This is a genomic window from Flexistipes sp., assembly GCF_036172515.1.
Lineage (GTDB): Bacteria > Chrysiogenota > Deferribacteres > Deferribacterales > Flexistipitaceae > Flexistipes.
The window spans coordinates 230,687-288,001 of record NZ_JAXKVW010000001.1; the positions used below are offsets into that span (position 1 = coordinate 230,687).

The following is a 57,315-nucleotide window of genomic DNA, read 5'->3' on the forward strand; positions in this document are numbered from 1 at the left end:
TGCTGGCTCTTTTACAAAGGCGAAAATGTCTTTGAAGAAATCAAGGATGCTGATAAGCTGATTAAGAAAAAAAACATGAGGTTCGAAAATGTCAGAGTGGAAAATCCGTTTAAGAGGACTTATACCATTATTAATTATATTTAGCTTTCTTTTTAGCTGTGCTAAAAAAAATGATGTGATTGCACCCCCGGGGGCAGCATCTTTTTCTGTTGACTACTTTATTACTAAAGCACCAGAGCCGAATGACGAAACAAAGCTGATTGATATAATAAGGGGTAACTATAAAACTGAAATAAAAAATAAGGCCAAGATACTACTCGGAGGCTATTATTATAAGCAGGGACAGGATGAAAACAGCCTGTTAATTTTAGAAAATACTGCACCTACAGATAATCAGGGGCTGAACAATGCGGCATATCTCTGGCTGGCGTCCCAGTACAAATTTTTTGGAAATGAGAAAAAAATGGAAAGCATCCTTGCCAAAATTAAAAAACCCGGGGAGATAACCAGTTATATAATCGGACAAACATGCGAGAAAGGAAAAGCATACTGTATTAAGCGTACAGACATCCCCGTTTTCATGGAGAAAGAGAAAACAGAACAAAAAACTGAAAGCAAAGAAACAGTGAAGCAGGCGGAAGAAAAAAAGGCAAATATTGTTAAAGAAAAACAGCCGAAAAGAGAAAAATTGAAAATTATTGCGCTAAACGGCAATTTTGATAACCCGGCCTTTAAAGGGATGCTTTTGGCAGCAAGCCGGAACAACAGGACAGAGATAATAAGCATGGATAATCAGACGAAAAACATTGCAGCTGTTGATGTGGAAAATCTCAGTGTTGTGGCAGATGAAGAGATAAGTTTTAAAATAGACTATCAAAGTGCAATCGATGAGCTCCTCCATGATACGGATTTCAGCAGATGCACAGAGTTTGTGATTGGTGTAAACGACAGATTTGTTAGGGCAGGTGAATATACCAAACAGCGGCTGATGAAATTCTATGACAATGTTAGTATCAGCAACTATGAGACGGAAGGTTTTAAGCATTTATATGAGAAGCCGGATAATGAAACTGTGACAACGAGATGTTTCATTGGAATAGGAAGAGAAGAGTCTATGACTTCGTTTGTTCCGCTGGTTCGGTTTGTTTCCCCTGACAACAATGAAACTGAAATATTCCTTGTTACGGATATGTACACAGGAATGTATAAAAATGAGAATTTTATCGGTTATTTTGGGGATGTGAACATCTACACATATATTGATACTGTATATAATGCAGAAAGCAGAACATTTAAAAGAAAATATGAAGAAGTATACGGCAAACAACCCTCCTTTAAGGCGTATATCGGTTATGACATGATTCAGTATCTTGAAACTAAATTTTTTAAAAATAAAGACAACTTATATGTGAGCTCCATCAAAAGTATTCAGTTGCCTGTTGTTGAAAGATATGTACATAAAATAAGAATCGATAATAACTATAACACGAGGTTTTTGTTTATGCCGGACGGCAAGCAGATTCCGCTGCTGTCAATTCCGGCTGAATAACAATGAAAGCCGAAAAAGTGGTCAAGTGTATAATAATTAAATCAAATTTTGCACTTCGCTTTGTCTAGCATTCGCTTCTAGCGAATATATAGAATGTTAAACATATTTACCAGTCTAAAGGACTGGTGCTAGCCATAGGCATCCTTGCGAAACCCTGTGGAAACAGGGTTGTGGCAATCTCAAAACAAGAAAAATAGAGAGATTGCTTCGTCGTTTTCACTCCCTGCCCTGTTAAATGCCACAGGCAATCAGCGAAGCTGATATTTAACAGGGTGAACAAAGACGCAAAAACAGTGTAAGTGCGAAACTTGAATAATTAAATGATTCAAAGTTTACAATTTAAAGGTAGTAACGTGTTTTCTTGATAAATTTTACCGGCTAATCAACGATCAGCCGGTAATGATTGAACTTCTGAAATGATCATTGAAGAAACTATCTGTTTTTACTAACAGCATCGATAAATTATTTAACCATTTTGATTTCATAAGATGTCGAACCCAGACCGATTTTCTCAGCATGTTTTAATTGTATTATTGGGTCAATTTCCTCGTAAATTTTTCCGAAAGGATCAATACCGCCCGGAGAGTGTTTAGCAACCAAATCAAAGGAAGCTTTATCTATTGCCACAGGGTCAGTGGAAGCGAGGAAGCCCAAATCAGGACAGACCGGAGTGTCATTAGCCGGAAAACAGTCACAAGTCGGTGCGACATCAGTAATAAAATTTAGGTATATCATTTTATTTTCAAAATGATCATGAATTGCTTTTGCATATTCAGCCATTTTCCGTTGAGTATTGTCTGAGCTTTCGTTCCAGTCTATTCCAATAGCACCTTCAGGGCAAACGGCTACGCATCGGGTACAACCGGTGCATGCTTGAGTTATTTCCGCCTTGGGTCCGAATACAATAGCATCAGCAGCACAGTTAGCTGCACAAAGCCCGCAGGAGGTACATTTTTCTTTATGTACAACAGGCTTGGAGGTGGAGTGCATAATCAATTTACCCTGTCGGCTGGCACACCCCATGGAAATATTTTTTACAGCACCGCCTATCCCTGTCAACTCATGCCCTTTAAAATGCGAAACTACAACCATGGCATCAGCATTATAAATATCCGATGCAATTTTAACATGGTCAAGCAGTTCCCCATCTACAGGAATATCAAGAGAATTTTCCCCCCTTAGTCCGTCAGCTATAACAACCGGAATTTGAAAGGTTGAATAGTTAAAACCGTTAAGAAAAGCATTGTGCAGGTGGTCGACAGTGTTTGTCCTCATCCCTACATAAAGTGTGTTTGTATCTGTCAAAAACGGATTGCATTTCAACTGTTTAAGTTTTTCGATAACAGGCCTGAGATAGACCGGCTTTAAAAATGCTGTGTTACCGTATTCTCCAAAATGAGTTTTTACCGCAACAAGTTGTTTGCTGCCGTATTTTGATTTGGGGTCACATTTATTGAGAAGTCTTGTTATTTTACTCAACGGAGACTGCAGGCCTTTATTTTGCATGGTAGAATAAAAAACTTTTGATGACATTATCTGCCTCCTTATGTTAACGTATTATCAGTATAGAATATTTTGGAGGTGAAATCAATGGGACTTAAAAATCTGTTTGAAAAAAGATACAGTGTAAGATCATTTCAACCAAAACAGGTTGAAAAGGATACGGTTATAAGAATACTGGAAACAGCAAGGCTTGCTCCCAGTGCAGTCAACTTCCAACCGTGGAAAGTTTATTTAGTATCCCAAGGAGAAACCAGATCAGAAATTAATAGTGCGTATCCGAAAAAATGGTTTGAAAATGCACCACATGTGGCGGTGTTTACAGGTTTAGAGGGGCAAAACTGGAAGCGTCAGGATGGAAAAGATTATCTGATGTGTGATGTTACTATTGTCACAGATTATTTTGTTCTTGCTGCAACCGAAGAGGGTCTTGGTACCTGCTATGTAGGGGCTTTTGATGCAGGAATTGTTGCAGATGCACTTAAGCTGAAAGATGAAGATCCTATACTGATGGTACCTTTCGGCTACATTTCAGAAAATGTCAAATTTAAAGATAAAAAAAGAAAAAGTGTAGATGAAATTGCAGTGTGGCTGTAAATTAAGACTTGTGGAATAAAAAATTTTTTGATATTACAACGAGTTCTATAATTCATTTGTTGACAAAAAAAGAGATGAGAGTTAAAATAAAACTATATTTTATTGAAAGGTGACTATGATGAAAAGAGAAAAATCCGAATATGCTGTTCAGGCGGTAAATAATGCCATTGATATTCTTGACCTTTTAGGGGACACTGAAGGTGAACTGAGTATGAGTGAGGTCGGCGCCAAACTCAGTCTTACAAGGAGTAATGTTAATAAACTTTTGGCCACACTTGAAGGGTTCGGTTATGTAGAATATAACAGATATACTGGTAACTTCAGGCTCGGCGTGAAGACATTCCAGATTTCCCAGGCTTATATAAACAAGCTGAATCTGATTGAGATTTCAGTCCAGATATTGACGTTGGTCAAAGAGAAACTTAATGAATCTGTTTATATCAGTGTGTTAAGAGACGGAAATGTGGTTTATCTGAATATGGTGGAGACAGACCATGCTGTCAGAGTGCTGCCGCGGATCGGAAATGTGGGACCGGCATATGCAACAGCTACGGGCAAAGCTCAGCTTGCATATAAATCCAATGAAGAGATTGAGCGTCTGTACAAGGAAGGGCTTACCAAGGTAACGGACAATACTATCGCTGACGTTGATGAACTCGAAGAGGAACTTGAAAAAGTCAAAGAACAGGGATACGCCGTAGATGATGAAGAGTATGAGATGGGTGTAAGATGTGTAGGAGCTCCGATATTTGATTTTATGAACAATGTCATCGCCGGAATCAGTGTCAGCGCTCCATTGGAAAGACTCAGCGAAGAGAGAATTGAAAAGGAAGTTATACCCGTGATTGTTGATGCTGCCGAAAAACTTTCAGGGAAATTTGGAAGCAAATAAATGTTATGGAAAATTTCCGGTTAGTAAGACCTGAGCACCTGAATCACCACGGGTACCTTTTTGGCGGGGTCCTGCTCAAATGGCTTGACGAGTTCGGATGGATGGCCGCCACACTTGATTTTCCCGGCTCAACCTTTGTTACTGTCGCGATGGATGAAATAAACTTCAAGAAAAGGATAGAAAACGGTTCAATTTTACGCTTTATTATCAAGCCTCAAAGTACAGGAAAAACTTCTGTAACTTATATTGCAAAAGTTTATACCAATCAAGCGGGAGCACAACAGGACGAAGTGTTTACTACGAAACTTACTTTTGTGAATGTTGGTGAAAACGGTAAACCCACACCTCTTCCAACCAAATGCCAGTATAATTCCCAGAAAAAAGAGAATGAGCTACTATTTTGAAATAATACGTGTAATATCATTATAAAAGGCAAAGACCATAAGCGCCAGCAACAGAGCTAACCCCACCATCTGTGTTACCTCCCGGGTTCTAAGACTGACAGGTTTTCCTTTAACAGCTTCAATTCCATAAAACAACAGATGACCGCCGTCTAAAACCGGAATAGGCAGCAGATTTAAAATTGCCAAATTGATACTTATTACAGCCATGAAAAGCAAGAGGCTGTTAATGCCGGCGGCAGCTGTTTCCTTGGCCATCTGGAAAATAAGGATAGGGCCGCCTATATTATCAGCAGGAACGACCTGTTGAAAGATTTTGACAATACCCACAATTGTCAGTTTTGTAATTTCATAGGTTTTAAAAGCTCCAAGATACACCGCCTTAATGGGATTATGCCTAACTGTAATGATACTTTTCGTGGATGGTGCAATACCTATCAAGCTGACTTTGATTTTTTCCCCGAATATATTTTTAACCTCGGCAACTGTTGGTATAATCGTTTTTTCTATTGTTTCATCACCCCTTTTTATAAGAAGGGAGACAGATTTATTTGGATTGCTTTTTATGCTGTCACTTATCTGTTGCCAGTAGGTGATCGCTTTCCCGTTCACTTTCAGTATTTCATCTCCTTCTTGAAGTCCAGCAGCTGCAGCAGGCATATCTTTTTGCACTTTGCCGATAACGGGTTTTAGTTTGGGTGTCCCAATCGCATTTACCAGACTGAAAAGCAAAAAGGCCAGAAGAAAATTAAAGACCGGACCTGCTAAAACAATAAGAGATCTTTTACCGACTGACTTGTGGGAAAAAGACCGGTGGGTCATAGATTCTTCCACCTCATCATTAAGATTCTCTCCGTACATTTTTACATACCCGCCCAGCGGAATAGCGGAAATACTGTATTCAGTTTCCTTTGCCTTTTTTGTGAACAGTGCCGGTCCGAATCCTATTGAAAACTTTTCAACATACACGCCGAAAAGTTTTGCGAACAAAAAATGACCCAGCTCGTGGAAAAAAATCAGTAATCCAAAAACAATTATTGCAGCAAGTATAGACATATATTACCTTCCAAAATCTTTTGATATTTTCATTGCATTTTCTCTGACTACATTATCCAATGAAACAATTTCGTCAATGTTTGAGATATCCCGCGGCTCAAAAAGTTCTAATGTATTTCTTATCACCCGATGTATGTCAGTAAACTTAATTGAACCGCTTAAAAAAGTATCAACAGCTATTTCGTTAGCAGCATTCATTGCAATCATGAGGCTGTTTTTCCCTTCCTTTAAAACGTCCAAAGCAACTTCAAAACAAGGGTATTTCTTCTTATCCGGCTTGAAAAATGTTAATCCGTTCAAAATTTGCGGAGTTAACGGTTCAGCCCCCCAGTCCAATCTGTCTGGAAATCCAAGTGCATAGGAAATAGGTGTTTTCATATCAGGCAGTCCTATCTGTGCCAGGTTGCTGCCGTCTATAAAAGATACAATTGAGTGAAATATGCTCTGTGGGTGGACGAAAACATCAAGTTTTTCCGGTGCTATATTAAAAAGATAATGTGCCTCAATGAGTTCAAGGCCTTTATTCATCATGGTAGCAGAGTCAACCGTGATCTTATTGCCCATACTCCAGTTGGGATGCTTTAATGTTTCGTTAATATTTACAAAATCCATTGAGTCAGAAGGTCGATATCTAAAGGGACCACCGCTTGCAGTAAGTATAACTTTATCAACAAAATTTTTATCGTGTCCTTTTAAACACTGATAAATTGCTGAATGCTCACTATCAACAGGTATTATTGAGGCATTGGCTTTTTCTGCGGTCTGAATCATTGTCCTGCCAGCTGTCACTATAGACTCTTTGTTGGCGAGTGCAACATCCACACCATTTTTTAGCGCAGTGTACGTTGGCATAATGCCGGCAAAACCGACAGCAGCGGATAATACAATATCCAGTTCTCCGGACAACTCGGAAATTAATGTTGTCAGGGAGTGTGTGCCATACAGAATTTTTGTCTCGGTTAAGCCCTCAGGAATAGTTTTATCTCCTGTAATAACTGCATATTCAGGTCTAAGAAGGGAAATCAGGTCCAATAACTCGTTTACATTGTTGTGGCAGGATAAAAACTTGACATTAAAAAATTCACTGTGCTTATAAATAATTTCTGCGGCCTGGATGCCGATTGAACCGGTTGCCCCTATTATTCCGATATTCTTCATAATTTGGTTACCAGTGTTAAATAGAAATAAAGCACCGGAGCAGCGAATATCAGAGAATCCAGCCTGTCCAGCATCCCTCCGTGGCCGGGAAAAAGATTCCCGCTGTCCTTAACGCCGGCGCGCCGCTTAAACATGGATTCGATTAGGTCACCAATTGAGCCGGATGCTACAATTAGCAGTGCAGTAACTATTGTATGCATTATGTTGAAGAGACCAAAAATATTTGAATAAATTAGCCCACCGATAATGCCGCCCGCAAAAGCAGCTATCAGGCCTTCGACACTTTTTTTGGGGCTGATTATTTTATAAAGTTTGGTTCTGCCGAATTTTGTCCCGAAAAAATAAGCAAAAGTGTCGCTAATCCAGATTATGATCAGGAGGTAGAATATATGATGATAACTGAAATGTCTCAAAAGTTGAATAAAAGAGAGAAAAAAGGGTATATAGAAAACATTCAGCATAGTGACAGATACGGTTTTGAAATTGTCATCCAGAGGCTTTGAACCAAAAAGCTTTATAACAAGCGATAGAAAGGAAACAAGAAAAACAGTGAAAAGAAAAATGTTAAGATCCTTCATCAGAAATGCAAAAGGGATAAGGAATGCTCCAATAAAGGTCGGGAACCGAAGAAACGATAACCCCGATTTAGTCAATAAAGAAGAAAACTCTATTGTTGCAATCAGTATAATGACTTCAAGCCCGATAAAAAAAGCGACATCATTAAAGTAAATAATGGCAATAATAATAGGAGGAATGATTAATACGGCAGTCAATACTCTCTTTAAAAGATTACTCAAAAACGCTCCTCATTTTATTTGTGTATTTGTTCATCTGTCTTGCCGAAACGCCTAATTCTTGCAGCATACTCTTCCAAAGCGAGATCGAACTCATCTTCAAAAAAGCCGGGCCACAATGTCTGGGTGAAGTAAAGTTCAGCATATGCAAGCCGCCAAAGCATAAAATTGCTTATGCGCTTTTCCCCGCTTGTCCTTATCAACAAATCAACATCCGGTATGTCCGGGTTATATAAATAATTCTCAAAAATTTTATCGGCATCTTCGAGCTGTAACTTATTGTTTGAATAATCCCGGGCAAATTTAACAGCAGCATCAATTATTTCATGTCTTCCGCCATAGCTGAGGCATAAATTCAAATTAAGGCCGGTGTTTGAATCTGACAGGTGAAGTGCGTTATCAAGCTTGGCAATGACATTTGCAGGGAGCATATCGGTACGTCCGGAAACGGTCAACTTAATGTTTTCATTAATGATATTATTGAGCTCTTTATCAATAAACTCGCTCAATATTTTCATCAGGGCGTTTATTTCTTCAGCAGGTCTCAACCAGTTTTCAGTGGAAAAAGCGAAAAGAGAAAGATGTTTAATCCCGCATTTTGCAGCATGACTTACAATACGCTTTACAGCCTTTACGCCTTCCCTGTGACCAAAAATCCTCGGCAGACCCCTGCGTTTAGCCCATCGGCCGTTGCCATCCATGATGATAGCAACGTGTCGCGGCAAGGACTCCATTATATTTGCATTACCTCGTCTTCTTTTTTGCTTGTAAGCTCATCAATTTTGTCGATATATTCATCCGTTAGATTCTGAATTTGTTCCAAAGCTTTCTTGGCTTCATCTTCAGAGATTTCTTTTTCCTTTTCTAATCTTTTTATATCCTCGTTACCGCTTCGACGCTCGTTCCTTATAGCGATTTTGGCTTCTTCCGACATTTTTTTAACCATTTTCATTATCTCTTTACGCCTCTCTTCAGTAAGCTGAGGGATGGGAACGCGTATGATATTCCCGTCATTGGATGGGTTGAATCCCATGTTGCTCGATTGAATAGCTTTCTCAATTTCAGCAATCATATTGGGATCCCACGGCTGAATTGTTACAAGTCTCGCATCCGGCGCCTGCAATGTGGCAACCTGTGAAACCGGAGTCGGAGACCCGTAATAATTCACCTTTACATTGTCAAACATAGTAACGGAAGCCCTGCCTGTCCTGACACTTCTCAGCTCATCCCTGTAATGTTCAAGTGTTTTCTTCATTTGTTTTTTTAAATCTTTGATTACATCATTATACATATGGCTATCCCTCCACCAATGTTCCTATTTTTTCTCCGGTAACAACTCTTTTTAAATTACCTTTACCGAAAAGATCGAATACTATTATCGGTATGCTGTTGTCCATACACATACTAATAGCAGTTGAATCCATAACCTTCAATCCCTTGTTTAACACATCCAGATATTTTATTGTGGAATACTTTGTGGCATCCGGATCTTTTACAGGATCGGAGGAATAAACGCCGTCAACCTTTGTTGCCTTCATGACAACTTCGGCATTAATTTCCGATGCCCTCAGCGTTGCGGCTGTATCTGTTGTAAAATAAGGGTTGCCCGTTCCTCCACCGAAAATAACCACTCTGTCCTTTTCAAGGTGCCTCATGGCTCTCCGCCTGATAAAGGGTTCAGCAATCTCTCTCATTTCAATAGCCGTTTGAACACGTGTTTGTACGTTTAATGTTTCCAGGGCGTTCTGCAGCGCAAGGGAATTCATTATCGTGGCCAGCATCCCCATATAATCAGCCGATACTCTGTCCATATCTTTGGCTGATTCAGATACACCTCGGAAAATGTTGCCTCCGCCTATTACAACACCTATTTTTACGCCGAGATTATGAATGCTTTGTATCTCTTCGGCAATGTACTTTACCGTGTCGCCGTCAATACCATAATTCAGCCTGCCCATAAGGGCTTCGCCGCTGAGTTTTAAAAGAATTCTGTCAAATTTCAGAGACATTTCCACCCTCTATCGGTTCTATTTGCTCAATTTTATGTTTAAATATAATGTTTTTTTTCAATAAAGGTATGCTCACATTATCAGAATACTGAACGGTGTAAGAGGTTGCTTTTCCTAAATCCTCTATTTTTATAGCATTTTTCCCGAGTGTTATATTCAGATCATGAGCCTGCTCTTTGATACTGTCGGTCAGTGCTTTTCGTGAAATCTTTTCGTCATTACTTATAATTTCAAGTGTAGCGGATTTGAATATGTAATATTTTATCCAAGGTAGCGTCAGGATAAAAGCAAGGTAGATGAAAATGACAATGACTGCTATTTTTATAATCCTAAATATCATTGGCTTTTCCTGTGAAAATGTTTTTTAAATCGGGATTAAATGTAACTTTGTCCAATCCTGATATATGATTCCGCCTAAACATATATCATAAGTATTACAGACTCAGTACCACTGTCTGCCTTATATTTTTAATTATAGCATTAAAATAAAAAATTTTTCAATTAATAAGATTTAGAATTCTGTTAAATCGGATATCAATACCGTCTCTTGTATCCCATGACCAGTATATGATAAAAGCTTCACCCTTTATCATATCTCTGGAAACAAATCCCCAGTACCTTCCGTCAAAGCTGGAGTCTCTGTTATCACCCATGACAAAATATTTCCCTTCAGGGACAGTAAAATTTTCTGTGTGAAATCTGTTCCCCAAAAAAGTGCTTAGCTGACTTGAGTCTGTATATCGTGCGTACTTTTCTTTCAAAAGGTGCCCGTTCCGATACACGTTCTTACCGTCCAGTCTGATTTCATCACCTGGTGTGCCGATAACCCTTTTGATAAAATCTTTGGACGGGTCAAGGGGGTATTCAAAAACAATTATATCTTTGTAATCAGGCTTACTGAAAGAATACGCCAACTTATTGACCAAAATATGATCACCTATTAAAAGTGTGTTGAGCATAGAGCCGGAGGGTATTTTGTACGCCTGTACAAAAAAAGCTCTTATGATCATTGCAATTACAAAAGCTACAATAATTGAATCAAAGGTATCTCTGAATTTACTTTTATGTTCTTTTTCTGCCATATTTTTCCTCACTAACTGTCATCGCCGATCTTTAAAATTGCAAGGAAAGCATCCTGAGGGACATCAACTTTACCTACTCGTTTCATGCGCCTTTTGCCTTCCTTCTGCTTTTCAAGCAGTTTTTTCTTACGGGTGATGTCACCTCCGTAACATTTGGCCGTAACGTTTTTACGGTAAGCCTTTACAGTTGAACGGGCTATAATTTTATTACCCAGAGCCGCCTGTATTGCAACATCGAACATCTGTCTCGGTATTACTTCTTTTAATTTTTCCACGAGTTCCTTACCTTTGTAATAAGCCTGATCTCTGTGTACAATTATGCTTAATGCGTCCACAGGCTCTTTATTGATAAGAATATCCAGTTTTACCATATCCGATTCTTTGTAACCCGCCGGCTCATAATCAAATGAAGCGTATCCTTTCGATGATGATTTCAGTTTATCGTAAAAATCCATGACAACTTCTGCCAGAGGAATGTCGTATTCAAGAATGACTCTTGTCTCAGAGAGAAAATTCATGTTTTTCTGGATGCCTCTTCTGTGCTGTAAAAGCTGAATCACCGGCCCCACAAAGTCGCTGGGTAGTATTATTGTTGCTCTTATAAACGGCTCTTCTATCTTTTCAATTTCCGTAACCTCCGGCAGATCAACCGGACTGTCCACTTCAACCATTTCTCCGTCTTTTTTGAAAACATGGTAAACAACGGTGGGGGCAGTTGTTATAAGATTGAGATCGTATTCCCTTTCAAGCCTTTCCTGTATAATTTCCATGTGCAGCAAACCTAAAAATCCGCATCTGAAACCAAAGCCCAGAGCGACTGAATTTTCAGGTTCGAATGTTATTGAGCTGTCGTTTAAAATCAGCTTTTCCAGAGCATCTCTCAAGTCGTCATAATCTTTTGTATCAACTGGATAAATCCCGCAAAAAACAACAGGTTTCACATCTTTAAACCCCGGCAGTAAGTCGGTTGCAGGATTACTTACCAGTGTTATAGTATCCCCTATTTTTACATCTTTCAGCCTTTTCACTCCGGCCATAATAAAACCAACTTCCCCGGAATAAAGTTCTTCCTCGAAAATAGGCAGAGGATTAAACACCCCTATTTTGTCCACTTCATACTCTCTACCCGTCGCTAAAAATTTAATGCTGTCGCCTACCCTGATATTGCCGTCATACAGCCTCACAAGTATTATTACACCCTGATAGGGGTCGTACCAGGAATCAAAGACAAGGGCTTTGGTGGGTTTTGTTCCGTCACCTGAAGGTGGAGGTATCTTTTTAACAATTGCCTCCATTATCTCTTTTGTCCCTATATTGTCTTTTGCGCTGGCAGGGATTGCTTCGGAGGCATCTAAACCTATAAAGTCCTCTATCTCTTTTTTTACCTTTTCCGGCTCAGCGCTGGGCAGGTCGATTTTGTTTATTACGGGTATAAGCTCAAGCCCCTGGTCCACTGCCATATAGACATTGGCAATTGTTTGTGCTTCCACTCCCTGGGAAGCGTCCACCACAATTAAAGCACCTTCACATGCTGCAAGACTTCTCGATACTTCATAAGTAAAATCCACGTGCCCCGGCGTGTCTATGAGGTTCAGCTGATAAATGCTGCCATCATCAGCTTTGTAATGCAGCCTGACTGTCTGTGCCTTGATTGTTATTCCTCTTTCCCTTTCTATATCCATGCGATCAAGATACTGTTCTTTCATCAAACGCTTTTCCAATGCACCAGTATGCTCTATCAGACGGTCAGCCAGGGTAGACTTACCGTGGTCTATATGTGCAATAATTGAAAAATTTCGTATAAACTTTTTATCCATAAAACTTAAATTAACCCCGCCCTACACTCGTGTATTTAAATCCGAGTTTATGCATTTTTTCCGGCTCATAAATATTCCTTAAATCAGCCAGGTAGTGCTTTTTCATCAAATTTTTTATTCTTTGCATGTCAAGCTTTCTGAACTGGTTCCACTCAGTCAGTATTACAAGACAATCCGCACCCTCAACAGCGGAATACTCATCTTCACAGTAGTTTATTGAATTGCCGAAAATCTTCTTGGCATTATCGGTAGCAATGGGATCAAATGCTTTAATTTTGCCCTTTTTGCTGACTATTTCGTTAATTATTGTAATAGACGGGGATTCCCGCATATCATCGGTATTAGGCTTGAAAGATAAGCCCAAAACCCCGATGGTAAGATTTTCAAAAGCATTTTCCTTTGTATGATCAACTTCAAGCAGTTGGGCAATTTTTTCAACCATTTTGAATTTCTGCTGCTCATTAACCTTAATGGTGGTGTTAATAAGATTGAAATCATATCCGTACTCTTTTGCAATATAAGCCAAGGCCTGGGTGTCTTTAGGGAAACAGGAGCCCCCATAGCCGGGACCGGGGTGCAGAAATTTAGGGCTAATCCTGCCGTCCATTCCCATTGCTTTAGCGACTTTATGCACATCAGCTCCGGCAAGATCGCAGAGATTCGCGATTTCATTAATATAAGTGATTTTTAAAGCCAGAAAAGCATTTGATGCATATTTTATCATCTCCGCTGTCTCGATGTTTGTAATAACAAAAGGTGCTTCATTCAGATAGTGGGCACTGTAAACATCTTTCATAATGGCAACAGCTTCTTCACTCTCTGCACCTATGACTATCCTGTCAGGTTTCATAAAGTCGTGAACAGCAGCGCCCTCTCTTAAAAATTCCGGGTTACTGACCACATCAAATCTTTTGCTCTCCCCGGCGACATCTCTGATTATTTTTTTAACATGCTGGCCTGTTCCAACAGGTACGGTACTTTTGTCCACAACCACTTTATATCCGTTTAGGTTTTCTGCAATTTTGCGTGCAACATTCTCTACAAATGTTAAGTCGGCTGACCCGTTTTCTTTTGGTGGTGTTCCAACTGCTATAAAAACCACCAGATTGTTTTTTATTGTTTCATCGATGTCTGTGGTGAATTTGAGCCTCTCTTCCTTTACATTTTTTTCTATTATCGGCTCTAATCCCGGCTCATAAATGGGTATTTCCCCGTTATTTAACTTATCTATTTTTTCCTTGTCTATGTCCACACAAGTGACATACATACCGTATTCTGCCAGGCATGAGCCCGTCACCAGCCCGACATAACCTGTTCCAATTACAGCAACTCTCATCTTTTACTCCTGAATACCAATGTTTAAAAGCTGCTTTGTTTTATATTAAAGCTGATTCTTTTTCAAGAATTAGTTTATCTGCCAACCGTGCATACAACTTTATAAATTTCCTTAACCTCAACCACCTCAAAATACCTTTAACCACCGCTCTTTCAACCATCAATAATTTATATTATTACTTGCAGCTAAATTTTAATTTAGTATATTTATACTTTAGTTTTAAACGACGCAGACTCAGCTTTAACTTGAATTTTTTGTCAAATATATTTATAGTGCCGGAGTTTCAGCCGCAGGAATCGGAGGTAATATGAAAAAGGTTAACATAAATACTGAAAAATGCAAAGGGTGCGGACTATGTATAGATGTCTGCCCAAAAAATATTTTACAATTTTCAAACAGATTTAATGAGGCAGGCTATAATTATGTCGAATGCATAGACGATGAAAGCTGCATAGTTTGTAAAAGCTGCGCTGTCGTGTGTCCTGATCTGGTTTTTACACTTAACAAGCCTGCAAAGCAAGGAGCTGGAAATGGCTGAAAAAATACTCATGAAAGGTAATGAAGCAATAGCTGAAGCTGCCGTAAGAGCTGGGTTAAAAGGATACTTTGGTTATCCCATAACCCCTCAGAATGAAATAACGGCATATATGTCTGCAAGGATGCCCGATCTTGAAAGAGCTTTTGTGCAGGCAGAAAGTGAAGTAGCAGCTATAAATATGGTTTACGGAGCAGCATCAACCGGTGAGCGTTGTATGACTACGTCATCAAGCCCCGGTATAGCTCTTATGCAGGAAGGTATTTCCTACATGTGTGGAGCAGAAGTTCCTGCTGTTATTGTGAATATTACCAGAGGCGGCCCAGGACTGGGAAATATCGGCCCTAGTCAGTGCGATTACAATCAGGCCACACGGGGCGGCGGTAACGGTGATTATGACCTGATTGTTTACGCTCCTCATACAGTACAGGAGGCTGTGGATTTGACATACAGATCCTTTGAGATATCCGAAAAATACAGAAACCCTGTAATAATTCTGGGTGACGGTGCATTGGGACAGATGGCGGAAACGGTTATTTTACCGCCATTTAAGGAAAAAGGAAAAACTGATGAAGGCTGGGAGTTAACCGGCGCAAAATCAAGGGACCCACGCTCTGTTAAATCGTTAAGACTGGCCGAGGGTACACTGCTGGAGCACAACCTTCATTTGGAAAATAAGTTTAAACTTATAAGCAGAAATGAAACAGAGTACAGTTACGAGGAAGGCGCATATGATGTCCTTGTGGTGGCTTTTGGAACAGCTGCAAGGGTTGCCAAAACAGCTCTGAAAAATTTTAAAGAAAAGGGGCATAATGTTGGACTGTTCAGACCTGTGACTGTTCATCCATTCCCATATGAAGAGCTCAAAAAAGCTGCATCCCAATCGAAAAAAATACTGGTTGTTGAAATGAACAGAGGGCAGATGCTTTTTGACGTAAGATTATCTGTTCAGAATGATGAGAAGATAGATTTTGCAGGCAAGCCGGGCGGGGAAACATTCAGCCCTGAGGAAATTGAAAATAAAATACTTTCCTGCCTGAAATAAGGAGGCGTTATGACAGTTGCTTTTAAGAAGCCTGAAAGTCTTCTTGATGCGAAGACAATATACTGCCCGGGATGCGGGCATGGTGTAATACATAGACTGGTTGGCGAAACTCTGGACGAGCTTGATCTCAGGGAAAAAACAGTCGGAGTTGCACCGGTTGGCTGTGCGGTTCTGCTTTACGACTATTTCAATACGGATATCATTGAAGCTCCCCACGGAAGGGCTCCGGCCCTTGCCACAGGAATTAAAAGGGTGAAAAGTGATTTGACTGTTTTCAGCTATCAGGGAGACGGAGACCTTGCATCCATAGGCATGGGTGAAATAATGCATGCGGCCGGAAGAGGTGAAAATATAACGATTATTTTTGTAAATAACGCCAATTACGGCATGACGGGCGGGCAGATGGCACCAACGACATTGCCCGAACAGGTTACAACAACAACACCGAAAGGAAGAAAGACAGCTACTGACGGGTTCCCCTTTAAAATGGCTGAGCTTATAGCTGGTCTTGATGCCCCTGTTTTTTCAGCAAGGGTGAAGATAACTGACCCGAAAAATATTAACAAAGCTAAAAAAGCTATTAAATATGCCTTTGGTCTTCAAAAGGAAAACAAAGGGTTTTCTTTTGTTGAAATACTTTCTGCATGTCCCACTAACTGGGGTAAAACACCTGCTGAAGCCGTTAGGTGGGTGGGCGATGCTATGGAAAGTTATTACCCGCTCGGAGTATTTAAAGATATCGGGGGAGAAGAATAATGTATTTTGACTGTATAATGGCCGGTCACGGCGGACAGGGGATATTGAGTGCGGGTATGATTCTGGCACATATGGCAGTTCACAGCGACCTGCATGTGACATGGTTTCCGTCTTACGGAGCCGAACAGAGGGGCGGAACGGCAAACTGTGCTGTTGTGATTTCCAGTGAGGAAATAGGCTCTCCGATAATATCCAATCCTCTTTACGGACTTATTATGAACTACCCTTCTCTTGTTAAGTTTCAACCTAAATTCAAAAAAAACGCCAAAGCGGTGGTTGACTTATCTCTGGTTTCGGAAGAATATTTAACCAGAGAGGATGTTACCTTTTATGGAATAAATGCTACTAAAACTGCTAATGAGCTGGGCAGTCCGAAAATTTCAAATATGGTGATGATAGGAGGTCTTTTGAAGGTCTCAAAGCTTTTTGATATTGATGTTGCCAAAGATATGCTGAAAAGTGCATTGAGCAAAAGACATCATGATCTTCTTCCGCTAAACAGGGAAGCCCTCCAGAAAGGTTTTGACGGTATAAAAGAGGTGTAGTTCATGCCGAGATATGAGATTATTGTTAAGGGCAGAGTACAGGGAGTTGGTTTTAGAGCTTTTACTGAAAGTATAGCTGATAAACTGGGAATTAAAGGCTATGTAAAAAACCTGCCTGACGGAACGGTTGAAGTAGTTGCTGAAGGGGATGACCGAGCATTGAACGAATTATGCAGCAGTCTGAAAGCCGGCCCGAGTATGGCGTATGTAGATGATCTTGACATTATTGAAAAGGAATACACAGGTGAATTCAGGGGTTTTTCTGTTAAATTCTGATTTTACCTTTAAAAAATATATTTATATATTATAATAAATTAAATATGGGAAACCGTGGGGGTGCTCATTCTGGGCTGAGAAAATACCCCTCGAACCTGATCGGGTAATTCCGGCGCAGGGAACGGGTGAGTTTATAATAAAACCATCTGGCGCGTCGGTGTCAGGTGGTTTTTTTGTTTTAGTATGCAAAATGTAAGCTTTGAACAATGTGCTTTTTCATATTTTTGGAAGTGGGACTTTAGTCCCGCAAACTTCTAAATGCTGAGTTTTAAAAAACTTTGCCGACTGAAGCCGCGCTTCCTGAATTATTCAAAGCTTTAAAAATTGAGGAGATTGCTTATGACACAACTTGAAGCTGCAAAAAAGGGCAGGATTACACCTGAAATGGGAATTGCCGCTAAACATGAAGACCTGGCTGCTGAGGAAATTAGAAAGAAAATAGCCGAAGGCGTGGCCGTAATCCCCAAAAATATAAACCATGATTTTAAGAACATTATGGCCATAGGTCAGGGCTTAAAAACAAAGATAAATGCCAATATCGGTACCAGCGGTGACTGCCCTTCCATAGAGAGAGAGGTGCGGAAACTTGAGGTTGCTCTGAAATACGGCACTGACAGTGTGATGGATCTTTCCACGGGCGATGACCTCAATGAAGCGAGGATGAGTATACTTAAAAATTCCACTGTGATGGTGGGTGCAGTGCCTCTGTATGCAGTGGCTGCAAAAATGGCGGATGAAGATATTCCAACCCACAGGATGGACGGTGAAGAACTTCTCAAATCGATAGATGAGCAATGCCGGCAGGGGATAGATTACATAACGGTTCACTGTGGAGTAACAAAAGAATCTGTAAAAAGGATGGATGCAAGTGACAGGGTTTGCGGCATTGTCAGCCGGGGTGGTTCAATTCTCGCCGACTGGATAAGGAAAAACGGTAAAGAAAATCCGTTATATGAATATTTTGACGAGTTGCTTGAAATTGCTTACAAATATGATGTTACATTGAGCCTCGGTGACGGCTTCAGGCCGGGCTCAATAGCGGATGCTACAGACAGACCCCAGATTGATGAATTAATTATTTTAGGTGAGCTTTCCAAAAGGGCTTATGAAAAAAATGTACAGGTAATAATCGAAGGTCCGGGTCATGTACCGCTTGACCAGATTGAGACGAACATGAAGCTGCAAAAAAGCTTGTGTAACAATGCTCCGTTTTATATACTTGGGCCTCTTCCCACGGATATCGCGCCGGGGTATGATCATATAACGAGTGCCATCGGAGGGGCAATTGCCGCATCGGCCGGAGCTGATTTTCTGTGTTACGTTACGCCCGCCGAGCACCTCTGTCTGCCGGATGAAGATGATGTCAGGGAAGGTGTGATTGCCTCTAAAATAGCTGCCCATATCGCTGATATCTCAAAAGGTGTGAAAGGGGCTTTGCAGAGGGATATTAAAATGAGCGAATACAGAAAGAATTTGGACTGGGAAGGTATGTTTAAAACTTCGGTGGATCCTGAAAAAGCCAGATCCAGGTTCAGACAGAATATGGATATCAATTCGTGTACAATGTGTGGTAAATTATGTGCAGTAAAAATAGATCAGAAGTAGCAGATTTCCTGAAACTTTATCTTGTTTTTGAGAGCTCCATGCTCAAGCTTCCACTTGATGAATTTATGGAGCAGGTGATTGAAGGGGGGATAACAGCTTTTCAGCTTCGGGATAAAAATGTGCCTGCAAGAAAAAGAGCGGAGAACGGCAAAAGGGCTGCCGAATTTTGCAGAAACAGCAACATCCCCTTTATTGTGAATGACAGACTTGATATAGCCAGGATATTGGCAGCAGACGGGGTGCATCTGGGAGATAAGGACATACCGCTTGATATTGCCGGGAATGAGTTCGGTGAATTTTTTTACGGATATTCATGTAACAATTCCGATGATGTTAAGTATGCTGCTTCCTGCAGTGCCGCATATATCGGTATAGGGCCTATCTTCGATACTTCAACCAAAAGGGATTTAAGGGAGATTCTGGATAAGGGGAAAATAAGGGAATTAGCTTTTGCGGCAGATATTCCGTCGGTGGGTATAGGCGGTATTAACAGAACAAATGTGGATTCGCTGAAAAATACCGGTTTAAACGGTATTGCCGTTGTTTCTGCCATATGTGCGTCTGAAAATCCTTATCGGGAAACGCGAATACTCAGAGAGCTTGTTGAGGAGTTATGAAAGAGTTTGAATTTATTAAATTATTGAAGGAAAAATGTAAGGGATGTGATTCAACGCCGGGGATCGGGGATGATGCTGCGCTCTTCGATAACTTTCTTGCGGCAAAGGATATTGTATGTGAAGGAATTCACTTCTTAAAAACTACTCCTGCAGAACATGTTGTTTTGAAGGTCTTTTCAGCAAATATCAGCGACATTGCCGCTATGGGGGGTAATCCAAAATATGTTCTGCTGGGAATTGCTGTCCCCAAAGCAAGGGAAGGTGAGAAAAAGAATATAATCGAAGCAATAAAAAAATCAGCCGGTCTGTATGATGTTGAGGTTATAGGAGGAGACACCACCTCTGCCTCAAATGATCTTTTTGTTTCATTGACCGTTATAGGTAAAAAGGGGCGTTTTTTACTTTCCAGAAGCGGAGCGGGGGAAGGTGAAAGAGTATATCTTTCCAGACCGCTGGGGCTGGCACGTATTTCCCTTGAAAAAGAACTCGGTTCTGACTTTGATATCGATGCTTATCAGCATTATAAAATGATGGCTGAGAAGGAACTTGGAGAAGTTCTGGGTAATGTAGGTACTGTTACAAGCTGTATAGATATAAGCGACGGGCTTGGCAGGGATGCTTCTCATTTGAGCGAAGAAAGCGGTGTGAAAATAGTTATAGAAGAAAAGCGGCTTCCGTTTTCACATCTTAAGCAGTTTGATGTGGATAAAGTTGATTATTTCATTAATTCCGGAGAAGAATTTGCCCTTCTTTTTACAGCAAAAAAGGAACACGCCGTTGATAACTCTCTTAAAGAAAAAGGAATCGAAGTGTACGATATTGGTTACACGCAAAAAGGCTCCGGCGTATTCCTGGACAACGGAAAGAAACGGGTAAGCATATCATCAAAAGGTTACGAGCACAAATAATTAAATTTTATCAAGAATTTTTACCGGTATTTTCCCTTCCAGTTTATCCTTGAACAGTGCAGCGTCACTTTCTGAGCCGACAATAGCACCGTAGTGCATGGGGATAGCCAGTTTTGGGTTGATTGCAAGGGCTGCTTCCACGGCTTCTTCAGCCGTCATTACATATGTGCCGCTTACAGGGATAAAAGCTATATCTATATCTTCTAAATTTTTCATTTCAGGGATAAAGTCCGTATCCCCGGCCAGATAATATCTGGTGCCGTCCAAATCAAAGATAAAGCCCAGCCAGTTATTCTCTCTGGGGTGAAAGTCTTTCCCGATATTGTAAGCGTGCACTGCTTCAATGTTTACTCCTTTTATTTCAACACTGTCACCGGGTTTCATTGCCGTAACGCTGCCGTTAATTTTACTTTTGCAATCTTGTGAAGCGGCAATTTCCGTATCATTTTTTAACAGTTTGGCAATGTCATCAGGGCTGCAGTGATCATGATGTGAATGAGTAACCAAAATAATATCAGCCTTGCTTTCAGTAGTCAGTTGAAAAGGATCCGTAAAAATATTTACATTCTTTCCTCTGATTTCAAAAGTATCGTGCCCATGAGAATTAATGTTTTCAACTGTCATATGAACCTCCTGCAAATTTATGGAGCATATGCTGTAAACCTTTAAGACTAATTAAACAATTACAATTAATAATAAAATTTAATGTAAAAATTTCAAGGATTTACTCGTTGTTGAGCTGGTGCCAATTTTGTGAGAATTGCATATTATTGCGAAATGATATATTAATCAGTAAATGAATGAGAGATGATGGGGTTTACTAATAGATGTATACGGTGATAAAAGAAGGCTATGGGGAATACGAGGTGAAAAAGTCAAAGTTTATATCATACGTTGTTCCTTATAAAAATTTTGAAGGTAAACTCGAACAACTGAAAACGCAGCATCCCAAGGCAAGGCATATTGTCTGGGCATACAGGCATCTGCAGGAAGATCAGCAGATAGATGAAAACTGTACGGATGACGGTGAGCCGAAAAATACTTCCGGCAAACCCACCCTGAATATTTTATACCATAATGATATAATAAATACGGCTGTTTTTACCGTCCGATATTTCGGTGGGATACTTCTGGGAACCGGAGGACTTGTAAAAGCGTATACCGAGAGTGCAAACCGGGCACTTAACGATGCAACGGTAATTGATACTGCAAAACTCTATAAAAAACCTGTAAAAATAGGGTACGATAAAATCAACCATCTGGAATATCTTGCCGGCATATATTATCTGAAGATTGTGAACAGGGAATTTTTAGGCACCTATGTTATTTTTACGCTGCAGGGACAAAAAGAGGTGATAGACCGTCTTGAAGCGGAAGTGGGGAAGTAATAATTTGTTGAATCGTGTACGGGTTGAGTGGAGAATTAGTGATAAGTTTACCCGAATAGCCAAAAGCAACTATAAATAAATGTTTACTTCCACTTTCACGAACATTGAACGTTTAACTATCAACGGTTGCCTCCGCCACCGCCGTTACCACCCGAACCGGAACCTTCACCGTGACCTCCCATACCTCCGGCGTCACTCATTCCGCCGGCACCTTGCTGTCCGGAGCCTGACATACCGCCTCTACTGCCGTTCATTCCATCGGCATGCCCCACTGCAGAAGCGCCTCTGTAACCGGCACCTATACTTTTGGACACATTTTCTGTAAATCTGCCGGTATGGGTGCTTGAAAAATTTTCTCTGAAGCTTTGTCTCATCTGGCTCATTTCCTGATGAGTAAAATTATGCTGCATTGCCTGATTCAAAACTCCATTGATTTGTGATGACTGCACTCCCAGTCTACTCATGGTTTTAGCTGTTTCCGTAACCTCTTTTGCCATTTGAGACATATTGCGGTTTTGCTGCATATTTTGATTAAGCATACTGCCGACTGCCTGGATATCTTCTTTTTTCATACCGGCTGCCATAGCTTCTTTCACATTTTCTTCAATCTGCTGCCTGACAGATTTCTTTGATGCAAACTGAGCTGCAAATTTTGATGCGAACTCCTGCCTCTGAGCCATTTGGTTCAAAGCACGGCTAATCATCTGCCCTCTTACATTTTTTGCTATACCCTCGTTTACTTTATCTGTTAAATCACTGACAGGATATCCCCGCTGCTGGTAATCTTCCACCTTGTTAAGGAAATTGCTGACGGTACTTTTGCTGTATCCGTGCTGGTACATATTCTGTAATGTTTCAGCAACTTCCCTTGACTCAGTTGCGGCTTGACGCACCTGATTCTGCAATTCGGCGGGAGTATTGCTTATCAGCTCATCCATTTTCACTTCCGCGGCAGAGACAAATGTATTCAATACTATGCTCAATAGAAAAGCAGCTGTTATTGTTATTTTGTTCATTTTGCTTCCTCCAATAACCTTTTAAATATAAAACGGATTAACTGTGCTTTGGTTACATTAAAATTCCAGAATACATAATTTTCCGCCAAATTCGTCTTTAATTTTCATCATGCATTCAGGAAGATATACCTTCTCGTCCACTTTATAAAAAAACTTTATTTCTTCTACATTTGCCGGTTTGTCTAAGGTATATATCCAGTATCCCTCATTTCTTTTGAAATGACTGCCGGCATAATTGTTTATGTCTGAATAGAAGATGACTTTCTCTGCTCCATTTCCATTGTAATAAAACGAAAGAGAGTCTTCCGACTGCTTGACGTAATGCCTTGAGCATGCTGTTACTGCTAAAAAAAGTATAATAATTGTACCAACTTTTAATTTTATCATGCATTAACCTTCAATATACTGTTTTTGTTGCCGAATCCGTCTTCTACTTTATATATTGAAGTGGGATCAGCAACAACTTTTTTATCGTTGATCAGGTAAAAATATTTGTATTCACCGGGCTTGAGTTTTACTTCAGCTTCCCAGTAACCGCTCTGACTTACTTCATTTAATTTTAACGGCTTCCAGTTAGTAAACTCCCCGGATATCTCCACTTTTTCAGCTTCCGGCTTGTATATTACAAACCTGTAATTTACAAATTTCTCTGCCTTTTGAGTAGCCGGTTGATTACTGAAAATACTCAAGGCAAAAATAATGATTATAGAAGCAGCAAGCAGTTGTGTGAAGCGTGTGAGATTTTTATAAGACGGTGCTTTTTTTCCTTTCGGAATATCCAGACGGGGTGTCTGTACTTCTGAAATCTTGTTTTTCATTACCATCTCAAAATCAAGTGAGGATATTGTTTCTTCGTAAAACTCTTCCTCCTTGTGCACATTCTCCACAAACAGTTTTTTCTCTTTTAAGTTAAGTTCATCATCTATAAATTGAGAAACTAAAAACTCCTTCATAGCTAAACCTCCTTGAAGTGTTTTTTCAGAGTTTTCCTGGCTCTGTGTATTATAACCTTTATATTAGCTTCGGAATGCCCTGTTATTTCGGCGATTTCCCTGTATTTCATATCATTAATGATTTTAAGTGTGAAGATATGTTTTGTTTCATCGTCCAGTTTTGCAAGCATCTTTTCAAGAAAATCATCTTCCTTTTCCGCTGATACGTTATTGTGCTCATCTTTAAAAGAGGACAAAAAATCCTGTTCTACATATACTTCCCTTTTTTTGCGTTTTGTATCCAGAAAAGCGTTTTTGCCTATTTTGTATAACAGTCCTTTGTTTGGATTATCCTGGTATTTTTGATACATTTTGAAGTAACTTTCCTGGAATATGTCACTGGCTGTTTCATAGTCGCTGCAGAGATAATACAGATATTTGAAAAAACCGTCTTTGGTTTCCGAGTAAAATTTATCAAAAGTCATATATTCTCGCTCATTGTTTTAATATAGCCGTATATTTTAATTTACCAACACAATTTTGTATATTTGTATTCAGGTATAAGACGTGTGAGCAACAAAAAAGTTACATTCTGATAAAAAATTTGTAACGTTTCTGTTTTTCTTTCGTTCAGTACACAAGAAAAAACAAGGAGGTAGTAATGAAATATTTTAAACAACTTATTTTAGGGATTGCAACAGTTCTGTTACTGTTCACGCTTTCTGCATGCGGCAGCAGTTCTTCAGACAGCACAGGATCAACCACGGATTCAACTCTATCCGGTGTGGTAGTGGACGGATATCTGGATGGCGCTAAAGTTTTCCTCGACTGTAATAACAATCTGGAACAAGATTACAATGAAGTCACAGTGGATTGGACAGACGAAAACGGCAATTATTCTTTAAGTTTACCTGACAATGCATCCCAATGTGCAGTTGTGGCACTGGGGATTGCTAATCAAACTTATGAGCATTTTGACAACGGTACTTCAGAGATGCTGAGAAATAATCTGACAATGGTATCTATGGACAACGATTCATACAGGGTAATCTCACCTTTTACATCGCTTCACTGGTACTATATGAATAATGACAATGACAACATGACCTTTGAAGAGGCGAGAAACCAGGTAATGCAGGAGCTTGGCCTTCCTTCCGGCAATGCAGTATTTGAGGACTTTGTGGCCAGAGCAAGGGATAATTCATCATACAGGAATATGGTGCAGACGTCTCTTAGAATGGGTGAATATATGGGATATTATTGCAGTCAGGACAATTCCACTGACAATATGACTGTAAAAATGAGAAATGCTTTCAGATATATGCATCAGAATGTAGGAATGGATAATTTTACTGACAGCAGTATCCAGCCCGGCAAAATGGATGAGCGTTTTCCCGTGGAAATGGAAAATATGCAGCAATAACTTAAAGCGGAGGAAAACCTCCGCTTTTTTATTGGAGAATATCCGGTTTGGATTTTCTGCGTTTTAGTTCGGTATAAGAGTGAACAAAGAGAGTAAGAAGTATTATTGCACCACCGATGAAAGTGGCTTCCGGCGGTTTCTCACCAATTGCAAGCCAAACCCAGACAGGCCCAAGCACAGATTCTATCAGCTGAAACATGCTGGCTTCCGGCGAAGTAATATATCTTGTGGCGCTTGCCATAAAAATCATTGCCATGGGCATTTGAAAAAGCCCCATGATTCCAAGCACAATATAAGAATTAACACCCATATCAAGAGGTGCAGCCAGCGGCAGAAAAGCAAATCCCAGCATGAAGCCGCTGATACAGACAATCGGAGTTCTTTTCAATTCCGGATTTTTCCTCAGAAATGTGAGATTAAGACCCATGGAAGCGGCTGTTATGACAGCTATGATATCCCCCTTTAAATTTAAACTTCCCAGAGAATCCTGAAAAATTATTATAACGCCTATAAGTGAGATTATCATGGCAATCCACGTTTTACTTTTAACCGGTTCTCCCAGAAAAATTCTTGTGAAAAGTGCGGCGAAAAGCGGAGCCATACTGAGAATAACAACTGTATTGGCGACAGTTGTATTTTCAACAGACAGAACAAATCCGGCACCGCTTACAACAAAAATTGCTGAAGACAGAAGAGTTTTGAACCAGTTGCTTCTGAAATCCAGAAGTCTGTTAAAACCGTCTCTGAAAATGAGAAAAGCAGTGAGTGAAATCCCCATAAAGATTCCCCGCCAGAATATAATATTCCAAATATTTGTGTAGGCAATTCTGACAAGAAGGGCATCAAAGCTTATTATAAAAACACCGGTGGCCGCCAGTACTATTCCTTTGGCCTTGAGATTGTCCATTTAACTTTTTATCCTCAAAAATATAAATACAAATCCGCTTTTATCCCGAAATTTCCGGAAATACAACAGAAAAGAAAATTGAACAGATTATTAATAATTCATTTCATTTTGAAAATGGTTTTGTGAATGGTATAATTTAATATGGATAATGATAATCTTAAAGAAGTTTTAGATGTGGAGCATGAGGTAACGGAAAAAATCAATGAAGAGCAGAAGAAATTTGATTCTGAATTGAAACAGTTCAAAAATGAGCTTGAAGAGAAGATAGCTTCTTTGCAGGAAAATCTAAAGCAGGATTTAGAAATTTTCAGAGAAGAGTGCAAAAAAGATTTTGAGTACAAATTTAAAGAAGATTTGCAAAACCTCAAAGAGCGTAACGAAAGAATTAAAAATCTGGAATTTTCTTTTTTACAAACGATTATAGAACCCTACATAAAAGAAATACTGGATTGATTTTATGATAGTGAAAATGTCAAAGGTCCGCATCGTAGGACCCAAAGAATGCTCTGATAATGTGCTCAATGTTATTCAGCAGCTTGAATGCATGCAGATTGAGCGTTTCGAGGAAGAGATTGAGAGCCCGGAAAAAAGGTATCATGTTACCGAAAAAGAAATAACCGAGAAAGTATATCTTGAAGAATTCAAACAAAAAATTAACGAACTGTTCTCCTATCTGCCTGAAGTTGAAGTACGCAAGAGCTACATAAATCCTGTAAATGTTTTGGATTTTTTAAAAAATCTTGTGGATAAGCATAAAGAGTATTCCAGAACTATCAATGAGGAAATCAACAACTTAAAACAGAATCTCAGTTCTCTGGAGAAGCACAGAAGTTTTCTAACGGCTTTTGAAGACATTGCCACCAAAGATTACCGCCTTCTCAGTTCTGATGCAGTGGGACTGATTTTAAAAGATAAAAAATATCTGGAAAATCTTAATTTGATAGTGGAGGAAATCACAGATAATGCCTATGAGGTTTTCTCAAGGATACTGGATGATAAATCCATTGCAGTTATTTATGTTTTTGATGAGAGGTTTGCTGAGCCTGTAAGGAAAAAGCTCAGTATGGAAAATGTGAAGGAGTATCAGTTCCCCGAAGAGCTTGAGTCCAAATCCTTTTTCCAAAAACTTTCATACATTTCTGACAAAATTAAAAATATGGAAAACGAAATTTTGAGAAAGGAAGATGAACTGCATAATTTTGCCGTCAGATGGCTTCCCGTTTACCAGAGTGTTCTGAATTGGATTAATGCACGTTTAAACCTTATAAGTGCGAAAAATATTATATATGAGACCAAATACTGCTTTGTTATTTTTGGTTGGCTGCCTTCAAAGGATCTGGAAAAACTGAAAAATGCTATAGCAGATTACTGCCTTGAGGAGATTGATATTAAAGAGCTGGAAATCACTCAGGCTGACCTGAACAGAATTCCTGTGATGCTGCATAACTCAACTTACTTTAAGCCTTTCTCCCTTTTTACACGTTTTCTGCCTCTTCCTTCTTATACCTCATTCGACCCTACTATTTTTATCGGTATATTTCTTCCCGTTTTTTTTGGAATGATTTTGGGTGACATGGGATATGGTATTATTATCCTTATTATATCACTTGCAATGATTTTTTTGAGCAAACCTGACACAACTGTTTCCGATGCAGGTAAAGTTTTTTCCGTATGTGCCGTCTATACAATAATTTTCGGGTTTTTGTACGGGGAATTCTTCGGTTCCTTCGGCAGACATATTTTCGGATTGGAGCCGATTCTTGTGGATAGAGAAGAGGAAATCCTGACAACCGCTTATCTGGCAGTATCCATCGGTGTTTTCCACGTACTTTTAGGCCTTGTTTTAAACGGCATATCTTCGATAAGGTCAAAAAATCTGAAAAGTTTTATCACAAGCCTTGCCATGACAATACTTATTGCTGCCAGCGTTGTACTGTTAGTCGTTCTTTTTAAATGGGAGAAGGGGCTGCTCAGTATGAGTTTGATATGGATAATTGTGGGACTGACGTTTGTTCTGGTAATACTGGGCGGACTTATTGCTCCTCTGGAAATTTTGAAGAGTATGGGGAACATCATTTCTTATGTCCGTATAATGGCAATCGGACTGGCTTCGGTAATGCTCGCACATGTGGCAAATATGCTTTCGGGAAAAGCCGGGAATATTTTTCTGGGGATTTTTATAGCTGTACTGCTGCACCTTTTAAATCTTCTTCTTGGGGTGTTTTCCCCAACTATACATTCATTGAGGCTCAATTATGTGGAGTTTTTCAGTAAATTTCTGGAGTCGGAAGGAAAAGGTTTCAAACCATTAAAAAAATAATAAAGGGAGGCTTGTTATGGAAATTGTATGGAAGGCTTTCGCTGCGGCACTGGCAATAGGAATACCCGCTCTGGCAACAGCGTGGGCTCAGTCAAAGATAGGAGCTGCCGGCGCAGGTGCATTGGCTGAAAAACCGGAACTTCGGGGTACAATAATTATTCTTGTGGCTATTCCCGAAACTATGGTTATTCTCGGTTTTGTTGTCGCTTCAATGCTGCTTTTCGGGTGATTTCCTATGTCTCAGAGAAAGTTGATGGAAAGAATAAGAGAAAAAGCAGATGAAGAGATTGAGCAGCTGAAGAAAGAACATGAACTTCAGATTGAGCAGCTGAAAAACGAATACGAGAATAAACGAAAAGATATCGAAAATACGTTCAGCAGTGAAAAAGAAAAGATCAGAAATGAGATAAAAAGGAAAGAGGAAAAAGCTTTCCAGAAGGAAAAGTTAAAGTATGACCTTGAGATTGAGTATTTCATTTCACAAAAGTGCAGAGAACACGCTGAAAAACTGGTGGAAAAAATCTGGAAAGAATCGGCTGAAGATTTTTTTGAAAGACACAAAGAAGAGCTCAATACGGGGAATTGGGAAATGCTGTATGTCAGTGACTCAGATATAAAACTGGCGGAGAAATATTTCCCGCATTCCGAAGTAGCCGTTAACGAAAAAATTACCGGCGGATTTATTGCAGAGAATAAAGATGGAACGTTTCTGATTGATAACACTATTAAGAGCCGGTTTGAAAAAATCTGGCCTGAAATACTGCCGGAAATTATGGGAAAGGTTTATGAAAAACTCGGTGATAAAATTTAGCGGGAAAAATTATCCCACTGAATATCTGGTCAGCAGACTTATGACCAGACTTTATCAGGATTATCCGAAAAGGGGTGCAAAAGAGATAATGTGGGTGCATTCAAATATGAATGCAAGGCTTACCGATATGTTTTATCCGTTTTTTGCCGTTATGGAGCTGAAAAAGGTTATAAATATTTTGCGGTATAAATTTTTCCGTGGGACGGATAAGAAAATTGAAGAGGTTTTTGAGGAGAGTCTTCTTACGGAAGAGTTAAAGAGGTTTTTTATTAAGGTTGATTCTCTGAAAAAAATAAAAGATGAGTTGCCTGAAAAAATACCGATATTGAAGATGCTTGTGTTAAAGAAGGAGTATGAATTTTACGGTGAAATGGAGGATGATATATACAGTGAAGCTTACAGTTTTTTATTAAACAGTGCGAAAAATAAGATAATCAAAAATTTTATGCGCAGATATATAGATCATGCCAATATCAGACAGACATACAAGGTGATGAAATGGAACCTTGAAAGAAGTCATATAATAAAAGGCGGTTTTCTGGATAGGGAAACATTTATAAAAATTATTGAGAAAGGGGATAAAAGGGATTTGTATGCCTTTTTAGACTCATATCTTGACGGGGGCTTCAGTGAATCCGATGTGGGCATTTTGGATATTCTGCTTATAGAAAATATGCTGGATAGCTTAAGAGAGTTCCGCCTCGGGAATAACTATAAAGGTTTTATCCTATATTATCTCTGGAATTGTCATTATAAAGCCGTTACGGCATAGGTGTTAAATGAAAAAGATAGCTTTTATTACAACAGAAGACGCTGATTACGGATTCAGACTTGCAGGTGCTTCCCAGTTTATTGCCGGTAAAGAAAAAGTGGTGAGCGTTGTGGAAGAGCTTATAAACAGTGAGGAATTCGGCATTATACTCATTGATGAGAGGGTGCTGGATGATGACGTACTGAGCAAAATTGATGCATTGCAGCAGAATTTTGAAGGTATTGTCTCCACACTTCCCTCACCTTATGAAGAAGGTGAGATGGCATATGATATTGTGGACAGGCTTGTTTCAAGAGCAATAGGTTATCAGGTGAGGTTCAGACATGAAAGGTAAATTGATAGGCATATCGGGATATATTGTGAAGGCCCGGCTTCCGGAAGCGGGAATTTATGACCGGGTTCTTGTGGGGGAAAGGGAGCTGACCGGAGAGATTATAAAAATATCGGGTGAGGATGTAATAATACAGGTATATGAAGACACGAGAGGGTTGGGCACAGGAGAGAAAGTTGAGTCATTAAAAAAACCGCTGACCTCTTTTTTAGGCCCGGGGCTTATGGGCAATATATTTGACGGACTGCAAAGGCCGCTGGAGAAAATTGTGGAGGAGGAAGGCAGCTTTTTTGCTGGCAAAGCCGTCCACCATTTTGATCAGTTAAAACAGAAGTTTACCTTCACTCCGCTGAAAAATGAGGGTGATAGTGTTTATCGCGGAGAAGCTTTGGGCTACTTTAGTGATAAAGGCTTTAAACATTATGTTTTTGCGGACACCGCTGAAGGTAAAGTGAAGGAAATAACTGAAGGGGAATTCCTGCCGGAATCACCTGTTGTAAAACTGGAAGATGGAACAGATATCTATTCCTATAGCCAACAGCCGGTACGCATCCCCCTTGTTTCAGGAGATAAACAGATATTAAAAGAGCCGATTATTACAGGTCAGAGGGTGATAGATTTCTTTTTTCCCCTGATGAAAGGAGGTGTTTCGATCATTCCCGGCGGTTTCGGTACCGGTAAAACCGTCCTTGAACAGTCCATTGCAAAGTATGCAGATGTTGACATTGTCCTTTATGTGGGCTGTGGCGAAAGGGGAAATGAAATTGCCGAGATGATAGAGGAATTTACCACTATAAAAGATGAGCGGGAAGACAGGTTGTTAAGAGACAGGACTGTTTTTGTGGTGAACACTTCCAATATGCCTGTTGCTGCCAGGGAATCTTCGATTTACATGGCAGTTTGTGCCGGTGAATATTACCGCCGTATGGGCTATCATGTTTTGTTGCTGGCGGACAGTATTTCCCGATGGGCGGAAGCCCTTAAGGAAATTTCTTCTTCACTCGAGGAGATGCCGGGCGAGGAAGGGTATCCTACCTATATGAGCTCCCGCATTGCTTCTTATGTTGAAAGAGCTGGTGCTGTTAAAACGGCAGTAGAAGATAAAACAGGTTCTTTGAGTATGGTTCTTTCCGTTTCCCCTCCGGGGGCTGATTTTGCCGAACCTGTAACACAGACACTTCTGCAGAACAGCGGTGTTTTTCTGATGCTGGACAGGGAGCTTGCTTATGCAAGGCACTATCCGGCTATAAACTGGACACAGAGTTATTCTAACTACAGGGAGGATTTGGAGGATTACTACCGGCAAAATGTGGCTGAAGACTGGCAGAATCTCAGAAGAGAATGCCTTCAGATTTTAAAACAGGAACAGGAGCTGATGGAGATCAGACAGATTGTTGGCGATGAAGGGATGAAGGAAGAGGACAAGGAGATTATAAATCTTGCCGATAAAATAAAAACGGAGTTTCTGATGCAGGATGCTTTTTCAGAGGATGCTTACTCCACACTGCAGGAAACATATGAAAAAATTAAAAGCATTTTGGGGGAGAGATGAGACTTTCCAACCATGTTTACAGGACGGTGGACGAAATCAGCGGGCAATTGATTTTTGTGGAAGGTGTTAACCGGGCGAAAATCGGTGAACTTGTGAAAATTATCGATAAGACGGGAAATGTTGAGACGGATGCTGAGGTGCTTCAGGTGGAGGGAGACAGAGTTATGCTGCAGCTTGTGGATCTGCCCCTTGGGATGCAAAAGAAAAGCGCCACTGCCATTTTCACAGATAAAATATCCAAGGTTCCTGTATCGGGGAAAATGATAAACAGGTTTTTTTCAGGTTCTATGCAGCCTCTGGATGATATGCCGATGTTTGTCAGGGAAAAAGATATTCCCGTTACGGGCTATGTTATTAATCCTGTTGCAAGGAAGTCCCCTGAGGATATGGTAAAGACGGGTTTTTCTTTTATTGATGGTCTCAATACCCTGGTAATGGGGCAGAAACTGCCGATTTTTTCACTATCCGGACTTCCCTCTGCCAGAGTTGTGGTTGATATTATCAACAATGCGTTCGGGGAGGAATCCGAAAGTGATTCGCTGATTGTATTTGCTGCACTCGGCTTGTCATATTACGAGAGTGAGTACTATATGAATAATATTAAAGACAGTGCCACGGATAACATCTGTTTTCTGAACATGGCGGATGATCCGCTGATTGAGCGCCTTTTAACTCCCCGGTATGCACTGAGCACAGCTGAGTATTTTGCATATGAAAAGAAGAAAAACGTTCTGGTAATTATAGCGGATATAACAAATTACTGTGAAGCTTTAAGAGAAATTTCTGCACTCAGGGAGGAGTTGCCCGGCAGGCGCGGTTACCCGGGTTATATGTACTCAGATCTGGCATCCATTTATGAAAGAGCCGGAAGGGTTAAAGGGATGGAGGGATCGGTTACGCTTTTACCGGTTTTGACCGTTCCTGAGGATGATATAACGCACCCTATAGCCGATTTAACCGGATATATCACGGAAGGCCAAATTGTATTTTCAAGGGATATGCAGCAGGCCGGTATCTATCCGCCTGTTGACATCCTGAAAAGTCTTTCAAGGCTTATGCAGAAGGGAATGAAATCTGATGAGCATAAAAAAATTACAAAGGGTATTTTCAGCAATTATGCCAAAGGGTGTAAGTTGAGGCAGATGGAAAGTATTGTGGGCAGAGAAGGGATGAGTAAAGAGGATATCAATCTATTGAATTTTGCAGATACCGTTGAAAACCAATTCTTGCACCAGGAGGAAAAAAGAAGTCTGGAAGAGACGCTGGGAATCGGTGATAAAATCCTGAAAGAAGCGGGACTGCGCTGATGCTCCAACATACGAGAACCAAACTTATAGAGCTGAAAAACAGCATAAGCACTGTTGAAAACAGTATTTCCATCCTAAATACAAAAAGGGCCGCCCTCATAGGTGAGCTTATGAAGATAACCCGCCTGTACTACGACAAAAAGGAAATAATAAAGGATAAATATGCAAAAGCACTTTCCCAGCTGGATAAATCAAGACGGCTTGACGGCAGCGGGTTTTTTGACTCAGCACTGCAGAGTGCCATAAGGGAAATTGAATTTGAAGTTAAAAGTTATAACTTGTGGGGTGTACCGATCAAGGAAGTTAGGATTCCGGGATCTGTGATTCCCGAAACGAATAAAAGGAATCTGGGATTTTTGACATCCAGCACATTTTTCGAAAAGACTGTACAGGATTTTGAGTCTCTTGTGAACGAGCTTTTGGACAATATCAACTATGAGTATAAGATTAAAAGGCTGTCTGCGGAAGTGGTGAAAATCAACAGGCGTATAAATGTTCTGGAGCAGAAAATACTTCCCGGGATAAAGTCGGATATTAAAAATATTCAGCAGCATCTCAGCGAAAGGGAGAGAGCTGAGTTCATCAAACTCAAATACTTCAAAAATGTTCTCAGAGAGCGCTGAAAGACAGTTTGATTTACCGGTTCTAAGTTTTGCGTTCCTTATACAATAGTCTAAAGGGTTCAGGGGGAAGAAAGTTGAATGAGGTTGAAACAGTTGATTTGGATGAGTGGAAGAATAGTATGTTAGTATTAAGAGCTAAGTATTAAGTTTAGTTAAACAATGAATAAACAAGGTATAAAACTGTGTGCTAGGTAGGCTGGCGCCTCAAATACCTTTAACAACCTCCGCGTTACACATATAAATGTGTAAATTTTTGGGTGATGCCAAAAGTTCTTATCTGTTGAATTTAATTTGATTTTTTAATATTATTTTTGGATGTCTGAAAATCATATCAAAATTTTGCTGTTAAGTGCTTATGAAGCCAAAAGCCATAAGTGCTGGCGGAAGTTTATGGAGGAAAATTTCACGAAGTATAAGTTTACTTCAGTTGTGCTTCCGCCCCGTTTTTTCTCTTGGAGGATTCACGGCAACCCTCTTATTTTCAGAGAATATGAAACAGAAAAACTGACAGAAAACTACGATTTAATTATTGCCACTTCAATGTGCGATGTTGCTACGATAAAAGGTTTCTTTCCCAATTTGGCCGGGATACCGGTAATTGTTTATTTTCACGAAAATCAGTTTGCATATCCGGAAACGGAGCGTGTGAAAAGTTATCAGGATGCCCAGATAAAAAGTATCAATTCCGCCGCTGTTGCTGAAAAGCTATTGTTTAACAGTTTTTATAATATGCAGACTTTTCTGGAGGAAGGTGAAAAACTGCTTAAAAAAATGCCGGATTTCAACAAAATAAAAATTTTTGAAAAGCTGGCAGCCAAAAGTGAGGTGCTGCCCGTCCCCATTTACCCTCTGGGCTTTGACAAAAAAACTGCAAATAACACCCCTGTTATTTTGTGGAACCACCGGTGGGAGTACGACAAAGCACCCGAAAGGTTTTTTCAAGCAATAAATAAACTCCGAAATAAGGGATACTCATTCAAATTGAATGTCGTCGGCCAGCAGTTTCGCAGACAGCCTGAATGTTTTGATAAATACAAAAACATTTTCAGAGATGAAATATTGCACTGGGGTTATATAAAGGATATTGATAAATACCATGAAATCTTACGAAATTCAGATTTTGTTGTCTCAGCTTCCCTGCATGAATTTCAGGGTTTAGCGGTACTGGAAGCCGTGTCTGCAGGGGCTGTGCCTGTTGTTCCCGACCGTATGGCATACAGAGAAATTTTTCAGGATATATACAGATATGCCTCGCATAAAAATGAGCCGGAAAAAGACATTAGTGCTTTGGTGGAAAAGATGGAAATATTTATTGAGAAATACAACAAGGGAGAATATATTCCAACACCTGATATATCCGGTTTTTACGTTTCAAACCTTAAGAGCAGATATGAGAGGGTGTTTGCGCAAATAATTGCTCGTTAATTTTGCCGCAACAGGTTATTATAGATACTGAACTTTGATTTTTTAAAACAGTCTAATCTTACACAGTGTTTTTGTTTGAAATGTAAATTTGTCTGAGTGATTGTATATTCAAGTTTCGCACTTGCATCTTTTGCAAGTCTTTGTTCACCCTGTTAAATATCAGCTTCGCTGATTGCCTGTGGCATTTAACAGGGCAGGGAGTGATAATGACGAAGCAATCTCTATTTTTATATTATTTTGAGATTGCCAAGACCCTGTTTTCACAGGGTCTCGCAATGACCGAACTAAGTGCGAAACTTGATTATATAATTGTATAATTTGAGTTTCTGCAATTGCTCATATTGTTGATAATGAAAAAACAGGACAAAAGTTAATGAAATGTAAATACCTTCTTTTGACAGTTTTGATTTTGCCGATGGTTTTTTCCTGCACTGTTTTCAAACCTGAAATTTCACAGGTTGAAACTGTGCTTGATAACAGCAAAGGTTCTGCAGCTGCCGGTTTTATCGACAATGAGACTCTGTGGTGGAATATTTTTGACAGTCCGGAAATTTCAAAACTTATGGATAAAGCTTTTGGTAACAACTTTAATATCAAAGCGGCTTATTACCGAATAAAACAGGCTCAGGCATCCTACAGAAAATCTTACAGCGGGTACTATCCTTCTGCCGACTTAAGTCTGGAGAGGAGTTACAATAAACAAAAACAGAAAAATCTTGATGCCGTTACCACCGATAAATGGAGTCTTGGGCTGAATGTCAGCTATGAAGCCGATATATGGGGCAAGACCAGTGCTGAAGCTGAAAGTGCAGCTTTACAGGTTGATATAAACCGGTACAATCTTAAAGGTAGTGCCCTCATCCTGAGCACCGATATTGCGAAGACCTGGGTTGATATTATTGCAAACAAAATCAAGCTTGATACTTTCAGAGAGCAGTTAAGATTGAATCGTGATATATATTCCATCATAGAGGAAAGATATTACAGTTCTATGGCAAATCTTATCGATTTGTATCAACAGGAAAGTGTTATCGCTAATATCCGGAGTAATATTGACGATACTATATCAGAAATAGAGCGACTGAAACAGAGTCTGAATGTATTGACCGGAACTCATCCGGGGGCGAAATTTTCTGTTGAAACAGAGAAAATGCCGGAAATAAAACCACTTCCCAAAGGCGGTCTGCCCGCCTCCGTTTTGAAAAACAGACCGGATTTAAAAGCATCATGGTTAAAGGTGAAATCTGCTGCCTGGAATGTTTCATCTGCAAAAGCCGCAAGACTTCCTTCTTTAAGACTTACGGGTTCCTATAATTATTCTGCTGAAAAGCTGGCGGATATTTTTGACAATTGGGCGCTGAATCTTGCAGGTTCTCTTATTGCACCTATAATAGACGGCGGTTCCAGAAAAGCTGAAGTGGCAAGAAGCAAAGCAGCTTTACAGGAAGCTGTTATGAATTACAAACAGGATGCTTTAAATGCCGTAAAAGAGGCTGAAGCAGCCCTGTTGAATGAAAGCAAATACATAAAGCGGATAAAAAATACTGAAAAGAGGCTTTCCATAGCTGAGAAAAGTCTGAAAGAAGCTGAGCGAAGGTATTATTCCGGCATATCCGATTATTCCGCAGTACTTAACCAGAGACTTAATATTCTTGAACTTAAAAGCACACTTACAGACCTCAAAAGTGCCAGAATCAAGTCAAGAATCGATCTCTATAAAGCTGCCGGAGGCAGAATACCCGAACTAAACGAAATCCTGAAAGAGGTTAAAAATGGACGAACAGCAGAAAAATAAACGTGTGGAAGAGGAGAGCAAGACACTTCCCAAAAAGACCTGGTGGCAAAGGCTTTTATCTTTTATTATGATAGTATTCATAATCGGGGCAGGTGTCTATGGTGTGAAATATTTTTTATCTTCCAGACCGATGCCACAGATCTCAAAACCGGAAAAAATTATTCCTACCGTTACTGTTAAAGATATAAAGCCTTCCGAGCATCGGGTCAGTATCTCAGCTTACGGTAATGTAAAAATAAAAAACGATGTGGAAATAAAATCTCAGGTTTCGGGTATTGTGACTTATGTGTCCGACAAATTAGATCTGGGTGAATTTGTGAAAGCAGGGGAAATCCTTGTGAAAATTGATAAAACTGACTACGAAATTGCCCTTGAAAAGAGCCTGAGTGCACTTGAACAGGCACAATCAAATCTTACACTTGAAAAAGGGAAACAGTCGGTTGCAAAGAAGGAATGGGAAATAATGCAAAAACGAGTCGGCGATAATATTTCCAAGGAACAAAAGGCACTTGCCTTAAGAGTTCCTCAGCTTATGAGTGCCAGAGCTGCAGTGAAGCAGGCTGAGGCTGATGTCCGGAAAGCCCGGCTGGATCTGAAACGAACTGTTATAAGGTCTCCTTTTAACGGGATTGTGATGAAAAAAAATGTCAGCAAAGGCTCTTACCTGAATGTTCAGGGGTCAGTGGCCAGGATTATTTCAACTGAGGATTTTTACGTTGAAGCTTATATAGAAAAGGAGAAGCTGAAGTGGCTGGATAAATCCAAGCCTGTAATGATAGAATCAGGTGCCGGCAAATTTACAGGTAAAGTTGAGGAAGTGCTGCCTGATGTACAGGACAAGGGACTTATGGCAAAACTTTTGATTACGGTCAACAACCCCCTTCAATCTGATCCTCCTCTCCTGGTAGGTGATTATGCCGAGGTTATTTTTAAAGGTAAGATTCTGAAGGATATTTATAAAATACCGAGATCAGCAGTTTCCGACCGGGGTAAAATATATCTCGTTGATAGTGAGTACAAACTTAGAATTAAAGAGTACGATAAAATGTGGGAAGATGAAAAATATATATATGTCAAAAATACATTTCCTCAGGAATGGAAGCTGGTCGTAAGTAAAATATTCGCTCCTTCAGACGGTATGAAAGTTAAAGTTTCTGAAGAAAACGCCGGTGCTTCCAGATGAGTAATGAAAAGATAAAGAAAGGTCCTATTGCCTGGATGGCAAAAAATTCGGTTGCAGCCAACATTCTAATGATTTTCCTCCTTATAGGAGGTCTTTTTATGGCTTCCAACATTAAACAGGAGGTGTTCCCCGAGTTTGAACTGGACACTGTTACGATTACAGTCGCTTATCCCGGTGCCAGCCCCGAAGAAGTGGAAAAGGGCGTCATATTACCTGTTGAAGAAGCTATCGAGGGGATAAATGGGATAAAAGAAATCAGGTCTACCGCTAATGAGAGCTCAGGTACTGTTACTGTGGAAGCGGTAACCGGCTATGATATGCAGAAACTCTATCAGGACATTAAAAATGAAGTGGACAGAATAGATTCCTTTCCCACTGATGCAGAGGATCCTCAGGTTTTTATACCTTCAAGGCGAATTACTGTAACCACATTGATTCTGTATGGTAATCAAAGCAAACAAACTCTAAAAGAGTATGCTGATATTGTGAAAAACCGTTTAATAGCAGACGACCGCATTACGGTGGTTGAGATAAGCGGAGCGAATGACTACGAGATTAAGGTGGATGTTTCTGAAGATGCCTTAAAAAAGTATGATTTGACACTGCAGGAGATAGCATCAAAAATCAGCAAAGCGTCCCTTGATCTGCCTGCAGGAACGATAGAAACAAGTGAAGGGGATATTCTAGTAAGACTGAAAGAGCGAAAAGATTATGCCCCCCAGTTTGCGGATATTCCCGTTGTGGCAACCAGCAGCGGAACTCTTGTGAAATTAGGAGATATTGCTTCTGTAACAGGCGGTTTTGAAGACACAAACAATTATGTGGTGTTTAACGGAAGAAAAGCCATTGAACTGGAAGTATTCCGTGTAGGCAAGCAGAAACCGGTGGAAGTTGCCGAAGCAGTAAATGAGCATATAAAACAACTTAATGAAACCCTGCCTTCGGGACTTTCCATAGAAAAAGTGCGGGACAGGTCAATAATTTTTGAACAGCGGGTTAATCTTCTCCTTAAAAACGGGCTGCTTGGTTTAGGCCTGGTAATGATACTTCTCAGTATTTTTCTTGAGCTTCGACTTGCATTTTGGGTTGCTGTGGGCATCCTTGTTTCTTTTCTCGGCTCCTTTTTCATCCTGCCGTTATTCGGGACAACTATAAATATGATTTCTCTGTTTGCATTTATTATCACACTCGGAATAGTTGTTGATGATGCTATTGTTGTGGGGGAAAACATATACAGCTACAGACAAAAAAGACTGGATTTTATATCTGCATCGATTAAAGGGACCCGGGAAATAGCAATGCCCGTATGTTTTAGTGTGCTGACCAATATGGTGGCGTTTCTCCCGATGTATTTTGTGCCGGGGATAGCGGGTAAAATTTTCGGTATCATTCCTGTAGTCGTTGTTTCAGTATTTGCTATTTCACTTGTTGAGGCTTTGTTTATACTACCTGCCCATTTAGCACATCAGAAAAAATATTTTACAAGCAGAATTATGTATTTTTTTCACAGAAATCAGCAAAAGGTAAGCAGGCTTTTTGAATGGTTTATAAGGCAGGTATACCGCCCCTCCCTTAAAATTTTTCTGAAATTCAGGTATATAAGTATAACCGCAGGTATAGGTGTGTTAATAGTGACCATGGCTTTTGTGGCAAGCGGCCGGATGGGATTTGCAATGTTTCCGAAAGTAGAATCTGATTTTGCCTATTTAACCATTCAAATGCCGTTGGGTACCCCCGATGGGAGAATAAAAAATCTGGAAGAAAAAATTTATCGGTCTGCCTTAAAACTGAGAGAGCAGTACCGGGATTCATCTCTGGTTGAAAATATACTTGTCAGTGTAAATGAGGATTCCGTCAGAGGAAGAGTTTATTTGGCTCCCCCGGAACAAAGGGTTTTAAGTACCGCTGAATTTGTGCAAAAATGGAGAAAAGAGTTGGGCTCAATACCGGATGCTGAACAGGTGAATTTTCAGTCAGATTTCGGAGGTCCGGGCTCCGGTGCAGATCTCACTGTTGAACTGAGCCACCAGAATATGGATGTTTTAAAGGCAGCAAGTTCAGAGTTAGCAGATGAAATTGCAAAATTTGACATTGCCTCAGATATTGAAGACGGATTTGTTGAGGGTAAAGACCAATTCGATGTTTATCTTAAGCCAAAAGCCTATTTTCTCGGCTTGACACCGCAAATAGTTGCAAGGGAGCTGAGAAGCAGATATTATGGTGTGGAAGCATTGAAACAGTTAAGAGGGAAAAATGAAGTGACCGTGATGGTCAGAATCGATAAAAAGGAAAGAACAAGCGTCCACTATTTCAACAATATGAAAATAAGCACGCCCTCCGGGGTTGAGGTGCCGTTAGATACGATTGCCAATATTAAACGCGGGAAAGCTTACACTTCCATAAACAGGCGCGACGGTAAAAGGATTGTTTCGGTGACAGCGGATGTTGAGCCACAGAACAGAACAGTGGAGATAGTAAATTCACTCCAAAAAGGTTTTCTTGATGAACTGGCGGCAAAGTATCCCGGTCTTTCTTACAGCTTCGAGGGTAAACAGTCCGATTTAAAAGAAAGCGTCGGCTCCTTAATGCGCGGCCTTGCCATGGCATTGTTGGCCATCTATGTGATTTTGGCGATTCCTTTTAAAAGCTACATGCAGCCGGTCATTATAATGTGCAGCATCCCTTTCGGCGTTGTAGGTGCTGTTTACGGGCATTTACTTCTGGGCTACAGTCTCAGTCTCATGAGTCTTTTCGGCATTGTGGCTTTGGCAGGGGTGGTTGTGAACAGCTCCCTTGTTCTTATCGATTATGCAAACAGATTAAGACGCAATAGTAATTATACAGCATATACAGCAATTATTGAATCCTCTCTTTCACGCTTCAGGCCGGTATTCCTCACAACATTCACGACATTCTTCGGTCTTATGCCGATGATTTTTGAAACTTCAAGACAGGCACGTTTTCTTATTCCGATGGCTATATCACTCGGGTTTGGGATACTGTTTTCTATTCTGATTACTCTTATTTTTGTCCCCTCGCTTTATGTGATTCTCGAAGATTTAAAAAACTTTTTGATAAAAGTTTTTGCACCGGCGAAAAGGTTTGGTGACGAGATGCACGACAGCACTGAAAAAAATAATTAGGACGAAGGAGAAAAAATGAAAATTTTTAATAACATTTTTATGATGTTTATTTTCAGCCTGGTGATTGCTAACACGGTGTGGGCGGGTAACAACATTTATCCGGCTGAGCTTGGAGGACTTAAAAAAATCAGAATGATAGAAGGTGAAGAAGCGATACAATCTGTAATGAAGCTTCACAGGGGAGCCAAAATTACACTTAAGGATGCTGTGGTGGCGGAATACGGAGGAAATAACGGTGGAAAAGCAATAATATGGGCATCAATGTCAGAAACCAGCAAAGCTGCAGGAAATTTGATCAGTAGAATGAATAAAAAGATGCCTTCAAGTAAAATGTACAGAAATTTCAGTTCCATAAAAGTCAACAGGTGTAAAATATATTCTGTGGATGGAATGGGTATGAAAAACTATTATTTTGTAAAAGATAAATGGAATTACTGGCTGACAGTTAACGCAGGCAACAGCAGAGCTGTTTTGAATGATTTTATGAGCAATCTGACAGATTGTAAAATCCCGGAATAAGTTTAAAGGCTTTGAGCTGCCGGAATATCATCTGTGCAGCTTTTAATGTTTTAACCAATCCCTTCAACCAGCATACAAATTATTAATTTCCCTCTTACGAAAGGCTGTAAGATTGCTTTCTGAGCACTTAATGCGCTAAATGCTGATTGCAATAAAGCGCGGTTAAAAAGCGCTAAACTTGTCATGAATGCAAGTTCACCTTCTGTTGATTTGCCCATTATTGTTTGTTAAGATTAATAGATAGCTGATAAATTAAGACTTTTAAATAATTATGTGACTGTCACCTTAAACTCGTTTCAGAGTCTCGTAAGCTATTGGTAATAAGAGACGCTGAAATAAATGGTTGACTATGGCCACCATTTATCTGCCTAAAGGGGGATCCAGCAGCAGGATTTTTGGTATAATATTTAAAGCAAAATAATAAAAATTTAAATGAGGGTAATATGAGTGAGGAGAAAAAAGATCATCAGAGTGAAAGTGGTAAGCGTGAATGGTTTCACCTTGATATTCATCCCTGGGTATTTTTTATTTCGGCTGCACTGATTATTTTGTTTGTCGTCGGTGCTATTTTATTCCAGAGTTATCTTGGTAATTTTTTCGGGCAGATGCAGAATGGGATGTCAAAGTATGCCGGATGGTTTTTTATTTTTACAGTTAATATCGTTTTGGTAGTTTGTCTTGTGGTTCTGATAAGCAGGTTTGGGAGTATAAAACTTGGCGGGCCTGATGCTGAGCCTGAATTTTCTACAATGGGCTGGTTTTCTATGCTTTTTTCAGCGGGAATGGGAATAGGGCTTTTATTCTATGGTGTAGCAGAACCGATGTTCCACTATACCGCCAACCCCTTAACGGAACCGGGTACTCAGGAGGCTGCCCGAAGAGCCATGGACATAACCTTTCTTCACTGGGGACTTCATCCGTGGGGTGTATACACAATAGTCGGATTATCGTTGGCTTTTTTCTCTTTTAATAAGAATCTGCCGTTATCTATCAGAACTGCCTTTTATCCGGTTTTTGGAGAGAAGATTTATGGCGGCATAGGCAATGTAATTGATATTATTGCAACAGTGGCTACACTTTTCGGCGTTGCCACTTCATTGGGGCTTGGTGTGCAGCAGGTTAATGCCGGTCTTGATCACTTGCTGGGCATAGGGCAGACCAAGACAATCCAGGTAATATTGATAACAATTATTACTGCCTTTGCCACCTGGTCAGTTGTTAACGGCCTGGACAAAGGTATTAAAAGGTTATCGCAAATAAATATCGGTTTGGCGTTTTTACTGCTGGTATTTGTGTTTATACTGGGTCCTACATTATTTATTTTAAACGCTTTTCTGGAGAATATCGGATATTATCTTCAATATCTGCCGCAGCTTTCCACATGGAATGAGACATATGAGCATTCCCAGTGGCAGCACGGCTGGACAATTTTTTACTGGGCATGGTGGATTGCATGGTCTCCGTTTGTTGGAATGTTTATCGCCCGGGTATCCTATGGAAGGACAATTAAACAGTTTATTCTTGGGGTTCTTCTTGTACCGACTCTGGTAACGTTTATATGGATAACTGTTTTCGGTAATACAGCTCTTTTTATAGAAATGTTCGGGGCAGGAGGTATTGCTAAAGCGGTACAGGAAAACATTCCTCTTTCAATGTTTGTGTTGATGGAAAATTTTCCATTGTCTACAGTTACTTCAGCTTTGACAGTATTTGTAGTGATTGCATTTTTTGTTACTTCATCAGACTCCGGTTCAATGGTAATAGATATTATTACTTCAGGCGGTAACCCCAATCCTCCTGTGCTTTCACGGCTTTTTTGGGCGATACTGGAAGGTGTGGTTGCGGCTTCTCTTCTTGTTGGTGGGGGTCTTGTTGCTCTCCAAACAGCGGCAATTACAACAGGTCTGCCGTTTGCGTTAGTGTTGCTGGGCATGTGTTATGCCCTTTTTAAGGGTCTTTCGGAATATGCCGGGCCACAGGAGTTTAAAATAACCGGACCTGAGCTGAAAAAAACGCGCAGTGTTAAAGTAAAGAAAAGACCTAAGTTGGATAAAACTTTTGGCAGCAGAAGGCTTTGGTAAAGGGGGTGGGCAGTGATTAAAAAAATTATTTTTATTTTATTAATGAGTTTTTTGGGAGTCAATCTTTTTGCAGCAGATAAAGTTGTGAAAATTGGATATGCAGACTGGTCAAGTTCAATTGCAACCAGTTATACTGTAAAGGCGATTATGGAAGAAAAGATGGGAGTTCGTTGCAGGCTGATAGAAATGCCTGCTGACGAAATGTGGAAATCAGTTGCAGAAGGCAGGGTTGATGCTATTTTATCTGCATGGCTGCCCGATACTCATGAAAAATATTATAACGAATATAAAGATTCCGTTGTAAATCTTGGTGCTAACCTTAAAGGGACTAAAATAGGACTGGTTATTCCCCAGGTACCTGCCGGCAGATTTACAACAGGAACAGGGATACAAAACAAACCTTATATGGATATTGACTCTATCCCTGAGCTTCAACAATATAAAACGAAACTGAAGAGAAGGATAATAGGTATAGATCCGGAAGCCGGTATAATGTTGAAAACAAGGGAAGCAATTGAAGAATATAATCTGGACAGTTTCAGATTAATTTCTATTAGTGAGCAAAATATGTTAAATGAGCTGGAGCGTGCCATAAGATATAAACGATGGATTGTTGTCACCGGCTGGGAACCCCACTGGATTTTTGCAAGGTGGGATCTGAAGTTTCTGGATGACCCCAAAAATGTATATGGCGACGGCGGGTATATAGCTACTGTTGTCAGAAAGGGACTTAAAGACGATATGCCTTCAATTTACAAGTTTCTGGACAATTTTAACTGGCAAAAAGATGATATTGAACAGGTTATGATGTGGATTCATCAAGACAGAGGGAATTTTCCTTACGAAAAAGCCCTTCGGTGGATTAAAGCCAATGAAAACAAAATACAAAATTGGCTGAATTAATATTATATAAGGAGAAATCATGTTTAGGGAGACTTTTTTACGCTATAGATACGGCTGCCTGAAACTATTTGCCAGAGAGGGAGACAGCGTGGTTTTCATGGGTTCAGCCTTTATAGTTCACAATGAAGGTTACCTGGTAACCTCTGCACATCTGCTTTACACACAGCAGAATCTTCTTGTAATTACAGGTGCATCCGGGGATGATTTTCATCATGTGTCCAATGAGGAGCATACACCGATACCTGTTAATGTGGTTGAAATTGATCATGACAGAGATCTTGCCCTTTTGAAAATTGATACGGAGATAAAGATTGAAATGCCTGACCATCTTATCGGTGTACCGGATAATGTTCATATCGGTCACTATGTGTCATGTGTGGGCTACCCTTTTGGTTTTCATCATGTGTTTAACCAGGCTATTCAATCAGCAATTGTATCAGCAAAAATGAAAACAAAAAACGGAACGAATATTTTTCTGTTTAACTCGATGATACATTTAGGCACCAGAGGCGGACAGCTCATTGACGTTGAAGAAGGCCGGGTTATCGGTGTTGTGGCAGGACAGTTTGATCCATTTGAAGCAGCACCTAAATTCATGAGAGAAGAAGATTTGCCGGGGTCAAGTTTTTCCTATGCCATTTCTATTGAATACGTTGAAGATATGCTGAAAGAACAAGGGGTGGAGATTATTTGATTTTGTCAATTTCATCCATCATGCGGCGGTAACATGATGGACATAACCCGTGTGTCAGTTGGGGAAGTTTTGTTTTTAAAAACAGTTCCAGTTTTTTTAGTGCATCTTCAACCTCACTCCAGGTGTTTTTGTCAGTTTTGATTTTTTTGCACATGCTGCATACTGTGATTAACTCAGAACCTTCTTTGTTTTTCGCTAATATGTTTACTTTACAACGTTTCTCTGTCTTTAATGTATAACTTTTAAAAAGAATTTCTCCATAGTTTAAAGGGGAGATTTCCATTTCAAGAAATCTTCTTTCTGCGGGGGAGTCACAACGGAAAGGAAATTTAACAGACTTGCCTGAATTTCTCACAGTTTCGATAATAGTCTGATAGAGAAACCTTGTCTCAGGGTCACAGATACAGTCAAATATGTGCATTCCATAAACGAATTCTTTCTTACACTTTATGCCGCAGTCATTTAAGCGTGCAAACCTTATCCATGCCTGATCGATATAATTTATTCGGTCTTTTTTGTCGATTTTGTATTCAATCGTTTCAGCTGCGATAACTTTTACTCCTATACGAATTACAGGCAAATTTTAATTCTGTAATTTTATTTAAGAAACCAAACAATACCATTATAAAACGAATATAAAAATATGTATATCTTTTACTTTATAATCAGTACCAATTTCTTTATAATGGGTTATGGATACAAGTGCAGTATTTACCGATGAGATTAAACGAAGTTTAGGCCCCAAAGAGTGCGAAAATCTTGAATATCTTTGCAGGCACTCAGAGTTAATTGCCAAATTTCTGCTCAATCACCCGACGATAATCGATTATTTGTATAATAATCTCTATTCCGAACGCAGTGTGAAGACAATATTTAAAAGTAATGAAGACTTGTTGACCTATTCAGACAGAGAATCAGATTTTCTGAAAAGCCTAAGAATTATGAGGATGCGCGAGTATTTATTGATAGCGTATAAAGATTTGATTGAAAAAGCAGGCGTTAAGGATATAACGGCAAACATATCCTCTTTCGCTTCGGCCGCTTTGGAAGCAGCCTATAAAAAGTCTTACAAAGATTTAACCCGTCTGTATGGAATACCTCTTACCGAGAGTAATAAAGAATGCGCTTTTTGTGTTATAGGACTTGGCAAACTGGGAGGCTGGGAGCTTAATTTTTCTTCAGATGTGGATATAATGTTCGTTTATGAAACGGAGAAGGGAAGTACATCAGGCGGCAGTAAAGGGAGCCTGGAAAATCATGTGTTTTTTGTGAAACTGGCTGAAAAAATAAAATATTATATTTCGGAAAACACAGAAGACGGAATAGTTTACCGTGTGGATTTAAGGCTCAGGCCGGACGGGGATAAAGGAGCCATTGCTCTGCCTTTGAGAAGCTACGAACTGTATTACGAATCTTACGGACAGAGCTGGGAAAGGATGATGCTTCTTAAGTCGTTGCCGGTAGCCGGTAATCTGGAGCTTGGAACAAGATTTTTTGAGGTGGTGAAACCTTTTGTTTTTAAGAAGAGTATCGATTACAAGCTGATTGATGAGCTGTCGAGAATAAAGTCAAAGATTAATGAGCGTGTAAAATATAAAAAAGATCATATGAATGTCAAACTGGGTAAGGGAGGCATAAGGGAGATTGAATTTATCATTCAGGTGCTTCAGATACTTAACTACTCCAAATACCCGGATGTCTACAGACGTAACAGTCTTGAAGCTATTCAAGCTCTTAATGAATATAATCTGCTTGATAAAAAGGAAGCTGATTCTCTGAGCGAATCATATACTTTTTTGAGAAAGCTGGAGCATATGGCTCAGATTGAAAAGGGGCTGCAGACGCACAGAGTACCTATTAATTCCCAAGGATTCGATAAATTTCTTGAGCGCTCCGGGTATACAGATAAAGAGCATTTTTTAAAAGACTATAACTACTATACGGGCAGCGTTAACCGTATTTTCAATGATATTCTTAAAGAGAATGAAGTAAATCCTGTATCGATAGTTTTTGATGAGGAAATGGGGAATGAAGATATTGCTGAATATCTTGAAAGCATAGGGATAAAGGATGCCCAAGAGTGTGCCGGGATACTTGCCAAAATTGTCAGCGGCAGAAAATCGCGCCCACGCAGCGCTTCAGAAACCCAGATTCTGGCAAGGCTTCTCAGTATGGTTATAAACGAGGTTAAAACAACCCAGAATCCTTTAAATACACTCGGATATTTTGAAAAATTTTTTTCCACGAATAACACCATCCACTTTTTCTTTGATATATTTTGTGAAATGCCTAAGATTTTAAGCAAAATTACTACAATCTTTTCAATCAGCCCCTATCTTTCAAATATTATCATTAAGAACAGCAACATCCTTGATTATATTTATGATCCGAAGAATCCTTCTTACAAAGAAAACGAATTATTCGAAACATTGTATAAATCCATCAGGAATGTAGAGGATGATGAGGAATATGAATATGACATTATCAGAAAAAAGCATCAGGAGTTGTTGTTTAACATCAGCTATGCATATATTAATAAAGATATCAATGTTATACAGTTTAACAGATCCCTCAGCAAGCTGGCAAAAGCAACTGTAAAGCTGGCTTTTATAAGAGAAGAAGGAAGGCTTTCCAAAAGATTCGGCAGACCCAAAAATTCGGAGGAAGAAGACTGCGGTTACACAGTAATAGGGATGGGGAAGCTCGGCAGTGAGGAAATGAGTCTGGGAACAGACCTTGATATGATAGTCCTTTATGAAGACGATGGAGAGACGTCCTCTTCCAACAATATCAGCAATAAGGTTTATTATTCAAAACTTGTCCAGAAAGTGATTTCTTTTTTATCCACCATAACTGTTTTCGGCCAGCTCTACAAAATAGATATGAGACTTCGCCCCAGCGGTGCCAGCGGAACACTGGTCACATCTATAGCTTCCTTTGAAGATTATCAGAAAAGAAAGGCGATGACATGGGAAAAGCAGGCTATGCTGAGAGGAAGTGCCTTTTATTATACAAAAAATTCTTTGAAAGAACATTTTGAAGATGTGAAGAAAGATGTTCTTTTTAGAAAGGCAATAAGTAATGATGAAGTTAGAGAAATCTATGATATGAGAAAGCGTATAGAGAAAGAAAAGGGCATTCCCCTGAATAAAAATAATATAAAAGCCGGTTACGGAGGAATCATTGACATTGAGTTTGCCGTACAGATGCTGCAGCTGGTTTACGGATACAGATATGAAAATCTGAGGCAGACGAGTACCCACAATGTTCTGCATGCACTGAAATCGAGTGGTATCCTTAAAGGGCGCGATTATTATGCCCTTCACAACAGTTATCTCTTCTATAGAAATCTTGAGAACCTTATTAGAGCTTATCAAAATACTTCGGCTTCTCGTCTGCCCAAAGAAAAGGACGTGTTGGAGCATATAAGCCTTTTTTTCGGCTTCAAAGACAGCGGAGGAGAGAAATTGATGAAAGAGTATGAAACAGTGCGGAAAACCGTAAGGTCGGCTTTTAACAGAATTTTTGACAAATATTTATGAAAAAAATAATTGTTGTTTTGGATTTTGATACTTTTAAGGACACTTTATTTGAAACCGCCCTATATGCAGCAAAATTTGATGTATGTATCTGGCTGCGTATTAAAGGCAAAAGTGGCAGGTTTGTTTTTAATACAGCATACAAGATCAGGAAGCTGGTTCCCCAAACCCATTTGATTCTATCGGAGAGAGCTGATATTGCTCATGTTTGTTCTTTTGAGGGGGTTCATCTCAATGCCGGCAGTCCGCCACCTCAAGAAATTAAACTGTCATTTCCTGATTTAAAAGTAGGCTATTCCGCCCATAGTAAACAGGAAATACATAAAACTGAAGCTGACTATTATACTCTGAGCCCTCTTTTTTATACGAAAAAAAATTATCCTGTGGCACCGCTGAAAAATATAGACATAACGGGAATTAACAAAAAAATTTATGCTTTGGGAGGTATAAACTCCTCCAATATCTCTAAAGTAAAGGATATGGGGTTCTACGGAGCGGCAGGGATTTCATTTGTGCAGGAATTGCCGCAAATGAAAAAGTTATTTGCTCAGCCCTGAAAACCCAATCTTTTTGAGATTTCCCTCGAATACTTTTTTAAAACGGGAAGAATTTCCTCTGTCATCTTTTCATCACTCATTCTGCAGGCCGGCCCGCTCACACTCAGAGCAGAAACAGGAACACCCAGATAATCTTTTATAGGTATGGCTATACACCTGACACGCTCCTCAAACTCTTCATCATCTATTGCGTAATCTTTCTCTCCAACCTCTCTGAGATGCTTTTTCAAAGCCGGGAGTGATGTAATCGTTTTATCAGTATAACGTCTAAGGCGGGCACCCATATATATTTTATTCAGTTCCTCTTCAGAGGCATATGCCAGTTGTGCTTTGCCAATTGCCGTACAGTAAGCGGGAACATCCCTGCCTACACGTGAAACAATTCTAACTGTTTGAGGAGCTTCAACTATGTCAAGGTATATTACGCTTCCTTCTCTGAGAATACCTATGTAAACCGACTCGTTTACCTGCTCAACAATTTTTTCCATAAAAGGCTTGGCTAGTTTGAGGATTCCCAGTTTATTGATAAATTTCTGACCCAGGTTAAATATGCCTATACCGAGTCTGTAGTTCTCGGTGTTCATATTCTGTTCTATGTAACCTCTTGATTCCAGTGTTGCAAGCAGACGAAAAACGTTATTTTTATGAAGTCCCAATGTTTTACTGAGCTCTGTAACACCGAACTCTTCCTTTTTCTCCGCAGTTCTGAACACTTCAAAAAGCTCCAAAGCATGATGTACCGATTGAACCGGCTTTACATTTGTTTTATACGGCATAAGATTCTCCTCTTTTTCCGATGATATTAAAATATAACACTTTTCTGAATTCAAATCAACTTTGTTTAAAATCTGTAATTCTTATTTTTATATTTGTCAATATTAAATAAATTTCTAGCGTCACCCCATTTTTTGCAGCAAGAATATTTTTCAATGTAATTTGCACGCATTTCACAGCCGAAACTCGAAACTACTGCCGCTAACCGTCTACACCCTCCTCTCATAATTGTTTTTATTTGCAAATATTTATCCACTTTACATTCCAACACAGGGTGTGACCGCTAACCGGCAGTACGTTTCTCAGACATCGGCTGCTTCATTTGTGCAAATCACATTGAAATAAGGGTAATGTTAGCTAAGTATATGTAAAACAATATTTTTATATAATTTTTGGGGTGATACCAGCAAATAAATTGCCACCCTCCCATTTTTTTAAAATATTGCTATAGCGGGGCGTTGTTGCTGAAATAATGAAATGGGGAGATAGTGAGGAAGGGGGATGGTGAAATGGTGAAGTGGTCTATTGATTGAACAGTGTATTTGTATATTAGTATATTTGTTATTCAGGTTTTCCATTTGCACTGTTTTCACGTCTTTGCGAGGAGTGAAAACGACGAAGCAATCTCTTTACTTTTCTTGTTTTGAGATTGCCACAACCCTGTTTCCACAGGGTTTCGCAAGGATGCCTATGGCTAGCACCAGTCTTTTAAACTGGTAAATATGTTTAACATTCTATATATTCGCTAGAAACAAATGCTAGACAAAACGAAGTGCGAAATTTGATTTGTTATTAGTAAAACGGTTGATACCTAAACAACATCAAATACTTTTAGCTACCTATAATTCCCCTTATTACGTCTTATGTTTCATCCATGACGCATTAACGCATCACGCACGCATTACTGCTTTTTTGAGGGAGGGATTAAAAATAATATTGACAAATTTGTTAGGAAACTCTAACTTTCTTTTGTGTCAGTAAAAATAGAAAGGGAGAAAAAATGACACATAAAAATAAATATAAAACTCTGCTTGTGGGCAACCCCAATGTGGGCAAGAGTGCCCTCTTTTATCAGCTTACAGGCAAATATGCTTCTGTTTCGAATTATCCCGGAACAACTGTGAGTATAACTTCAGGAAAAATGAGTATCGGTGAACACCATGAAGTTGAGATTATAGACACACCGGGTTTTTACAATATGATGACGATAACCGAAGAGGAAAAGGTCACAAAGCAGATAATTCTGGATGAAAACCCGGATGCTGTTGTCCATGTGGTTGATGCAAAAAATATTGAAAGAATGCTTCCTCTGACATTGCAGCTGATAGAGGCCGGTCTGCCCGTGATACTTGTGTTGAATATGTTTGACGAGCTGAAAAACCGAGGTATGGATATTCAAATTTCCCACCTTGAGCATGATTTGGGGATACCGGTTGTTGAGACTGTGGCAATTAAGGGTCAGGGAGTTAGCAATCTTATTTCACGGATAACAAGTGTTGCAGAAGGACGGCATGCTTATGAGAAGCTGAATGTTAATTACGGTAAAAGCCTGGAAGAAAAAATTTCGGATGTACAGTCACTTATAAAAGGTGATTACTCAATTTCGAAAAGAAGTATAGCGCTTCTGGTTTTACAGAATGACAGAGACACCCTGACATATATTAAGAATGAACCGCAATTTAATGAAATAAGTAAAATTGCTGAAGAAGGGGCGGCTGCAGAAGCAAGCTTATCTGTTTCACATGTTTTGCATAATCTGGCATCATCAATCATAAAAGAGCATATAAAAAAAAGCACAAAGAAGCAGAAAAATTCTTTTCAGGGGTTTGTGGATAAAGTAACGTTTCACCCTATATTCAGCCTTTTTATCGTCGCAATAATTCTTTATTATGGGTTTTATAAGTTTGTCGGTCAATTCGGAGCGGGTTTTCTTGTGGATTTGATTGAGGTCAACATTTTCGAGAATTACATAAACCCTTCCGTAAATAATTTCTTTCGAAGTATCCTGGGTGATACTGTATTTTTTAATCTATTTGCCGGTGAATACGGCATTATTACTTTGGGACTCAGGTACGCAATCGCTATTGTTTTGCCTGTTGTGTCAACGTTTTTCCTGCTTTTCTCTGTTATAGAGGATTCAGGTTATCTTGTAAGATTGTCCATGTCTCTGGACAAAATGTTTAAGAAGATAGGTCTTTCAGGCCGCTCTGTGATCCCCCTTATTCTGGGCTTGGGATGCGGTACAATGGCTACAATTGTTACCAGAACACTGGAGACAAAAAGGGAGCGTTTTGTTGTTACTTTTCTGCTGGCTCTGACCATACCGTGTTCTGCTCAGCTCGGTGTAATACTGGGTATTCTGGGTGTGTCTTTTACAGCTCTGTCTATCTGGTTTTTTACAATACTCATCATTTTTACACTTGCAGGATTTGTTCTCAATAGATACACCAAAGGAGAGCCTGCCACATTTTTTATGGAGATCCCCCCTATAAGATGGCCGAAAATCGGTAATGTTCTGGCAAAAACTTTTAACAGGCTTAAATGGTATGCTTTGGAAGTTATCCCCATTTTTGTTTACGCCAGTATTCTGATTTGGGTGGGTAAAATAACCAAAATTTTCGAACTGCTGACGGGACTACTTGCTTATCCGGCAAACTGGGCAGGACTTCCGGATAAAATGGGCGAAATATTTTTATACGGTTTTTTCAGGAGAGATTTCGGGGCAGCCGGGATGTATGATCTGACTGATGTAATGACATTGAGAGAGCTGGTTGTGGCTACGGTAATCTTGACTCTGTTTGTACCGTGCATTGCACAGTTTTCCGTTATGATCAAGGAGAGGGGGACTAAAACTGCAGTTTTGATATTTTTGGCTGTTGTTCCCTTCGCATTTTTAGTTGGGATAATTCTTAATCAAATTTTATTATTCTGGGGGATGGCGTGAGAAAAAGAATGAGAAAGAGATTAGGGCAATCCAGCTCAGAAACTTCTGCTTATTCCGGCAGAATAAAACTTATTGAAGCTGTGATTGGTGAAAAATATATTGTAGAAGGTATAGATAAAGATGACCCGTCAATATTGCGTAAGCTTTGTTCCATGGGTATATTGCCGGGAGTGGAAGTGATTGTCAGACGCAAACAACCTACTATAATATTCGAGGTGTATCATAGCCGGTTTGCTGTCGATAAGCTGATAGGAGACAAAATTTATGTCAAACAGCTACACTCACATAGCTAAAGTTGTCGAAAAACAGGGAAAAAACTTCATAAAAGTTGAAGTTGTTCCAATGAATGCATGTGCTTCCTGCTCGATTGCAAGCAGCTGCTGCGGTGGTGATGAGCTTTCAAACAAGAAGTACTTTGTGCTTTATAACAGTGTAAATGCGGAAGTTGGTGATGAAGTGGTTATTGCCATTTCTGCCAAAAGTCTTTTTAAATCTGTAATGGTGGTTTATGTTATTCCCATTATACTGCTTCTTGTTGTGGCAGGGATAAGCACAGCGTTTTTTGATAAGGATATTTATACGGCTGTTATCTCTCTTGGGTTTCTCGTATTGTATTTTGTCTTTATTAAAATTTTGATCGGCAGCGGCAGGAATCTGGATGTGAAGGTTGTTAGTAAAAATGCATAGAGATAGTCAAGTGGAGAGATGGATAAGTGGGGTAGTTTGTATATGATCTGAGCCATTTTTAACTCCCCCGCCATCTCAAGCATACTAAAACACAAAACCTCTTTACTTGTTAAAAATGTTTAAAATTTCCATATACTTTTCAGAAGTTTTATTGACAACATCCTGAGGCAGTTCCGGTCCCGGTGCCTTTTTATCCCAATCGAGCGTTTCAAGATAGTTGCGTACAAATTGTTTATCCATGCTGTTTTGCGGTTTACCCACTTCATATTCTCTTTCGTACCAGAATCTGGAAGAATCCGGGGTTAACACCTCATCTATAAGTATAATGTCACCGTTTTTAACACCAAATTCCAACTTTGTATCCGCAATTATAATTCCTTTTTTAAGGGCGAGATCTCTTGCAAATTCATAGATGGATATTGTCAATTCCTTCAGCTTCTCAGCATTATCTTTACCCACTATTTCTATCATTTTATCAAAACTTATATTTTCGTCGTGATCGCCGATTTCCGCTTTTGTTGCAGGAGTGAATATAGGAGGCTCAAGCTTCTGGGATTCTTTGAGATTGCCGGGCAGTTTGATTCCGCAGACTTTTCCGGTTTTCAGATAATCTTTCCATCCGGAGCCTGTTATATAACCTCTGACTACGCATTCCACCGGAAACGGATCGGCTTTCTCCACCAACATGCTTCGTCCGTTTAGAATATCGGAATATTGCCGGCATTCTTCGGGCATTTCATTAACATCTGTGGTTATAAGATGATTTTTAACGATTGATTTTGTCTGCTCAAACCAGAATTTGGAAAGCTGAGTCAAGACATACCCTTTTTGGGGAATCCCCGTGGGAAGTATTACGTCAAACGCCGAAATCCTGTCTGTAGTAACTATTAACAGTTTATCGCCCAAATCGTAGATGTCGCGTACTTTACCCCTTGCTGCAAGATCGAGATCGGTGAATTCTGTTTTTAAAACAATATTCATCTTTTCCTCCGGTTTATCATAACTTTTTAAATCGCTTTAATGCTTCCAGTCCACCCAGTATATTATACGCTTCAAATCCGTAATAACGTAAGATTTTTGCAGCAATATAACCTCTGAAACCCACAGCACAATATACATATATAACTTTTGTTTTGTCCAGATTTTTCAAACCCTCCCTCAAATTTTTAAGAGGGATGTTCTCAGCTTTCTCATGGTGATACTGCCTGTATTCTGCAGGAGTTCTCACATCAAGTATTTCAGTAATGTCTTCTTTATTTTTGTAAGTTGCCAAAAATTTTTGCGGTGATATACCGTATCCGGTTCCTCTTACTTCATTTGAAGCGACATAGCCGGATAAGTTTATTATATCTTTTGCTGCTCCGTGGGGGGGAGAGTAACAGAACTCAAGCTGTTCCAGATCAGTCACTTTAAGACCGGCATAAATCGCCGTTGAGATTATGTCTATTCGCCTTGTTACACCTTCAGTTCCTGAAGCAGATGCCCCTAAAATTTTACCGGAATCTTTGTCAAAAATAAGTTTTAGAAAAATAAATTTTGGGTTCGGGTAATATTCGGCGTGATCACTGTTTTCAACATAAATATAATCAGGGTTGAAGCCGTGCTGTTTTGCCCCTTCATAAGTCAAGCCTGTTCTGGCCACACATGCATTTTCGAAACTTACGACACTTGTACCGATAACACCGCTAAATTTCAGATCTCCGCCGGCCGCATTGCATCCGGCTGTCCTGCCCTCTTTGTTTGCCGGTACTGCCAGAGGAAGAAGGCAGTTTTTACCCGTAATGATATTTTTCTTTTCCACCACATCACCGGCAGCATAAATATCCTGTATTGATGTTTCCATTTTTTCGTTGACTATTATACCACCCAGTGATCCGATTTCTATCCCTGCGGTCGCTGCAAGCTTGGTGTCGGGCTTTACACCTGTGGAGACGATCAAAAGATCTGTTTCAATCTTTGTGCCGTCATCCAGCTTTATTAGCTGCTTATTGTCATTTTTAATACACTCAGTTGCCTTTCTTCCTGAGACAATGTTAATGCCTGAAGTTTTCATTGTTTCAGATATTTTTAAGGCAGTTTCAGGTTCAAAGCCGGGCAGAATATGAGGGAGGGCTTCGATGACAGTTACATCAAGGTTACAGTTTTTTAGTGCTTCGGCTGTTTCCACTCCGATATAACCGCCGCCTATTATGACTGCCTTGTTGGGATTATATGCTTTAATATTTTCAATTATATTATCCATTTGTGTAACTGTACGGAGCATAAAAAAATCCGATTCATTCAAACCTTTTACCGGAGGGATTACTGGTTCAGCGCCGTTTGCCAGAATCAGCCTGTCGTAATCTATATAGTCCGGCTTTCCATGAGAAAGGGTTTTTATTTGCTTTCTGGTGGTGTCTATTTGAACAGCTTCGGTATTTACCAAAACCTTTACATTAAAACGCTGTCCGAAAGATTCCGGTGTATGTAAAAGTAGTTTATCTCTTTGGGGAATTAAACCTCCGAGATGATAAGGGAGACCGCAGTTGGCGTAGGAGATATATTCTCCCTTCTCAATTAATGTAATTTCAGCATTTTCATCGGTACGCCTGGCTTTTGCCGCTGCTGTTGCCCCGGCAGCAACTCCGCCCACAACAACTATTTTATTGGTCATCAATTACCTTCCCCATTAAAGATCCGTCTATATTAATGCCGATAATATGCGCATGAACAAACGTATTTTTTTCAGCATAATTCAACAAATTAACTGTCAAATAACTGTCTGTCAAACCTTTCCCGTCAGATTCAACAAGTACACGTACTTTTTTGCCAAAATATTTTTTTGAATATGAAAATTTCAAATCTTCACTTACATCTCTTAAAAATTTTGCTCTTTCTTTTCTTATTTTTGGGGGTACTACATCTTTCATCCCGGCGGCCTTTGTTCCTTTTCTTTCTGAATAAGGGAAAACATGGATATAGCCGAAATTCATGTGATAAAGATTATAAACAGTGTTATCAAAATCTTCTTTCGTTTCGGAAGGAAAGCCCACTATCACATCGGTTCCGATATTTACATCTTGCAGTCTGCTGCGTATTTTTTTAATAGTCTGGCTAAATTCGCTAACGGTATACTTTCTGTTCATAAGATATAAAATTTTATCTGTTGCGGATTGTATTGGTATGTGAAGATGGCGGCAAATTTTGCGCGGATATTTTTCAAAAAGATTTA

59 protein-coding genes and 1 riboswitch (2 of these 60 only partly in view) are annotated in these 57,315 nt (G+C 39.7%); of the genes, 37 read left to right on the top strand and 22 right to left on the bottom strand.

What is annotated here, in order from left to right; all coding sequences use genetic code 11:
• Positions 1-144, top strand: partial view of a 16S rRNA (guanine(527)-N(7))-methyltransferase RsmG gene (gene rsmG / locus UMU13_RS00990; protein ID WP_328216427.1) — the 3' portion only. 453 nt of this gene lie to the left of the window's left edge; 144 of the gene's 597 nt are visible here — the last part of the coding sequence; its start codon lies off the left edge, out of view; its stop codon occupies positions 142-144.
• Positions 89-1,549 carry a hypothetical protein gene (locus UMU13_RS00995; RefSeq protein ID WP_328216430.1) on the top strand — a complete coding sequence of 487 codons (1,461 nt, stop codon included), beginning with the start codon at positions 89-91 and terminating at the stop codon, positions 1,547-1,549. Before rsmG ends, UMU13_RS00995 begins: the two co-directional genes overlap by 56 nt.
• A gap of 462 nt (positions 1,550-2,011) precedes the next feature.
• On the opposite strand, the gene UMU13_RS01000 is transcribed toward UMU13_RS00995, so the two are convergent.
• Positions 2,012-3,082: a DUF362 domain-containing protein gene (locus tag UMU13_RS01000; protein ID WP_328216433.1), complete on the bottom strand. Its 1,071-nt coding sequence runs from the start codon at positions 3,080-3,082 to the stop codon at positions 2,012-2,014.
• A 57-nt stretch (positions 3,083-3,139) separates the two neighbouring features.
• Between UMU13_RS01000 and UMU13_RS01005 the strand changes: the two genes are divergently transcribed.
• The 3 genes from UMU13_RS01005 to UMU13_RS01015 all read left to right on the top strand — a co-directional run bounded on the left by UMU13_RS01005 (position 3,140) and on the right by UMU13_RS01015 (position 4,942).
• Entirely contained in the window at positions 3,140-3,646 is a 507-nt protein-coding gene (locus UMU13_RS01005; RefSeq protein ID WP_328216434.1) for a nitroreductase family protein, read from the top strand.
• Between the two features lie 115 nt (positions 3,647-3,761).
• A complete protein-coding gene (locus UMU13_RS01010; RefSeq protein ID WP_328216436.1) occupies positions 3,762-4,538 on the top strand; it encodes an IclR family transcriptional regulator in 777 nt (258 codons plus the stop codon).
• A 5-nt stretch (positions 4,539-4,543) separates the two neighbouring features.
• Positions 4,544-4,942, top strand: coding sequence for an acyl-CoA thioesterase (locus UMU13_RS01015; protein WP_328216438.1), 399 nt, complete (start codon positions 4,544-4,546; stop codon positions 4,940-4,942).
• Here UMU13_RS01015 and rseP read toward each other — a convergent pair.
• The 10 genes from rseP to UMU13_RS01065 all read right to left on the bottom strand — a co-directional run bounded on the left by rseP (position 4,934) and on the right by UMU13_RS01065 (position 14,191).
• Positions 4,934-5,995 (bottom strand): RIP metalloprotease RseP, encoded by a 1,062-nt coding sequence (rseP, locus tag UMU13_RS01020; protein ID WP_328216440.1) that lies wholly within the window; start codon positions 5,993-5,995, stop codon positions 4,934-4,936. The two genes, UMU13_RS01015 and rseP, sit on opposite strands and share 9 nt — an antisense overlap.
• Before the next feature lie 3 nt (positions 5,996-5,998).
• On the bottom strand, positions 5,999-7,153 hold the full coding sequence (dxr, locus tag UMU13_RS01025; protein WP_328216441.1) for a 1-deoxy-D-xylulose-5-phosphate reductoisomerase: 1,155 nt from the start codon (positions 7,151-7,153) through the stop codon (positions 5,999-6,001).
• Entirely contained in the window at positions 7,150-7,950 is an 801-nt protein-coding gene (locus UMU13_RS01030) for a phosphatidate cytidylyltransferase (RefSeq protein WP_328216442.1), read from the bottom strand. Before UMU13_RS01030 ends, dxr begins: the two co-directional genes overlap by 4 nt.
• A gap of 14 nt (positions 7,951-7,964) precedes the next feature.
• A complete protein-coding gene (locus tag UMU13_RS01035) occupies positions 7,965-8,681 on the bottom strand; it encodes an isoprenyl transferase (RefSeq protein ID WP_328216444.1) in 717 nt (238 codons plus the stop codon).
• A complete protein-coding gene (gene frr / locus UMU13_RS01040; protein WP_328216445.1) occupies positions 8,681-9,238 on the bottom strand; it encodes a ribosome recycling factor in 558 nt (185 codons plus the stop codon). The genes UMU13_RS01035 and frr overlap by 1 nt, the downstream gene beginning before the upstream one ends.
• 4 nt (positions 9,239-9,242) lie before the next feature.
• Positions 9,243-9,956, bottom strand: a complete 714-nt coding sequence (gene pyrH / locus UMU13_RS01045) for a UMP kinase (protein WP_328216446.1) — start codon at positions 9,954-9,956, stop codon at positions 9,243-9,245.
• Positions 9,940-10,296, bottom strand: coding sequence for a hypothetical protein (locus UMU13_RS01050; RefSeq protein WP_328216447.1), 357 nt, complete (start codon positions 10,294-10,296; stop codon positions 9,940-9,942). The genes pyrH and UMU13_RS01050 overlap by 17 nt, the downstream gene beginning before the upstream one ends.
• Before the next feature lie 157 nt (positions 10,297-10,453).
• Positions 10,454-11,038 (bottom strand): signal peptidase I, encoded by a 585-nt coding sequence (gene lepB, locus UMU13_RS01055; protein WP_328216449.1) that lies wholly within the window; start codon positions 11,036-11,038, stop codon positions 10,454-10,456.
• Positions 11,039-11,049: 11 nt separating this feature from the next.
• Positions 11,050-12,855, bottom strand: a complete 1,806-nt coding sequence (gene lepA / locus UMU13_RS01060; protein WP_328216450.1) for a translation elongation factor 4 — start codon at positions 12,853-12,855, stop codon at positions 11,050-11,052.
• Between the two features lie 10 nt (positions 12,856-12,865).
• Positions 12,866-14,191 carry a UDP-glucose dehydrogenase family protein gene (locus UMU13_RS01065; RefSeq protein ID WP_328216451.1) on the bottom strand — a complete coding sequence of 442 codons (1,326 nt, stop codon included), beginning with the start codon at positions 14,189-14,191 and terminating at the stop codon, positions 12,866-12,868.
• Between the two features lie 307 nt (positions 14,192-14,498).
• Between UMU13_RS01065 and UMU13_RS01070 the strand changes: the two genes are divergently transcribed.
• The 8 genes from UMU13_RS01070 to thiL all read left to right on the top strand — a co-directional run bounded on the left by UMU13_RS01070 (position 14,499) and on the right by thiL (position 20,478).
• Positions 14,499-14,729: an indolepyruvate ferredoxin oxidoreductase subunit alpha gene (locus tag UMU13_RS01070; protein ID WP_328216452.1), complete on the top strand. Its 231-nt coding sequence runs from the start codon at positions 14,499-14,501 to the stop codon at positions 14,727-14,729.
• Positions 14,722-15,771: a 3-methyl-2-oxobutanoate dehydrogenase subunit VorB gene (vorB, locus tag UMU13_RS01075; RefSeq protein WP_328216453.1), complete on the top strand. Its 1,050-nt coding sequence runs from the start codon at positions 14,722-14,724 to the stop codon at positions 15,769-15,771. Before UMU13_RS01070 ends, vorB begins: the two co-directional genes overlap by 8 nt.
• A gap of 9 nt (positions 15,772-15,780) precedes the next feature.
• Complete coding sequence (locus UMU13_RS01080; protein ID WP_328216454.1) at positions 15,781-16,527, top strand: thiamine pyrophosphate-dependent enzyme; 747 nt, start codon at positions 15,781-15,783, stop codon at positions 16,525-16,527.
• On the top strand, positions 16,527-17,072 hold the full coding sequence (locus UMU13_RS01085) for a 2-oxoacid:acceptor oxidoreductase family protein (protein WP_013885244.1): 546 nt from the start codon (positions 16,527-16,529) through the stop codon (positions 17,070-17,072). Before UMU13_RS01080 ends, UMU13_RS01085 begins: the two co-directional genes overlap by 1 nt.
• A gap of 3 nt (positions 17,073-17,075) precedes the next feature.
• Positions 17,076-17,348, top strand: coding sequence for an acylphosphatase (locus UMU13_RS01090; protein WP_328216458.1), 273 nt, complete (start codon positions 17,076-17,078; stop codon positions 17,346-17,348).
• A gap of 46 nt (positions 17,349-17,394) precedes the next feature.
• A riboswitch (TPP riboswitch) is annotated at positions 17,395-17,486 on the top strand.
• A 201-nt stretch (positions 17,487-17,687) separates the two neighbouring features.
• The gene (gene thiC / locus UMU13_RS01095) at positions 17,688-18,953 is read left to right on the top strand and encodes a phosphomethylpyrimidine synthase ThiC (RefSeq protein WP_328216460.1); all 1,266 of its coding nucleotides are present in this window, start codon (positions 17,688-17,690) and stop codon (positions 18,951-18,953) included.
• Positions 18,926-19,570 carry a thiamine phosphate synthase gene (gene thiE, locus UMU13_RS01100; protein WP_328216461.1) on the top strand — a complete coding sequence of 215 codons (645 nt, stop codon included), beginning with the start codon at positions 18,926-18,928 and terminating at the stop codon, positions 19,568-19,570. Before thiC ends, thiE begins: the two co-directional genes overlap by 28 nt.
• A complete protein-coding gene (gene thiL, locus UMU13_RS01105) occupies positions 19,567-20,478 on the top strand; it encodes a thiamine-phosphate kinase (RefSeq protein WP_328216463.1) in 912 nt (303 codons plus the stop codon). Before thiE ends, thiL begins: the two co-directional genes overlap by 4 nt.
• Here the strand turns inward: thiL and UMU13_RS01110 are convergent, their stop codons facing one another.
• Positions 20,479-21,102, bottom strand: a complete 624-nt coding sequence (locus UMU13_RS01110) for an MBL fold metallo-hydrolase (RefSeq protein WP_328216466.1) — start codon at positions 21,100-21,102, stop codon at positions 20,479-20,481.
• Positions 21,103-21,305: 203 nt separating this feature from the next.
• Between UMU13_RS01110 and UMU13_RS01115 the strand changes: the two genes are divergently transcribed.
• Positions 21,306-21,866: a YigZ family protein gene (locus tag UMU13_RS01115; protein ID WP_328216468.1), complete on the top strand. Its 561-nt coding sequence runs from the start codon at positions 21,306-21,308 to the stop codon at positions 21,864-21,866.
• Positions 21,867-21,985: 119 nt separating this feature from the next.
• Here UMU13_RS01115 and UMU13_RS01120 read toward each other — a convergent pair whose 3' ends face one another.
• The 4 genes from UMU13_RS01120 to UMU13_RS01135 are packed head-to-tail and all read right to left on the bottom strand — an operon-like array spanning position 21,986 to position 24,299.
• Positions 21,986-22,882, bottom strand: a complete 897-nt coding sequence (locus UMU13_RS01120; RefSeq protein ID WP_328216470.1) for a hypothetical protein — start codon at positions 22,880-22,882, stop codon at positions 21,986-21,988.
• Positions 22,883-22,939: 57 nt separating this feature from the next.
• Positions 22,940-23,269 (bottom strand): hypothetical protein, encoded by a 330-nt coding sequence (locus UMU13_RS01125; RefSeq protein WP_328216472.1) that lies wholly within the window; start codon positions 23,267-23,269, stop codon positions 22,940-22,942.
• Positions 23,266-23,835 carry a glycogen-binding domain-containing protein gene (locus tag UMU13_RS01130; RefSeq protein ID WP_328216473.1) on the bottom strand — a complete coding sequence of 190 codons (570 nt, stop codon included), beginning with the start codon at positions 23,833-23,835 and terminating at the stop codon, positions 23,266-23,268. The genes UMU13_RS01125 and UMU13_RS01130 overlap by 4 nt, the downstream gene beginning before the upstream one ends.
• 2 nt (positions 23,836-23,837) lie before the next feature.
• Positions 23,838-24,299, bottom strand: coding sequence for an RNA polymerase sigma factor (locus tag UMU13_RS01135; protein WP_328216475.1), 462 nt, complete (start codon positions 24,297-24,299; stop codon positions 23,838-23,840).
• A gap of 176 nt (positions 24,300-24,475) precedes the next feature.
• On the opposite strand from UMU13_RS01135, the gene UMU13_RS01140 reads away from it, so the two are divergent.
• Positions 24,476-25,237, top strand: coding sequence for a hypothetical protein (locus tag UMU13_RS01140; protein ID WP_328216477.1), 762 nt, complete (start codon positions 24,476-24,478; stop codon positions 25,235-25,237).
• 28 nt (positions 25,238-25,265) lie between these two features.
• Here UMU13_RS01140 and UMU13_RS01145 read toward each other — a convergent pair whose 3' ends face one another.
• The gene (locus UMU13_RS01145) at positions 25,266-26,144 is read right to left on the bottom strand and encodes a DMT family transporter (RefSeq protein ID WP_328216479.1); all 879 of its coding nucleotides are present in this window, start codon (positions 26,142-26,144) and stop codon (positions 25,266-25,268) included.
• Positions 26,145-26,285: 141 nt separating this feature from the next.
• Here UMU13_RS01145 and UMU13_RS01150 point away from each other — a divergent pair, with 141 nt between their 5' ends.
• The 17 genes from UMU13_RS01150 to UMU13_RS01230 all read left to right on the top strand — a co-directional run bounded on the left by UMU13_RS01150 (position 26,286) and on the right by UMU13_RS01230 (position 45,603).
• Positions 26,286-26,597, top strand: a complete 312-nt coding sequence (locus tag UMU13_RS01150; protein ID WP_328216480.1) for a hypothetical protein — start codon at positions 26,286-26,288, stop codon at positions 26,595-26,597.
• A 16-nt stretch (positions 26,598-26,613) separates the two neighbouring features.
• Positions 26,614-28,464 (top strand): V-type ATP synthase subunit I, encoded by a 1,851-nt coding sequence (locus tag UMU13_RS01155; RefSeq protein ID WP_328216483.1) that lies wholly within the window; start codon positions 26,614-26,616, stop codon positions 28,462-28,464.
• A gap of 16 nt (positions 28,465-28,480) precedes the next feature.
• Positions 28,481-28,693 carry an ATPase gene (locus tag UMU13_RS01160; protein ID WP_273264908.1) on the top strand — a complete coding sequence of 71 codons (213 nt, stop codon included), beginning with the start codon at positions 28,481-28,483 and terminating at the stop codon, positions 28,691-28,693.
• Positions 28,694-28,717: 24 nt separating this feature from the next.
• Positions 28,718-29,275, top strand: coding sequence for a V-type ATP synthase subunit E family protein (locus UMU13_RS01165; protein ID WP_328216487.1), 558 nt, complete (start codon positions 28,718-28,720; stop codon positions 29,273-29,275).
• Positions 29,250-30,047 carry a hypothetical protein gene (locus UMU13_RS01170; RefSeq protein WP_328216489.1) on the top strand — a complete coding sequence of 266 codons (798 nt, stop codon included), beginning with the start codon at positions 29,250-29,252 and terminating at the stop codon, positions 30,045-30,047. Before UMU13_RS01165 ends, UMU13_RS01170 begins: the two co-directional genes overlap by 26 nt.
• A 7-nt stretch (positions 30,048-30,054) precedes the next feature.
• The gene (locus tag UMU13_RS01175; protein ID WP_013885262.1) at positions 30,055-30,381 is read left to right on the top strand and encodes a V-type ATP synthase subunit F; all 327 of its coding nucleotides are present in this window, start codon (positions 30,055-30,057) and stop codon (positions 30,379-30,381) included.
• A complete protein-coding gene (locus UMU13_RS01180) occupies positions 30,371-31,930 on the top strand; it encodes a V-type ATP synthase subunit A (RefSeq protein ID WP_328216492.1) in 1,560 nt (519 codons plus the stop codon). Before UMU13_RS01175 ends, UMU13_RS01180 begins: the two co-directional genes overlap by 11 nt.
• A complete protein-coding gene (locus tag UMU13_RS01185; RefSeq protein WP_328216494.1) occupies positions 31,927-33,237 on the top strand; it encodes a V-type ATP synthase subunit B in 1,311 nt (436 codons plus the stop codon). Before UMU13_RS01180 ends, UMU13_RS01185 begins: the two co-directional genes overlap by 4 nt.
• Positions 33,237-33,860, top strand: a complete 624-nt coding sequence (locus UMU13_RS01190; RefSeq protein WP_013885265.1) for a V-type ATP synthase subunit D — start codon at positions 33,237-33,239, stop codon at positions 33,858-33,860. Before UMU13_RS01185 ends, UMU13_RS01190 begins: the two co-directional genes overlap by 1 nt.
• Positions 33,861-34,175: 315 nt before the next feature.
• Positions 34,176-35,285, top strand: a complete 1,110-nt coding sequence (locus tag UMU13_RS01195) for a tRNA-queuosine alpha-mannosyltransferase domain-containing protein (RefSeq protein ID WP_328216496.1) — start codon at positions 34,176-34,178, stop codon at positions 35,283-35,285.
• 373 nt (positions 35,286-35,658) lie between these two features.
• Positions 35,659-37,080, top strand: coding sequence for a TolC family protein (locus tag UMU13_RS01200; protein WP_328216499.1), 1,422 nt, complete (start codon positions 35,659-35,661; stop codon positions 37,078-37,080).
• Entirely contained in the window at positions 37,058-38,263 is a 1,206-nt protein-coding gene (locus UMU13_RS01205) for an efflux RND transporter periplasmic adaptor subunit (protein WP_328216500.1), read from the top strand. The genes UMU13_RS01200 and UMU13_RS01205 overlap by 23 nt, the downstream gene beginning before the upstream one ends.
• The gene (locus tag UMU13_RS01210; protein WP_328216502.1) at positions 38,260-41,406 is read left to right on the top strand and encodes an efflux RND transporter permease subunit; all 3,147 of its coding nucleotides are present in this window, start codon (positions 38,260-38,262) and stop codon (positions 41,404-41,406) included. Before UMU13_RS01205 ends, UMU13_RS01210 begins: the two co-directional genes overlap by 4 nt.
• A gap of 15 nt (positions 41,407-41,421) precedes the next feature.
• A complete protein-coding gene (locus UMU13_RS01215) occupies positions 41,422-41,925 on the top strand; it encodes a hypothetical protein (RefSeq protein WP_328216504.1) in 504 nt (167 codons plus the stop codon).
• A 443-nt stretch (positions 41,926-42,368) separates the two neighbouring features.
• Entirely contained in the window at positions 42,369-44,006 is a 1,638-nt protein-coding gene (locus UMU13_RS01220; RefSeq protein WP_328216505.1) for a BCCT family transporter, read from the top strand.
• Positions 44,007-44,018: 12 nt separating this feature from the next.
• A complete protein-coding gene (locus UMU13_RS01225; RefSeq protein WP_328216507.1) occupies positions 44,019-44,909 on the top strand; it encodes a glycine betaine ABC transporter substrate-binding protein in 891 nt (296 codons plus the stop codon).
• Positions 44,910-44,928: 19 nt separating this feature from the next.
• A complete protein-coding gene (locus UMU13_RS01230) occupies positions 44,929-45,603 on the top strand; it encodes a S1 family peptidase (RefSeq protein WP_328216508.1) in 675 nt (224 codons plus the stop codon).
• On the opposite strand, the gene UMU13_RS01235 is transcribed toward UMU13_RS01230, so the two are convergent.
• A complete protein-coding gene (locus UMU13_RS01235; RefSeq protein ID WP_328216511.1) occupies positions 45,596-46,183 on the bottom strand; it encodes a hypothetical protein in 588 nt (195 codons plus the stop codon). The genes UMU13_RS01230 and UMU13_RS01235 overlap by 8 nt on opposite strands.
• A gap of 112 nt (positions 46,184-46,295) precedes the next feature.
• Between UMU13_RS01235 and glnE the strand changes: the two genes are divergently transcribed.
• Together glnE and UMU13_RS01245 are read left to right on the top strand one after the other, a co-directional pair.
• Complete coding sequence (gene glnE, locus UMU13_RS01240; RefSeq protein WP_328216514.1) at positions 46,296-49,145, top strand: bifunctional [glutamate--ammonia ligase]-adenylyl-L-tyrosine phosphorylase/[glutamate--ammonia-ligase] adenylyltransferase; 2,850 nt, start codon at positions 46,296-46,298, stop codon at positions 49,143-49,145.
• Positions 49,142-49,699 carry a thiamine phosphate synthase gene (locus tag UMU13_RS01245; protein WP_328216515.1) on the top strand — a complete coding sequence of 186 codons (558 nt, stop codon included), beginning with the start codon at positions 49,142-49,144 and terminating at the stop codon, positions 49,697-49,699. The genes glnE and UMU13_RS01245 overlap by 4 nt, the downstream gene beginning before the upstream one ends.
• Here UMU13_RS01245 and UMU13_RS01250 read toward each other — a convergent pair.
• Complete coding sequence (locus UMU13_RS01250) at positions 49,690-50,475, bottom strand: IclR family transcriptional regulator (protein WP_328216517.1); 786 nt, start codon at positions 50,473-50,475, stop codon at positions 49,690-49,692. The two genes, UMU13_RS01245 and UMU13_RS01250, sit on opposite strands and share 10 nt — an antisense overlap.
• 998 nt (positions 50,476-51,473) lie before the next feature.
• Here UMU13_RS01250 and feoB point away from each other — a divergent pair.
• The 3 genes from feoB to UMU13_RS01265 are packed head-to-tail and all read left to right on the top strand — an operon-like array spanning position 51,474 to position 54,104.
• Positions 51,474-53,417 carry a ferrous iron transport protein B gene (gene feoB, locus UMU13_RS01255; RefSeq protein ID WP_328216518.1) on the top strand — a complete coding sequence of 648 codons (1,944 nt, stop codon included), beginning with the start codon at positions 51,474-51,476 and terminating at the stop codon, positions 53,415-53,417.
• Complete coding sequence (locus UMU13_RS01260; protein WP_328216519.1) at positions 53,414-53,710, top strand: FeoA family protein; 297 nt, start codon at positions 53,414-53,416, stop codon at positions 53,708-53,710. The genes feoB and UMU13_RS01260 overlap by 4 nt, the downstream gene beginning before the upstream one ends.
• The gene (locus UMU13_RS01265) at positions 53,682-54,104 is read left to right on the top strand and encodes a SoxR reducing system RseC family protein (RefSeq protein ID WP_328216520.1); all 423 of its coding nucleotides are present in this window, start codon (positions 53,682-53,684) and stop codon (positions 54,102-54,104) included. The genes UMU13_RS01260 and UMU13_RS01265 overlap by 29 nt, the downstream gene beginning before the upstream one ends.
• A 102-nt stretch (positions 54,105-54,206) precedes the next feature.
• On the opposite strand, the gene UMU13_RS01270 is transcribed toward UMU13_RS01265, so the two are convergent.
• The 3 genes in view from UMU13_RS01270 to mtaB are tightly spaced (at most 16 nt apart) and all read right to left on the bottom strand, a layout consistent with a single transcriptional unit that may run on beyond the window.
• A complete protein-coding gene (locus UMU13_RS01270; RefSeq protein WP_328216522.1) occupies positions 54,207-55,085 on the bottom strand; it encodes a phosphoribosylaminoimidazolesuccinocarboxamide synthase in 879 nt (292 codons plus the stop codon).
• A 16-nt stretch (positions 55,086-55,101) separates the two neighbouring features.
• Positions 55,102-56,757: an FAD-dependent oxidoreductase gene (locus tag UMU13_RS01275; protein WP_328216524.1), complete on the bottom strand. Its 1,656-nt coding sequence runs from the start codon at positions 56,755-56,757 to the stop codon at positions 55,102-55,104.
• Positions 56,747-57,315, bottom strand: partial view of a tRNA (N(6)-L-threonylcarbamoyladenosine(37)-C(2))-methylthiotransferase MtaB gene (gene mtaB / locus UMU13_RS01280; RefSeq protein ID WP_328216526.1) — the final stretch only. 715 nt of this gene lie beyond the right edge of the window; only the last 569 of its 1,284 coding nucleotides appear in the window; the start codon falls outside the window, past its right edge; its stop codon occupies positions 56,747-56,749. The genes UMU13_RS01275 and mtaB overlap by 11 nt, the downstream gene beginning before the upstream one ends.

Excerpts from the sequence above, each read along its gene's own strand:
- UMU13_RS01170 (WP_328216489.1), top strand. The coding sequence starts at position 29,250 with ATGAAAAACTCGGTGATAAAATTTAGCGGGAAAAATTATCCCACTGAA.
- thiC (WP_328216460.1), top strand. The coding sequence starts at position 17,688 with ATGACACAACTTGAAGCTGCAAAAAAGGGCAGGATTACACCTGAAATG.
- rseP (WP_328216440.1), bottom strand. The coding sequence starts at position 5,995 with ATGTCTATACTTGCTGCAATAATTGTTTTTGGATTACTGATTTTTTTC.
- frr (WP_328216445.1), bottom strand. The coding sequence starts at position 9,238 with ATGTATAATGATGTAATCAAAGATTTAAAAAAACAAATGAAGAAAACA.
- feoB (WP_328216518.1), top strand. The coding sequence starts at position 51,474 with ATGACACATAAAAATAAATATAAAACTCTGCTTGTGGGCAACCCCAAT.
- UMU13_RS01110 (WP_328216466.1), bottom strand. The coding sequence starts at position 21,102 with ATGACAGTTGAAAACATTAATTCTCATGGGCACGATACTTTTGAAATC.
- UMU13_RS01065 (WP_328216451.1), bottom strand. The coding sequence starts at position 14,191 with ATGAGAGTTGCTGTAATTGGAACAGGTTATGTCGGGCTGGTGACGGGC.
- UMU13_RS01135 (WP_328216475.1), bottom strand. The coding sequence starts at position 24,299 with ATGACTTTTGATAAATTTTACTCGGAAACCAAAGACGGTTTTTTCAAA.
- UMU13_RS01185 (WP_328216494.1), top strand. The coding sequence starts at position 31,927 with ATGAGACTTTCCAACCATGTTTACAGGACGGTGGACGAAATCAGCGGG.
- UMU13_RS01140 (WP_328216477.1), top strand. The coding sequence starts at position 24,476 with ATGAAATATTTTAAACAACTTATTTTAGGGATTGCAACAGTTCTGTTA.
- UMU13_RS01130 (WP_328216473.1), bottom strand. The coding sequence starts at position 23,835 with ATGAAGGAGTTTTTAGTTTCTCAATTTATAGATGATGAACTTAACTTA.
- UMU13_RS01215 (WP_328216504.1), top strand. The coding sequence starts at position 41,422 with ATGAAAATTTTTAATAACATTTTTATGATGTTTATTTTCAGCCTGGTG.
- lepA (WP_328216450.1), bottom strand. The coding sequence starts at position 12,855 with ATGGATAAAAAGTTTATACGAAATTTTTCAATTATTGCACATATAGAC.
- UMU13_RS01035 (WP_328216444.1), bottom strand. The coding sequence starts at position 8,681 with ATGGAGTCCTTGCCGCGACACGTTGCTATCATCATGGATGGCAACGGC.
- UMU13_RS01190 (WP_013885265.1), top strand. The coding sequence starts at position 33,237 with ATGCTCCAACATACGAGAACCAAACTTATAGAGCTGAAAAACAGCATA.
- thiL (WP_328216463.1), top strand. The coding sequence starts at position 19,567 with ATGAAAGAGTTTGAATTTATTAAATTATTGAAGGAAAAATGTAAGGGA.
- UMU13_RS01085 (WP_013885244.1), top strand. The coding sequence starts at position 16,527 with ATGTATTTTGACTGTATAATGGCCGGTCACGGCGGACAGGGGATATTG.
- UMU13_RS01200 (WP_328216499.1), top strand. The coding sequence starts at position 35,659 with ATGAAATGTAAATACCTTCTTTTGACAGTTTTGATTTTGCCGATGGTT.
- dxr (WP_328216441.1), bottom strand. The coding sequence starts at position 7,153 with ATGAAGAATATCGGAATAATAGGGGCAACCGGTTCAATCGGCATCCAG.
- UMU13_RS01015 (WP_328216438.1), top strand. The coding sequence starts at position 4,544 with ATGGAAAATTTCCGGTTAGTAAGACCTGAGCACCTGAATCACCACGGG.
- pyrH (WP_328216446.1), bottom strand. The coding sequence starts at position 9,956 with ATGTCTCTGAAATTTGACAGAATTCTTTTAAAACTCAGCGGCGAAGCC.
- UMU13_RS01195 (WP_328216496.1), top strand. The coding sequence starts at position 34,176 with ATGTCTGAAAATCATATCAAAATTTTGCTGTTAAGTGCTTATGAAGCC.
- UMU13_RS00995 (WP_328216430.1), top strand. The coding sequence starts at position 89 with ATGTCAGAGTGGAAAATCCGTTTAAGAGGACTTATACCATTATTAATT.
- glnE (WP_328216514.1), top strand. The coding sequence starts at position 46,296 with ATGGATACAAGTGCAGTATTTACCGATGAGATTAAACGAAGTTTAGGC.
- UMU13_RS01175 (WP_013885262.1), top strand. The coding sequence starts at position 30,055 with ATGAAAAAGATAGCTTTTATTACAACAGAAGACGCTGATTACGGATTC.
- UMU13_RS01090 (WP_328216458.1), top strand. The coding sequence starts at position 17,076 with ATGCCGAGATATGAGATTATTGTTAAGGGCAGAGTACAGGGAGTTGGT.
- UMU13_RS01180 (WP_328216492.1), top strand. The coding sequence starts at position 30,371 with ATGAAAGGTAAATTGATAGGCATATCGGGATATATTGTGAAGGCCCGG.
- UMU13_RS01275 (WP_328216524.1), bottom strand. The coding sequence starts at position 56,757 with ATGACCAATAAAATAGTTGTTGTGGGCGGAGTTGCTGCCGGGGCAACA.
- UMU13_RS01210 (WP_328216502.1), top strand. The coding sequence starts at position 38,260 with ATGAGTAATGAAAAGATAAAGAAAGGTCCTATTGCCTGGATGGCAAAA.
- UMU13_RS01150 (WP_328216480.1), top strand. The coding sequence starts at position 26,286 with ATGGATAATGATAATCTTAAAGAAGTTTTAGATGTGGAGCATGAGGTA.
- UMU13_RS01010 (WP_328216436.1), top strand. The coding sequence starts at position 3,762 with ATGATGAAAAGAGAAAAATCCGAATATGCTGTTCAGGCGGTAAATAAT.
- UMU13_RS01270 (WP_328216522.1), bottom strand. The coding sequence starts at position 55,085 with ATGAATATTGTTTTAAAAACAGAATTCACCGATCTCGATCTTGCAGCA.
- UMU13_RS01160 (WP_273264908.1), top strand. The coding sequence starts at position 28,481 with ATGGAAATTGTATGGAAGGCTTTCGCTGCGGCACTGGCAATAGGAATA.
- thiE (WP_328216461.1), top strand. The coding sequence starts at position 18,926 with ATGTGCAGTAAAAATAGATCAGAAGTAGCAGATTTCCTGAAACTTTAT.
- UMU13_RS01070 (WP_328216452.1), top strand. The coding sequence starts at position 14,499 with ATGAAAAAGGTTAACATAAATACTGAAAAATGCAAAGGGTGCGGACTA.
- vorB (WP_328216453.1), top strand. The coding sequence starts at position 14,722 with ATGGCTGAAAAAATACTCATGAAAGGTAATGAAGCAATAGCTGAAGCT.
- UMU13_RS01120 (WP_328216470.1), bottom strand. The coding sequence starts at position 22,882 with ATGAACAAAATAACAATAACAGCTGCTTTTCTATTGAGCATAGTATTG.
- UMU13_RS01125 (WP_328216472.1), bottom strand. The coding sequence starts at position 23,269 with ATGATAAAATTAAAAGTTGGTACAATTATTATACTTTTTTTAGCAGTA.
- UMU13_RS01005 (WP_328216434.1), top strand. The coding sequence starts at position 3,140 with ATGGGACTTAAAAATCTGTTTGAAAAAAGATACAGTGTAAGATCATTT.
- UMU13_RS01220 (WP_328216505.1), top strand. The coding sequence starts at position 42,369 with ATGAGTGAGGAGAAAAAAGATCATCAGAGTGAAAGTGGTAAGCGTGAA.
- UMU13_RS01165 (WP_328216487.1), top strand. The coding sequence starts at position 28,718 with ATGGAAAGAATAAGAGAAAAAGCAGATGAAGAGATTGAGCAGCTGAAG.
- UMU13_RS01230 (WP_328216508.1), top strand. The coding sequence starts at position 44,929 with ATGTTTAGGGAGACTTTTTTACGCTATAGATACGGCTGCCTGAAACTA.
- UMU13_RS01050 (WP_328216447.1), bottom strand. The coding sequence starts at position 10,296 with ATGATATTTAGGATTATAAAAATAGCAGTCATTGTCATTTTCATCTAC.
- UMU13_RS01245 (WP_328216515.1), top strand. The coding sequence starts at position 49,142 with ATGAAAAAAATAATTGTTGTTTTGGATTTTGATACTTTTAAGGACACT.
- UMU13_RS01265 (WP_328216520.1), top strand. The coding sequence starts at position 53,682 with ATGTCAAACAGCTACACTCACATAGCTAAAGTTGTCGAAAAACAGGGA.
- UMU13_RS01080 (WP_328216454.1), top strand. The coding sequence starts at position 15,781 with ATGACAGTTGCTTTTAAGAAGCCTGAAAGTCTTCTTGATGCGAAGACA.
- UMU13_RS01205 (WP_328216500.1), top strand. The coding sequence starts at position 37,058 with ATGGACGAACAGCAGAAAAATAAACGTGTGGAAGAGGAGAGCAAGACA.
- UMU13_RS01155 (WP_328216483.1), top strand. The coding sequence starts at position 26,614 with ATGTCAAAGGTCCGCATCGTAGGACCCAAAGAATGCTCTGATAATGTG.
- UMU13_RS01145 (WP_328216479.1), bottom strand. The coding sequence starts at position 26,144 with ATGGACAATCTCAAGGCCAAAGGAATAGTACTGGCGGCCACCGGTGTT.
- lepB (WP_328216449.1), bottom strand. The coding sequence starts at position 11,038 with ATGGCAGAAAAAGAACATAAAAGTAAATTCAGAGATACCTTTGATTCA.
- UMU13_RS01000 (WP_328216433.1), bottom strand. The coding sequence starts at position 3,082 with ATGTCATCAAAAGTTTTTTATTCTACCATGCAAAATAAAGGCCTGCAG.
- UMU13_RS01115 (WP_328216468.1), top strand. The coding sequence starts at position 21,306 with ATGTATACGGTGATAAAAGAAGGCTATGGGGAATACGAGGTGAAAAAG.
- UMU13_RS01250 (WP_328216517.1), bottom strand. The coding sequence starts at position 50,475 with ATGCCGTATAAAACAAATGTAAAGCCGGTTCAATCGGTACATCATGCT.